The sequence below is a fragment of the Streptomyces sp. DI166 genome (assembly GCF_900091315.1).
GTDB classification, from domain to species: Bacteria; Actinomycetota; Actinomycetes; order Streptomycetales; family Streptomycetaceae; genus Streptomyces; species Streptomyces fuscus.
Genome location: NZ_FLSP01000037.1, coordinates 1 through 56,018 on the forward strand (window position 1 = coordinate 1; position 56,018 = coordinate 56,018).

At 72.6% G+C, this 56,018-nt stretch carries 48 protein-coding genes, 3 pseudogenes and 1 riboswitch (1 of these 52 running past the window's edge); of the genes and pseudogenes, 33 read left to right on the forward strand and 18 right to left on the reverse strand.

Translation table 11 applies throughout. The features are described from left to right. Positions 1-201: pseudogene (locus GA0115233_RS19250) on the reverse strand (hypothetical protein); the annotation flags it as partial. Between the two features lie 228 nt (positions 202-429). Further along, entirely contained in the window at positions 430-1,779 is a 1,350-nt protein-coding gene (locus tag GA0115233_RS19255) for an SWIM zinc finger family protein (RefSeq protein ID WP_093721487.1), read from the reverse strand. Between the two features lie 132 nt (positions 1,780-1,911). Here GA0115233_RS19255 and GA0115233_RS19260 point away from each other — a divergent pair, with 132 nt between their 5' ends. From GA0115233_RS19260 to sucD, 6 genes are all read left to right on the forward strand, one after another. Beyond that, positions 1,912-3,042 carry an ATP-binding protein gene (locus GA0115233_RS19260; protein ID WP_093721488.1) on the forward strand — a complete coding sequence of 377 codons (1,131 nt, stop codon included), beginning with the start codon at positions 1,912-1,914 and terminating at the stop codon, positions 3,040-3,042. Between the two features lie 36 nt (positions 3,043-3,078). After that, positions 3,079-5,499, forward strand: coding sequence for a DUF5682 family protein (locus GA0115233_RS19265; RefSeq protein ID WP_093721489.1), 2,421 nt, complete (start codon positions 3,079-3,081; stop codon positions 5,497-5,499). An 8-nt stretch (positions 5,500-5,507) separates the two neighbouring features. Further along, positions 5,508-6,671 carry a VWA domain-containing protein gene (locus tag GA0115233_RS19270; protein ID WP_093721546.1) on the forward strand — a complete coding sequence of 388 codons (1,164 nt, stop codon included), beginning with the start codon at positions 5,508-5,510 and terminating at the stop codon, positions 6,669-6,671. Positions 6,672-6,804: 133 nt separating this feature from the next. Continuing rightward, complete coding sequence (locus GA0115233_RS19275; RefSeq protein ID WP_093721490.1) at positions 6,805-7,623, forward strand: hypothetical protein; 819 nt, start codon at positions 6,805-6,807, stop codon at positions 7,621-7,623. Between the two features lie 602 nt (positions 7,624-8,225). Then, positions 8,226-9,407: an ADP-forming succinate--CoA ligase subunit beta gene (gene sucC / locus GA0115233_RS19280; RefSeq protein WP_093721491.1), complete on the forward strand. Its 1,182-nt coding sequence runs from the start codon at positions 8,226-8,228 to the stop codon at positions 9,405-9,407. Positions 9,408-9,434: 27 nt separating this feature from the next. Continuing rightward, positions 9,435-10,319, forward strand: coding sequence for a succinate--CoA ligase subunit alpha (sucD, locus tag GA0115233_RS19285; protein ID WP_093721492.1), 885 nt, complete (start codon positions 9,435-9,437; stop codon positions 10,317-10,319). Between the two features lie 106 nt (positions 10,320-10,425). Here sucD and GA0115233_RS19290 read toward each other — a convergent pair whose 3' ends face one another. Then, positions 10,426-11,535: a helix-turn-helix domain-containing protein gene (locus GA0115233_RS19290; protein ID WP_093721493.1), complete on the reverse strand. Its 1,110-nt coding sequence runs from the start codon at positions 11,533-11,535 to the stop codon at positions 10,426-10,428. A gap of 96 nt (positions 11,536-11,631) precedes the next feature. Here GA0115233_RS19290 and GA0115233_RS19295 point away from each other — a divergent pair, with 96 nt between their 5' ends. Continuing rightward, entirely contained in the window at positions 11,632-13,173 is a 1,542-nt protein-coding gene (locus GA0115233_RS19295) for a cell division protein PerM (RefSeq protein ID WP_176711862.1), read from the forward strand. Between the two features lie 114 nt (positions 13,174-13,287). Here the strand turns inward: GA0115233_RS19295 and GA0115233_RS19300 are convergent, their stop codons facing one another. Further along, positions 13,288-14,085: a hypothetical protein gene (locus GA0115233_RS19300; RefSeq protein ID WP_093721494.1), complete on the reverse strand. Its 798-nt coding sequence runs from the start codon at positions 14,083-14,085 to the stop codon at positions 13,288-13,290. A 294-nt stretch (positions 14,086-14,379) separates the two neighbouring features. Here GA0115233_RS19300 and purN point away from each other — a divergent pair, with 294 nt between their 5' ends. Together purN and purH are read left to right on the forward strand one after the other, a co-directional pair. Continuing rightward, positions 14,380-14,997, forward strand: a complete 618-nt coding sequence (gene purN / locus GA0115233_RS19305; RefSeq protein WP_093721495.1) for a phosphoribosylglycinamide formyltransferase — start codon at positions 14,380-14,382, stop codon at positions 14,995-14,997. Continuing rightward, on the forward strand, positions 14,994-16,556 hold the full coding sequence (gene purH / locus GA0115233_RS19310) for a bifunctional phosphoribosylaminoimidazolecarboxamide formyltransferase/IMP cyclohydrolase (RefSeq protein WP_093721496.1): 1,563 nt from the start codon (positions 14,994-14,996) through the stop codon (positions 16,554-16,556). Before purN ends, purH begins: the two co-directional genes overlap by 4 nt. 78 nt (positions 16,557-16,634) lie before the next feature. Here the strand turns inward: purH and GA0115233_RS19315 are convergent, their stop codons facing one another. Further along, positions 16,635-17,216, reverse strand: coding sequence for a hypothetical protein (locus GA0115233_RS19315; RefSeq protein ID WP_093721497.1), 582 nt, complete (start codon positions 17,214-17,216; stop codon positions 16,635-16,637). A gap of 256 nt (positions 17,217-17,472) precedes the next feature. Here GA0115233_RS19315 and GA0115233_RS19320 point away from each other — a divergent pair, with 256 nt between their 5' ends. The 5 genes from GA0115233_RS19320 to GA0115233_RS19340 all read left to right on the forward strand — a co-directional run bounded on the left by GA0115233_RS19320 (position 17,473) and on the right by GA0115233_RS19340 (position 22,451). After that, positions 17,473-18,327, forward strand: coding sequence for a bifunctional methylenetetrahydrofolate dehydrogenase/methenyltetrahydrofolate cyclohydrolase (locus GA0115233_RS19320; protein WP_093721498.1), 855 nt, complete (start codon positions 17,473-17,475; stop codon positions 18,325-18,327). Then, positions 18,317-18,784, forward strand: coding sequence for a DUF3017 domain-containing protein (locus tag GA0115233_RS19325; RefSeq protein ID WP_093721499.1), 468 nt, complete (start codon positions 18,317-18,319; stop codon positions 18,782-18,784). Before GA0115233_RS19320 ends, GA0115233_RS19325 begins: the two co-directional genes overlap by 11 nt. Before the next feature lie 265 nt (positions 18,785-19,049). Then, a complete protein-coding gene (locus GA0115233_RS19330; protein ID WP_093721500.1) occupies positions 19,050-19,508 on the forward strand; it encodes a helix-turn-helix domain-containing protein in 459 nt (152 codons plus the stop codon). Between the two features lie 425 nt (positions 19,509-19,933). Further along, positions 19,934-21,121: an XRE family transcriptional regulator gene (locus GA0115233_RS19335; protein ID WP_093721501.1), complete on the forward strand. Its 1,188-nt coding sequence runs from the start codon at positions 19,934-19,936 to the stop codon at positions 21,119-21,121. Positions 21,122-21,461: 340 nt separating this feature from the next. Beyond that, entirely contained in the window at positions 21,462-22,451 is a 990-nt protein-coding gene (locus tag GA0115233_RS19340; RefSeq protein ID WP_093721502.1) for a malate dehydrogenase, read from the forward strand. 92 nt (positions 22,452-22,543) lie between these two features. Here the strand turns inward: GA0115233_RS19340 and GA0115233_RS19345 are convergent, their stop codons facing one another. Then, entirely contained in the window at positions 22,544-23,293 is a 750-nt protein-coding gene (locus GA0115233_RS19345) for a hypothetical protein (RefSeq protein ID WP_093721503.1), read from the reverse strand. A gap of 227 nt (positions 23,294-23,520) precedes the next feature. Here GA0115233_RS19345 and GA0115233_RS19350 point away from each other — a divergent pair, with 227 nt between their 5' ends. Genes GA0115233_RS19350 through GA0115233_RS19370 form a run of 5 tightly spaced genes read left to right on the forward strand, consistent with a single transcriptional unit; the run spans position 23,521 to position 30,619 of the window. Continuing rightward, positions 23,521-25,020 (forward strand): aldehyde dehydrogenase family protein, encoded by a 1,500-nt coding sequence (locus GA0115233_RS19350; RefSeq protein WP_093721504.1) that lies wholly within the window; start codon positions 23,521-23,523, stop codon positions 25,018-25,020. Positions 25,021-25,058: 38 nt separating this feature from the next. Then, positions 25,059-26,588: a GMC family oxidoreductase gene (locus GA0115233_RS19355; protein ID WP_093721505.1), complete on the forward strand. Its 1,530-nt coding sequence runs from the start codon at positions 25,059-25,061 to the stop codon at positions 26,586-26,588. After that, entirely contained in the window at positions 26,588-27,739 is a 1,152-nt protein-coding gene (locus GA0115233_RS19360; protein WP_093721506.1) for a quaternary amine ABC transporter ATP-binding protein, read from the forward strand. Before GA0115233_RS19355 ends, GA0115233_RS19360 begins: the two co-directional genes overlap by 1 nt. After that, positions 27,739-29,664, forward strand: a complete 1,926-nt coding sequence (locus GA0115233_RS19365; RefSeq protein ID WP_093721507.1) for an ABC transporter permease — start codon at positions 27,739-27,741, stop codon at positions 29,662-29,664. The genes GA0115233_RS19360 and GA0115233_RS19365 overlap by 1 nt, the downstream gene beginning before the upstream one ends. Before the next feature lies 1 nt (position 29,665). Continuing rightward, positions 29,666-30,619, forward strand: coding sequence for an ABC transporter substrate-binding protein (locus GA0115233_RS19370; RefSeq protein ID WP_093721508.1), 954 nt, complete (start codon positions 29,666-29,668; stop codon positions 30,617-30,619). A 16-nt stretch (positions 30,620-30,635) separates the two neighbouring features. Here GA0115233_RS19370 and GA0115233_RS19375 read toward each other — a convergent pair whose 3' ends face one another. Further along, entirely contained in the window at positions 30,636-31,346 is a 711-nt protein-coding gene (locus tag GA0115233_RS19375) for an isocitrate lyase/PEP mutase family protein (protein WP_093721509.1), read from the reverse strand. Further along, positions 31,343-31,843 (reverse strand): carboxymuconolactone decarboxylase family protein, encoded by a 501-nt coding sequence (locus GA0115233_RS19380; protein WP_176711864.1) that lies wholly within the window; start codon positions 31,841-31,843, stop codon positions 31,343-31,345. Before GA0115233_RS19380 ends, GA0115233_RS19375 begins: the two co-directional genes overlap by 4 nt. Positions 31,844-31,896: 53 nt before the next feature. On the opposite strand from GA0115233_RS19380, the gene GA0115233_RS19385 reads away from it, so the two are divergent. Genes GA0115233_RS19385 through GA0115233_RS19395 form a run of 3 tightly spaced genes read left to right on the forward strand, consistent with a single transcriptional unit; the run spans position 31,897 to position 34,908 of the window. Next, positions 31,897-33,294 (forward strand): MocR-like pyridoxine biosynthesis transcription factor PdxR, encoded by a 1,398-nt coding sequence (locus tag GA0115233_RS19385; protein WP_093721511.1) that lies wholly within the window; start codon positions 31,897-31,899, stop codon positions 33,292-33,294. Between the two features lie 40 nt (positions 33,295-33,334). Beyond that, positions 33,335-33,691, forward strand: coding sequence for a hypothetical protein (locus GA0115233_RS19390; protein ID WP_093721548.1), 357 nt, complete (start codon positions 33,335-33,337; stop codon positions 33,689-33,691). 32 nt (positions 33,692-33,723) lie between these two features. Then, positions 33,724-34,908: a glutathionylspermidine synthase family protein gene (locus tag GA0115233_RS19395; protein ID WP_093721512.1), complete on the forward strand. Its 1,185-nt coding sequence runs from the start codon at positions 33,724-33,726 to the stop codon at positions 34,906-34,908. A 20-nt stretch (positions 34,909-34,928) separates the two neighbouring features. Here the strand turns inward: GA0115233_RS19395 and rocD are convergent, their stop codons facing one another. Further along, complete coding sequence (gene rocD / locus GA0115233_RS19400) at positions 34,929-36,134, reverse strand: ornithine--oxo-acid transaminase (RefSeq protein ID WP_093721513.1); 1,206 nt, start codon at positions 36,132-36,134, stop codon at positions 34,929-34,931. 102 nt (positions 36,135-36,236) lie between these two features. Next, a riboswitch (ZMP/ZTP riboswitch) is annotated at positions 36,237-36,326 on the forward strand. A 34-nt stretch (positions 36,327-36,360) separates the two neighbouring features. Here rocD and GA0115233_RS19405 point away from each other — a divergent pair. Next, positions 36,361-37,809, forward strand: a complete 1,449-nt coding sequence (locus GA0115233_RS19405; protein WP_093721514.1) for a glycine hydroxymethyltransferase — start codon at positions 36,361-36,363, stop codon at positions 37,807-37,809. A 35-nt stretch (positions 37,810-37,844) separates the two neighbouring features. Here GA0115233_RS19405 and GA0115233_RS19410 read toward each other — a convergent pair whose 3' ends face one another. From GA0115233_RS19410 to GA0115233_RS19425, 4 genes are all read right to left on the reverse strand, one after another. After that, positions 37,845-38,546 carry a hypothetical protein gene (locus GA0115233_RS19410; RefSeq protein ID WP_093721515.1) on the reverse strand — a complete coding sequence of 234 codons (702 nt, stop codon included), beginning with the start codon at positions 38,544-38,546 and terminating at the stop codon, positions 37,845-37,847. 76 nt (positions 38,547-38,622) lie between these two features. Beyond that, entirely contained in the window at positions 38,623-39,366 is a 744-nt protein-coding gene (locus tag GA0115233_RS42220) for a hypothetical protein (RefSeq protein WP_141689541.1), read from the reverse strand. Between the two features lie 99 nt (positions 39,367-39,465). Continuing rightward, entirely contained in the window at positions 39,466-40,332 is an 867-nt protein-coding gene (locus tag GA0115233_RS19420; protein WP_093721517.1) for a hypothetical protein, read from the reverse strand. After that, positions 40,329-40,928 (reverse strand): RNA polymerase sigma factor, encoded by a 600-nt coding sequence (locus GA0115233_RS19425; RefSeq protein WP_176711863.1) that lies wholly within the window; start codon positions 40,926-40,928, stop codon positions 40,329-40,331. Before GA0115233_RS19425 ends, GA0115233_RS19420 begins: the two co-directional genes overlap by 4 nt. 100 nt (positions 40,929-41,028) lie before the next feature. Here GA0115233_RS19425 and trpS point away from each other — a divergent pair, with 100 nt between their 5' ends. Together trpS and GA0115233_RS19435 are read left to right on the forward strand one after the other, a co-directional pair. Further along, the gene (gene trpS / locus GA0115233_RS19430; RefSeq protein ID WP_093721549.1) at positions 41,029-42,042 is read left to right on the forward strand and encodes a tryptophan--tRNA ligase; all 1,014 of its coding nucleotides are present in this window, start codon (positions 41,029-41,031) and stop codon (positions 42,040-42,042) included. A 139-nt stretch (positions 42,043-42,181) separates the two neighbouring features. Continuing rightward, a complete protein-coding gene (locus tag GA0115233_RS19435) occupies positions 42,182-42,760 on the forward strand; it encodes a 2'-5' RNA ligase family protein (RefSeq protein WP_093721519.1) in 579 nt (192 codons plus the stop codon). A 99-nt stretch (positions 42,761-42,859) separates the two neighbouring features. On the opposite strand, the gene GA0115233_RS19440 is transcribed toward GA0115233_RS19435, so the two are convergent. Together GA0115233_RS19440 and GA0115233_RS19445 are read right to left on the reverse strand one after the other, a co-directional pair. Then, positions 42,860-43,615: a decaprenylphospho-beta-D-erythro-pentofuranosid-2-ulose 2-reductase gene (locus GA0115233_RS19440; protein ID WP_093721520.1), complete on the reverse strand. Its 756-nt coding sequence runs from the start codon at positions 43,613-43,615 to the stop codon at positions 42,860-42,862. Positions 43,616-43,641: 26 nt separating this feature from the next. Further along, positions 43,642-44,997, reverse strand: coding sequence for an FAD-binding oxidoreductase (locus GA0115233_RS19445; RefSeq protein ID WP_093721521.1), 1,356 nt, complete (start codon positions 44,995-44,997; stop codon positions 43,642-43,644). Positions 44,998-45,130: 133 nt separating this feature from the next. Here GA0115233_RS19445 and GA0115233_RS42385 point away from each other — a divergent pair. The 5 genes and pseudogenes from GA0115233_RS42385 to GA0115233_RS19465 form a co-directional block, all read left to right on the forward strand. Further along, positions 45,131-45,487, forward strand: a pseudogene (locus GA0115233_RS42385) (phosphatase PAP2 family protein); the annotation flags it as partial. A 273-nt stretch (positions 45,488-45,760) separates the two neighbouring features. Further along, positions 45,761-45,916 (forward strand): annotated as a pseudogene (locus GA0115233_RS42390) (phosphatase PAP2 family protein); the annotation flags it as partial. Positions 45,917-46,033: 117 nt separating this feature from the next. Further along, positions 46,034-46,906 carry a decaprenyl-phosphate phosphoribosyltransferase gene (locus GA0115233_RS19455; protein WP_255310266.1) on the forward strand — a complete coding sequence of 291 codons (873 nt, stop codon included), beginning with the start codon at positions 46,034-46,036 and terminating at the stop codon, positions 46,904-46,906. 2 nt (positions 46,907-46,908) lie between these two features. After that, complete coding sequence (locus GA0115233_RS19460) at positions 46,909-47,370, forward strand: GtrA family protein (RefSeq protein ID WP_093721523.1); 462 nt, start codon at positions 46,909-46,911, stop codon at positions 47,368-47,370. Then, on the forward strand, positions 47,358-48,275 hold the full coding sequence (locus GA0115233_RS19465; protein ID WP_093721524.1) for a YihY/virulence factor BrkB family protein: 918 nt from the start codon (positions 47,358-47,360) through the stop codon (positions 48,273-48,275). The genes GA0115233_RS19460 and GA0115233_RS19465 overlap by 13 nt, the downstream gene beginning before the upstream one ends. On the opposite strand, the gene GA0115233_RS19470 is transcribed toward GA0115233_RS19465, so the two are convergent. After that, positions 48,226-49,512 (reverse strand): D-alanyl-D-alanine carboxypeptidase family protein, encoded by a 1,287-nt coding sequence (locus GA0115233_RS19470; RefSeq protein ID WP_369691373.1) that lies wholly within the window; start codon positions 49,510-49,512, stop codon positions 48,226-48,228. The genes GA0115233_RS19465 and GA0115233_RS19470 overlap by 50 nt on opposite strands. A gap of 91 nt (positions 49,513-49,603) precedes the next feature. Here GA0115233_RS19470 and GA0115233_RS19475 point away from each other — a divergent pair, with 91 nt between their 5' ends. Together GA0115233_RS19475 and GA0115233_RS19480 are read left to right on the forward strand one after the other, a co-directional pair. Further along, positions 49,604-49,846 carry an SCO4848 family membrane protein gene (locus GA0115233_RS19475; RefSeq protein WP_093721526.1) on the forward strand — a complete coding sequence of 81 codons (243 nt, stop codon included), beginning with the start codon at positions 49,604-49,606 and terminating at the stop codon, positions 49,844-49,846. A gap of 121 nt (positions 49,847-49,967) precedes the next feature. After that, entirely contained in the window at positions 49,968-51,206 is a 1,239-nt protein-coding gene (locus tag GA0115233_RS19480; protein ID WP_093721527.1) for a metallophosphoesterase, read from the forward strand. Between the two features lie 437 nt (positions 51,207-51,643). Here GA0115233_RS19480 and GA0115233_RS19485 read toward each other — a convergent pair whose 3' ends face one another. Both GA0115233_RS19485 and GA0115233_RS19490 read right to left on the reverse strand, forming a co-directional pair. Next, a complete protein-coding gene (locus GA0115233_RS19485) occupies positions 51,644-53,095 on the reverse strand; it encodes a sensor histidine kinase (protein ID WP_093721528.1) in 1,452 nt (483 codons plus the stop codon). Continuing rightward, positions 53,092-53,781 carry a response regulator transcription factor gene (locus GA0115233_RS19490; RefSeq protein ID WP_093721529.1) on the reverse strand — a complete coding sequence of 230 codons (690 nt, stop codon included), beginning with the start codon at positions 53,779-53,781 and terminating at the stop codon, positions 53,092-53,094. Before GA0115233_RS19490 ends, GA0115233_RS19485 begins: the two co-directional genes overlap by 4 nt. Before the next feature lie 167 nt (positions 53,782-53,948). Between GA0115233_RS19490 and GA0115233_RS19495 the strand changes: the two genes are divergently transcribed. Then, a protein-coding gene (locus tag GA0115233_RS19495) for an MMPL family transporter (protein ID WP_093721530.1) crosses the window boundary here: on the forward strand, positions 53,949-56,018 show its 5' portion. Its footprint extends 315 nt past the window's final position; 2,070 of the gene's 2,385 nt are visible here — the first part of the coding sequence; its start codon is at positions 53,949-53,951; its stop codon lies off the right edge, out of view.

Consider the following 56,018-nt stretch of genomic DNA (forward strand, 5'->3'; position numbering starts at 1 on the left):
CGGACGCGTGTCCCCGGCGGCCGGTTCCAGTCGCTCGGCCGCCCGCGCCGGACGCAGCCCCGCCCGGCGCCGTACGGTCTCCACGGCCGCCGCGTCCAGCAGCGCGACCGGGGCCTCGCGGGCCGGGTCGGTGCCGGGCGGGGTACGGCGGTCGGTGCCGAGCAGGGCGCTGGTGACGAGCTCTTCCCAGGCGGCGGTCATACGGGTCGTCCCTTCTGCGGGGCGGTCATGAGGGTCGTCCCTTCTGTCTGGGGGCATGCGGGTCGTCCGTCTCGCGTGGGGGTCCATACGGTCGTCCCTCCTGCGCGGGGCACGCCGGTCGTCCCTCCTACGCGGGGCACGCCGGTCGTCCCTCCTGCTCGGGGCACGCCGGTCGTCCCTTCTGGGGAGGCGAGCAAGCGCGCCGGAGGCGTGACGGCACGGCGGCGTTCAGCACAGCGGCGCCGCCTCCCCGTCTCCCTGCGGCCAGGCCGCGAGCGGGGTGAAACCGCGGTGGCCGCACTCGCCGAACACGGTGACCGGGGCGCCGCCCGAGAGGGCGACCAGCTTCCACAGGCCGGGGCGGGAGCGGGCGGTGGGGGTGAGCGGAAGGGCGGTGTCCGCGTCGGCGTCCGCGAGCTGCCAGGAGTCGCCGTCCGGCGTCGGTATCACCCGCTCCAGCGTCACCGGCACCGAGTCCAGCCACGGGTCGCCCCGCAGCGCCTCGCCGTAGCGGGCGGTGGCCTCGGCCGTCGTGGTTCCCGGCGGCCGGACCGGCGTGCGCACCGGCGCGCCGAAGCGCTCGCCCAGTGCCGCCCGCAGCTGTCCCGCGCCCGGGTAGAGGGACAGCTCCGCCTCCAGGGCCAGTCCGACCGGCAGCGCCAGTTCGGGGGCGCGGCCCGCGGCGCCGTAGGAGAGGAGCAGGGCGGTGCGGGCCGACTCGGTGCCGTGCAGCCAGATGCGACGGGTCGTCAGCCGGGAGTCCGCCGTGTCGTACTGGGCGAGGACCAGCCAGCGGTCGCGGATCGCCGGGTCCTGCGGTGAGGCGGGCAGGCCGATCCGGGAGCGGACCGTCGCCGCCAGGTCCTCGGGCAGCCGGTCGCGGTTCAGCCAGCCCTGGTCGAGGAGGTGGAGCAGCGCGCACTCCTCCAGCAGCCGCACGGGCCAGCCCGGTCCGGACGCCGGGATCGCACCCAACTCCCTTACTCGGGCCGCGAGTCCGGTGGCCTGGGCGTCGACCATGCGGGCCGCGGTCTCCTCCCACAGCCCGTACCCCGCCTGCTCGGCGCCCGCCAGTCCGCCGCGCAGCAGGTCCGAGAGCCGCTGCTCCAGCTCCGTAGCCCCCGCGGTGACCTTCTCGGCCCTGCGCTCCGCCCGCCGCCGCGCCGCCTCCGGATCAGCGGTACGGGACGGCGAACCGCCCTCCGCCCGCTTCTCCTCGGCCCGCTTGCGCCGCCCATCGATCCATTCCTGCGCCCAGTCCGGCGGCGACCCGGGCGGCACCGCCGCTCCGTCGCCCGCCCACAGCAACAGCAGCCCGAGCGCGTGCTTGCACGGGAACTTCCGGCTCGGACAACTGCACTTGTACGCCGGCCCCGCCCCGTCCGCGAGGTCGACCACCGTCTGATACGGCCTGCTGCCGCTGCCCTTGCACAGCCCCCACACCGTCCCCTCGTCGGAACTGCCCGCCTCGGACCACGGTCCGGCCGCGCCGAGTTTGCTGCCCGCTTTGCGTGACGCGGCGTCAGGCGCCAGTGCCAGCACCTGTTCCGCGCTCCAGCGCACCCCCTGCTGAGTCATGCCATCGAAGGTAGATCCCCCCACTGACAATCAGCCCGGCGAGCGCGTATCCGCAGGTCAGGGCCGATTGTCAGTGGTGTGGTCCATGGTTGGTGGCAGATCCGAACCGGCCGAGCTGGAGGGGGCTTCGCCATGACCGCGTCCGTGGCACCGACGACCGGGACCACCGCACCGAGCACACCGACCGAGGCGTTGCGACCGCACGCCGAGGACGCCTTCGCGGCCGAGCTGTCCGCGCTCGCCGCGCAGGACGACCGCCCGCGCCCGGCCCGCTGGAAGCTGTCGCCGTGGGCGGTGGCGACCTACCTGCTCGGCGGGACCCTGCCGGACGGCACCGTGATCACACCGAAGTACGTGGGCCCGCGCCGCATCGTCGAGGTCGCCGTCACCACACTCGCCACCGACCGCGCCCTGCTCCTGCTCGGCGTGCCCGGCACCGCCAAGACCTGGGTGTCCGAGCACCTGGCCGCCGCCGTCAGCGGGGACTCGACCCTGCTGGTGCAGGGCACCGCGGGCACCCCGGAGGAGGCCATCCGCTACGGCTGGAACTACGCGCAGCTCCTCGCGCACGGCCCGAGCCGGGACGCGCTGGTCCCGAGCCCCGTCATGCGGGCCATGGCCGAGGGCATGACGGCCCGGGTCGAGGAGCTGACCCGTATCCCCGCCGATGTGCAGGACACGATGATCACGATCCTGTCCGAGAAGACCCTGCCCATCCCGGAGCTGGGCCAGGAGGTGCAGGCCGTGCGCGGCTTCAACCTCATCGCCACCGCCAACGACCGCGACCGCGGCGTCAACGACCTCTCCAGCGCCCTGCGCCGCCGCTTCAACACGGTCGTGCTGCCGCTGCCGGAGAGCGTGGACGCCGAGGTCGACATCGTCTCCCGGCGCGTCGACCAGATCGGCCGCTCGCTCGACCTGCCGGCCGCCCCGGACGGCATCGACGAGATCCGCCGGGTCGTCACCGTCTTCCGCGAACTGCGTGACGGGGTGACCTCCGACGGCCGCACCAAGGTCAAGTCGCCCAGCGGCACGCTCTCCACGGCCGAGGCGATCTCCGTCGTCACCAACGGCCTCGCTCTCGCCGCCCACTTCGGGGACGGCGTGCTGCGGCCCGGCGATGTCGCCGCGGGCATCCTCGGCGCCGTCGTCCGCGACCCGGCGGCCGACCGGGTCGTCTGGCAGGAGTACCTGGAGGCCGTGGTCCGCGAACGCGACGGCTGGACCGACTTCTACCGCGCCTGCCGCGAGGTGAGCGCGTGACCGGGCACGAGGAGGCAACGGGGGAGGGAGGCAGGCATGACGACGGAGGCTGACCGCACCGGGCCGCTGCTGCTCGGCGTACGGCACCACGGGCCCGGGTCCGCGCGGGCCGTGCGGGCGGCGCTGGACGCGGCCAAGCCGCGCGCGGTGCTGATCGAGGGGCCGCCCGAGGCCGACACGCTGATCCCGCTGGCGGCCGAGGAGGACATGCGGCCACCGGTCGCCCTGCTTGCCCACGAGGTGGACGAGCCCGGCCGCTCGGCGTTCTGGCCGCTCGCCGAGTTCTCCCCGGAGTGGGTGGCGATTCGCTGGGCGCTGGACCAGGGCGTACCGGCCCGCTTCATCGACCTCCCGGCCACGCACACGCTGGCCTGGGAGAAGGAGAACAACAAGGAGCAGGAGCAGGAGCAGGAGAAGGAGACGGCGGAGCAGGCGGAGGACGGCGAGGCCGAGCCGGACGCCCAGGTCCGTATCGACCCGCTCGCCGTGCTCGCCGACGCCGCCGGGTACGACGACGCCGAGCGCTGGTGGGAGGACGTCGTCGAGCACCGCGGAACCGGTGCCGACCCGCTCGCGCCGTTCGCCGTGCTGGCGGAGGCCATGACGGCGCTGCGGGAGGTGTACGGCAGCGGCGGACACGACCGGGACCTCGTGCGCGAGGCGTACATGCGGCTCCAGATCCGGGCCGCGCGCAAGGAGTTCGGCGACGCGGTGGCCGTGGTGTGCGGGGCCTGGCACGTGCCCGCGCTGAGCGAGCGGACCACCGTCGCCGCCGACCGGGCCCGGCTGAAGGGTCTGCCCAAGGTCAAGGCGGACATGACCTGGGTGCCCTGGACGCACCGCAGGCTCGCACGGGCCAGCGGCTACGGCGCGGGCATCGACTCGCCGGGCTGGTACGGGCATCTGTTCCGCGCGCCGGACCGGCCGGTCGAGCGATGGCTGACCAGGGTGGCGGGGCTGCTGCGGGAAGAGGACCGGATCGTGTCCTCCGCCCACGTCATCGAGGCGGTCCGGCTGGCCGAGACGCTCGCGGCGATGCGCGGACGCCCCCTGCCCGGCCTCGGCGAGACGACGGACGCCGTGCGCGCCGTCATGTGCGACGGCTCGGACGTCCCGCTGGCGCTCGTGCACGACCGGCTGGTCGTGGGCGATGTCCTCGGTGAGGTGCCGGCGGGCGCGCCCGCCGTGCCACTGCAGCGGGACCTCGACCGCATCCAGCGCAGGCTGCGGCTCAAGCCTGAGGCGCTGGAACGGGAGTTGGAGCTGGACCTGCGCAAGGAGACCGACGCCGCGCGCAGCAGGCTGCTGCACCGGCTGCGGCTGCTGGGCGTGCCGTGGGGCGAGCCGGCCGCCTCGCGCGGGAGCACCGGCACCTTCCGGGAGACCTGGCGGCTGCGCTGGGAGCCCGAGCTGTCCGTGCGGATCGCGGAGGCCGGGGTGTGGGGGACGACCGTGCTCGCCGCGGCGACCGCCAAGTCCGAGGCGGACGCCGTCTCCGCGCCGGGCCTCGCCGACGTCACCGCCCTCGCCGAGCGGTGCCTGCTGGCCGAACTGCCGGACGCGCTTCCCACGGTGATGAAGGTGCTCGCCGACCGGGCCGCGCTCGACACCGATGTCGGCCATCTCGCCCAGGCCCTGCCCGCCCTGGTCCGCTCCCTGCGCTACGGCGACGTACGCGGCACCGACACCGGGGCGCTCGCGGAGGTCGCCGCGGGCCTCGCCGAGCGGATCTTCGTCGGTCTGCCCCCGGCGTGCGCGGGTCTCGACGCGGACGCCGCCGAGGAGATTCGGCGCCATGTGGACGCGGTGCACGGCGCGGTGGGCCTGCTCGGCGATACCGCCGCCCCGGGCCACGGCGATCTGCGCGCCCGCTGGCAGAAGGTGCTCAAGGTGCTGTCCGTGCGGGACACCGTGCCCGGTGTGATCCGCGGGCGGGCGGTACGACTCCTGCTCGACGAAGGCGAGTTGGCGCAGGACGAGACGGCCCGGCTGATGGGGCTCGTGCTGTCGCCGGGGACGCCGCCCGGGGACGCGGCGGCCTGGATCGAGGGCTTCGTCGGCGGCGGCTCGGGCGGCGGGATGCTCCTCGTGCACGACGAGCGGCTGCTCGGCCTGGTCGACGCCTGGCTGACCGGCGTACCGGCGGACGCCTTCACGGACGTACTGCCGCTGCTGCGGCGGACGTTCTCGGCGTACGAACCGGGCGTGCGCAGAACGCTCGGCGAGCTGGTGCGGCGGGGGCCCGGGCAGCCGGGCGGGGCGACGGCGACCGGTTCCGGCGTACCGGGATTCGCGGCGGAACCGGACCTGGCGCGGGCTGACGCCGTACTGCCGGCGGTGCGGCTGCTGTTGGGGCTGGACGGGGCGGAGCCGGGGCCGGACGGCGCGGACTCGGGGCGTGATGCGGACTCGGGGCGTGATGCGAAGGACGACGAGTTGACGGGGGTGGCGCGATGACGGCCGACATGACGGCGCGGCCGGGCGATCCGGCGCAGGAGCGGCTGCGGCGCTGGCGGCTGGTGCTCGGCGGGGCGGCGGCCGACGGCACCGGATACGAGCTGTCCGGGCAGGACGCAGGGATGGACGGGGCGCTCACCGCGCTCTACGGCAGGGGGGACAAACCGCAGACCGGGAAGGACCGTTCGGCGGGGCTCGGGGCCTCGGCGCCGTCCGTGGCGCGCTGGCTCGGCGACATCCGCACCTACTTCCCCTCCTCCGTCGTCCAGGTCATGCAGCGCGACGCCATCGACCGGCTCGGACTGTCCACCCTGCTCCTGGAACCGGAGATGCTGGAGGCCGTCGAGGCCGATGTGCACCTCGTGGGGACCCTGCTCTCCCTCAACAAGGCGATGCCGGAGACCACGAAGGAGACGGCGCGGGCCGTAGTGCGCAAGGTCGTCGAGGACCTGGAGAAGCGGCTCGCCACCCGCACCCGGGCCACGCTGACCGGGGCCCTCGACCGCAGCGCGCGGGTCAGCCGGCCGCGCCACCACGACATCGACTGGAACCGCACCATCGCCGCCAACCTCAAGAACTACCTGCCGGAGTACCGGACGGTCGTGCCCGAGCGGCTGATCGGGTACGGGCGGGCCTCCCAGTCGGTGAAGAAGGACGTCGTGCTCTGTATCGACCAGTCGGGCTCGATGGCGGCGTCCGTCGTGTACGCGTCGGTGTTCGGGGCGGTGCTCGCCTCCATGCGGTCGATCTCCACGAGGCTGGTCGTCTTCGACACCGCCGTCGTCGATCTCACCGACCAGCTCGACGACCCGGTGGACGTGCTGTTCGGCACGCAGCTCGGCGGCGGTACGGACATCAACCGGGCGCTGGCGTACTGCCAGGCGCAGATCACCCGGCCCGCCGACACGGTGGTGGTGCTGATCAGCGACCTCTACGAGGGCGGTATCCGCGACGAGATGCTCAAGCGGGTGGCGGCGATGAAGGCGTCGGGCGTGCAGTTCGTGGCGCTGCTGGCGCTCTCCGACGAGGGGGCGCCGGCCTACGACAGGGAGCACGCGGCGGCGCTGGCCGCGCTGGGCGCACCGGCGTTCGCCTGTACGCCGGACCTGTTCCCGGAGGTGATGGCGGCGGCGATCGAGAAGCGGCCGATCCCGGTGCCGGAGGCGATGTAAAAGCCGGCGTAAGAAGCTGGGGAGTTGGCAAAAGGGACATGAGTACCCATCGGTAACACGGGGCTTGCGCACCGGAGGGAACCGCGTGAAGGATCGACGCCGCCCGTTCCGTCGTACGGAGGACCCGCGTCCCTTGACCGTTCCAGCAGCCCTGTCCGGTGCCGCCGTTCGGCGTGCGCTGTATCTGGCGCTGCTGGTGGGCGGGTTGTTCGCACTCGGGCTCCTCACAGGCCAGCGGGCCGAGGCGGCGGAGGACGGACCGACCGGGCTGACAGGGCTGACGGCACTGACGGGTGAGGTGCGCGTGTCGGTCGGGCAGGTGGCCAAGGGCGTAGGAGAGGCCCTCCCGCTGCCTCCGGAGGGGCGGCGGCTCGTCGAGGGTGTGGTGCGCCCGGTCGACGAGGTCGTCGGGGCGGTGACCGAGGAACTGGGCGAGGTGCGGGAGCAGCTCCCGCCGCCACCTTCCGCGACGCCGCTGCCCGAACCACCGGACGAGCCGGAGCTGCCCACACTCCCCGACCTCGCGGAGCTACCCGACCTCCTCCCGGACCTCTCCGCCCGGCCCGCGGACAGGCCCCCCACGCCCACCGCCACGGAGCCGGAGCAGAAGCCGAAGCCGCACACCCCGGCACAGGACGAGCAGACCGAGCGGCCCGCACCGCGATCAGGCACGCCGTACGACGTCACCGTGCCGCAGGCCTCGGCGCACACCCCCGAGCCCGCTCCCACGCTGCCCGCACCCGCCCCCGCCCCGCACCCGCCCGCCGACGGACCGGACGGCACCCCGGACCACCGGGCGACGGTCGACCACAGCACCCCCAGGCACGCCGACACCGCTGCCGTCACCGCCGACCACCGGGCCCCACTGCGCCCGGCGCCCGGCACCACCGCACGCGCCGAGGCGGACGGGCCCCGGGACGCGTACCGGGACATCCCCGTAGCCCCCGCTTAGGGCGGACACCCGCCGGGGTCACTCACTCCGGCCCGGAATGTCCGTGATGCCCCGATGTCCCGAAGGATCTGACGCCCGGATGACCAAGAACATCCGCCGCTCCACCGCCACACGTCTCACCACCGTCACGCGCCCCTGCACCCCCGCACGCCTCACCACCCCCACCCCCTGACCCCAGGCTCCGCGGGCTGACCGGCACCCGGACGGCCGAAGCCGTCGGAGTGTCCGGGAGCCGGGTCCGCGGAAGGGCCGGGCGGTTCTCATTGGGGTGGGAACCGCCCGGCCGGAGCCCTTGGGCGGCACCGATTCGTGCCCCCTCGGGCTGTACCAAGGGCCTCACCGGGTCGGACCCCAGCCCGGTGAGGCCCCTCACCTCCGGCACCCCGTGCCAGTGAGCGCGGCATCATGTGACAGGTATCACCGCTCAGGTGTGACTCCCGATTTAGAAGCCCTCCGCAAGCGGGGATAACCTGCGAGACGGACATGCCGCGCGCTCGGACACCGTGTGCGCCTCCCTTGTGACAGAGCGGACGTCACGTTGCCCTTCGCGGCACGCCCACGCATCCAACGAACCGCGAGATCACTGATAGGGACGGAAGCGCGTGGACCTGTTCGAGTACCAGGCGAGGGACCTCTTCGCCAAGCACGATGTACCGGTGCTGGCCGGTGAAGTCATCGACACGCCTGAGGCGGCCCGCGCAGCCACTGAGCGCCTCGGTGGCAAGTCCGTCGTCAAGGCCCAGGTGAAGGTCGGCGGCCGTGGCAAGGCCGGTGGCGTGAAGCTCGCCGCCACCGTCGACGAGGCCGTCGAGCATGCGACGAACATCCTCGGCATGGACATCAAGGGCCACACGGTCCACAAGGTCATGATCGCCGAGACCGCTCCGGAGATCGTGGAGGAGTACTACGTCTCCTTCCTCCTCGACCGTGCCAACCGCACCTTCCTCTCCATCGCCTCCGTCGAGGGCGGCATGGAGATCGAGGAGGTCGCGGCCACCCGTCCGGAGGCCGTCGCCAAGACCCCGATCGACCCGATCGACGGCGTGACCGAGGAGAAGGCCCGCGAGATCGTCGAGGCCGCCAAGTTCCCGGCCGAGGTCGCGGACAAGGTCGTCAACGTCCTGGTCAAGCTCTGGGACACCTTCATCAAGTCGGACGCCCTCCTCGTCGAGGTCAACCCGCTGGCGAAGGTCGCCTCCGGCGAGGTCCTCGCCCTCGACGGCAAGGTGTCGCTCGACGACAACGCCGAGTTCCGCCACCCCGAGTACGAGGAGCTCCACGACAAGGCCGCGGCCAACCCGCTGGAGGCCGCCGCCAAGGAGAAGAACCTCAACTACGTCAAGCTCGACGGCGAGGTCGGCATCATCGGCAACGGCGCCGGTCTCGTGATGAGCACCCTGGACGTCGTCGCGTACGCCGGTGAGAAGCACGGCAACGTCAAGCCGGCCAACTTCCTGGACATCGGTGGCGGTGCCTCCGCCCAGGTCATGGCCAACGGTCTGGAGATCATCCTCGGCGACCCGGACGTCAAGTCCGTCTTCGTCAACGTCTTCGGTGGCATCACCGCCTGTGACGAGGTCGCCAACGGCATCGTCCAGGCCCTGAAGCTGCTGGAGGACCGCGGCGAGCAGGTCACCAAGCCGCTGGTCGTCCGCCTCGACGGCAACAACGCCGAGCTCGGCCGACAGATCCTCACCGACGCCAACCACCCGCTGGTGCAGCGCGTCGACACCATGGACGGCGCGGCCGACAAGGCCGCCGAGCTGGCCCACGCCGCCAAGTAAGCACTCAGGACGAGGACACAACACACCATGGCTATCTGGCTCAACAAGGACAGCAAGGTCATCGTCCAGGGCATGACCGGCGCCACGGGCATGAAGCACACCAAGCTCATGCTCGGTGACGGCACCAACGTCGTGGGCGGCGTGAACCCGCGCAAGGCGGGTCAGACCGTGGACTTCGACGGCACCGAGGTACCCGTCTTCGGCACCGTCAAGGAGGCCATCGAGAAGACCGGCGCCAACGTCTCCGTCATCTTCGTGCCGGAGAAGTTCACCAAGGACGCGGTCGTCGAGGCCATCGACGCCGAGATCCCGCTGGCCGTCGTGATCACCGAGGGCATCGCCGTGCACGACACGGCCGCCTTCTGGGCGTACGCCGGCAAGAAGGGCAACAAGACCCGCATCATCGGCCCGAACTGCCCCGGCATCATCACCCCGGGCGGCTCGAACGTCGGCATCATCCCGGGCGACATCACCAAGCCGGGCCGTATCGGCCTGGTCTCGAAGTCCGGCACGCTGACGTACCAGATGATGTACGAGCTGCGTGACATCGGCTTCTCCACGGCCGTGGGCATCGGCGGTGACCCGATCATCGGCACCACCCACATCGACGCCCTGGCCGCCTTCCAGGACGACCCGGACACCGACCTGATCGTGATGATCGGTGAGATCGGCGGCGACGCCGAGGAGCGGGCCGCGGCCTTCATCAAGGACAACGTGACCAAGCCGGTCGTCGGCTACGTCGCGGGCTTCACCGCCCCCGAGGGCAAGACCATGGGCCACGCGGGCGCCATCGTCTCCGGCTCGTCCGGCACCGCCCAGGCGAAGAAGGAGGCCCTGGAGGCCGCCGGCGTCAAGGTCGGCAAGACGCCGACCGAGACGGCGAAGCTGGCGCGGGAGATCCTCTCCGCCTGAACCCTCCCGGCAGCCTTCCCGGCACGCTGACGACGGGCCCGTCCCCCTGGTGGGGGCGGGCCCGTCGGCGTTGTCCGGCCTTACTCCGTTGTCCCGCCCTACTTGGTCAGTCCGCCCGCGGGACCAGGCGCTGCGGCCCGCTCACGGTCTCCCCGCGCAGCTTCTCCCGCAGCTCGCGCTCCTTCTCCGACAGCGGGCCCGGGGCCATCTTCGGCGGGACACCCTGCACCGTGGCCCCCGGCGGCACCGGGGGCTCGTACCGGGTCGGTGCCGTGCGCAGCGTGAGCGCGGTGGTGCCGATCAGCGCGACCGTGAAGGCGATGGCGGCGCGGGTCCAGAAGCTCGCCCGGCGCTCGCTGCCGGTGCGCACCGTGGGCGGCCTGGCGGCGCGCAGCCGCTCCGCGGAGGCCACTTCGGCGAGCCTGCGGTGCAGCGTGGCGGGGTCCGCCAGTTCCGGCAGCCGCTCGGCGACCGCCTCGCGCGCGTGCAGCAGCCGGTTGGCCGCCGCGGGCGTGCTCGCCTCCGTCTCCGCCGCCGTGTCCGGCAGATCGAGGCCGACCCCGTCGTAGAGCACCAGGGTGCGGCGGTACGGCGGCGGCAGGGTGAGCAGTACGTCCATCAGGGCCCGGTCGGAGGGGTCGGCGGGCGGTGGTTCGGGGTGCCGGTAGCGGGGGCGGAACCGGTGCCAAGGGGAGAGCGCGTACTCGTACGCCGTCGCCCGTACCCAGCCCGCCGGGTCCCGGTCGCGGGCCACCTCCGGCCAGCGCTGCCAGGCCACTTGGAAGGCCCGTTCCACCGACTCCCGGGCCAGCTCCCGGCGTCCGGTGAGCAGATAGGCCTGCCGGACGAGCGCGGGGGCGCAGAACGCGTACAGCGCGTCGAAGGCCTGAGCGGGCGTCAGGCCGGCGGTGGGGAGCGCCTTCGGCTGAGGAGGGGGTGCCTCAGGAGTGTGCTCGGGTGGGTCCGTCAGTACGGGCGTGAGCGTCTCGGCCGTGTCGATGAGGTCCTGCTGAGGGGCGCTCAGTTCGCCCAGCAGCTTCGCGTACGCCTCCCGCTTCCGGCCGCGCGGTGTCGTACGGCCGGTCTCCCACGCCCGCACCGTCTCCCGGGTGACACCGATCCGTGCCGCGACCTGAGCCTGCGTCAACGAAGCGGCCTCGCGCAGGCGTCGGCGTTCCTTGGGCGGTGGAAGAGGGCTGGCAGGGCTCCGTGTCACAGGACGCCCCTCCGTACGAAAAGGTACATAAACGTATATTGAGCGACACAGCGGAGGTTCGCCTGTTACGACGGGAAAGCGCGTGTCGTTGGGAGCATGGCGGGCGTGATCCAGATGACCGCTCGCCGATCGCCGTTGTCGTCCCTGCTCACCCGGTTGCGCGACCGGTCGCCCGGACTGGCCACCGCTCTGCTCGGCGGCGTGCTGGCCGCGGGGCTCGGGCTCGGGGCGTTCGCCGTCCTGGTGATGGTGCTGTGGATCAGCTCGCCGTATCCGGACAGCGGGCCGGACGGCGCCCTGCACGTGGCCGCGGCGCTGTGGCTGCTGGCCCACGGCGTGGAACTGGTCCGCGTCGACACCCTGTCCGGTGTGCCCGCGCCGGTCGGTGTCACCCCGCTGCTGCTGGTCGTGCTGCCGGTGTGGCTGGTGCACCGGGCGGCGCGGGACGCCATGGACGGGGAGGAGGTGTCCGGGCGCACCGCGTGGGCGGGCGTGGTGACCGGCTATCTGTGCGTGGGCGCGGGCGCCGCCGTGTATGCCGCCGGGGGTGTGCTGCGGCCGGACTGGGTGTGGGCCGGTGTGTGCGTCCCGCTGGTCGCGGTGGGGGCGGCCGGGGCGGGGGTGTGGACCTCGTACGGGCGTCCGCGTGACGCGGTGGACGAGGTGCTGATCCTCCTGCCCGCCGGGGTGCGGCGGCTGTTCCTCGGGGACGGGCCGCGGGCCCGGCTCGACGCGGCGGCGCGGGGCGCGGGGGCGGGGGTCGCGGTGCTCTTCGGGGGCGGGGCGCTGCTGCTGGCGGTGTCGCTGGTGTGGCACGGGAGCGCGGCGCGGGCGTCGTTCCTGCGGCTGACGGAGGGGGCGTCGGGGCAGTTCACGGTGCTGCTGCTGTGTCTGGTGCTGCTGCCGAACGCTTCCGTCTGGGCCGCCTCCTACGCCCTCGGGCCCGGGTTTCTGCTGGGGGCGGGGCATGTGGTCGGGCCGCTGTCCTCCTCGCCCGTCGCGCTGCTGCCGCCGTTTCCGCTGCTGTCGGCGGTGCCCGCGGAGGGAGTCGGGGGGCCCTTGAACTGGGCGGCGGGCGCGGTGCCGGTGGTGGCCGGGGCGGTGGTGGGGTGGTTCGTGGGGCGGGCCGGCCGGGGCGGTGCGTGGTCGCGGTGGCGGACCGCGGGGGTGGCGCTGGTGGCGTGTGCGATGTGGGCCGGGGTGATGGCGGGGCTGGCCGCGGTGGCGGGCGGGCCGCTGGGGGTGGGGGCGCTCGCCTCGTTCGGGCCGGTGTGGTGGCAGGTGGGGGTGGCCGTGCTGGCGTGGGGTGCGGGGGTGGCGGTGCCGGTGGCTGTGGTGCGGCGGGTCTGGGGGAGCCGGGGGGTGCGGGGCGGTGGTGTGGCGAGGATCGCCGGGCCGCGGGTGGGGGAGGGACGGTGGCTGTTCGGGCGGCGGGAGAAGGGGGCGCCTGTGGTGGCGGGGGTGTCGGAGGGAGCGGCGGAGGGTGGGGAGGGGTACGACTTGCTGCCCGTTGAGCCTGCTGTGGAGGCGGTGCCCTGGGAGGTGGACGAGGCGGCTCGGGAGGCTCGGTGGGCCGCGTTGCGGGAGGCCGCCGGGCGGGAGGAGGACGAGGAGGCGGCGCCTCCGGGGGCGCCGTGAGGGTTTTCGCCCCCGCCGCCCCTACCCGTCCCATCCCCGGGGGCTGCCGCCCCCGGACCCCCGCTTCGGCCCTGAACGGGCCTCGTCCTCAGACGCCGGACGGGCTGAATGTGCTCAGCCGTCGTTGCCCAGTACCCCGCGCAGCTGCTCCGGCAACAGGTCGTCGCAGCCCTTCTTCGCCTCGTTCGTCAAGGCGTCGCTCTTGCACGTGTAGTAGTCGCTGTACACCAGCTTCGCGCCGAAGCCCGCCGCCACCAGGGCCAGGGCCAGGGACGCCGTGACCAGGCCGGTCACCGCCGCCGTGGTCTGGGGGCGGCCCGAGGGCGCGGGGGCCGGGGAGTCGGGGTCGGGGGTGCGGGGCTTGGCGCGCAGGGCGCTGATGCTCCAGTACATGGCCAGCGCGCCGAGCAGCAGGGCGACGTACGGCCAGCTGAACAGGGCGAAGAAGAAGGCCCACATACCGCACAGCAGGGCGTAGCGCGCCCGGCGCTGGGCCGGGTCCGTGGGGTCCCAGCGCATGCCCGAACCGGGGCCGCCGCTGTTGCCCTGACCGCCCTCGGGGCGGGGGCGCTCGCCGAAGCCGCCGGGGGAGCGGCCGGGCTGGCGGTCGCTCCACTGACTGCCCCACGGCGAGCCCTGGCCGCCCTCGCCGGAGTTGCCGCTGCCGTCGCCCGAGGCCGGGCGGCGCGGCTGCCAGGGGCGGTCCGGGGTGCCCTCCGGCGGCGGGGCGAAGGGGTTGTCGTCCGTCGGCGCCGCGTCGGTCGGCTTGTCGTCGCGCTCGTCACCGTCGGCCCCGCCCGAGGGGGCGTCCGGGGGCGAGGAGGGCCGCTCGCGCAGCAGCACGCCGTGGCGCTCCCCTCCCTGCACCGGCTGCGGGGGGAGCGGGAGGAGTCGCAGGCTGCGGTCCGGCATCAAGTGAGCGTCTTCCCCTTGGTGAGTACGGCTGACATGGCTGGTGGCACCAGGTCCGTCACCCTGTGAACGCACCGCTCACGAACGGCGTTCCCGACCCGGCTCCTCCCAGACGCTACCTTCCGGCCACGCCCCCGTCCCGCGGGGGCTGTCCGGTGTGCCGGTATCGTTGCTGACGGTCGGCCGCTTCGTAGGCTTCCCCGTATCCGGGAACCCGAAGCATTCGTACGAACGTACAGAGCGGCGTGCGGGCCCGGCCACCGTACCGACGTACCCCCGAGAAAGGGCCCCGCCGTGGCTGCCAAGCGCCTCGTCGTGCTGGTCTCCGGATCCGGCACCAACCTCCAGGCGCTGCTCGACGCCATCAGCGACACCGGTGCCGAGGCCTACGGCGCCGAGATCGTGGCCGTCGGCGCCGACCGTGACGGCATCGAGGGACTGGCCCGCGCCGAGCGCGCCGGCATCCCGACCTTCGTACGAAAGGTCAAGGACTTCGGGACGCGGGAGGAGTGGGACGCCGCGCTCGCCGAGGCCGTCGCCGCCTACGAGCCCGACCTCGTGGTCTCCGCGGGGTTCATGAAGATCGTCGGCAAGGAATTCCTCGCCCGCTTCGGCGGCCGGTTCGTCAACACACACCCCGCTCTGCTGCCCAGTTTTCCCGGCGCCCACGGCGTCCGTGACGCGCTCGCGTACGGGGCCAAGGTCACCGGCTGCACCGTCCACTTCGTCGACGACGGCGTCGACACCGGACCGATCATCGCCCAGGGCGTGGTCGAGGTCCGCACCGAGGACGACGAGAGCGCTCTGCACGAGCGCATCAAGGAAGTCGAGCGCAGGCTGCTCGTCGAGGTCGTGGGGCGCCTCGCCCGCAACGGCTATCGCATTGAGGGACGAAAGGTAGTTATCCAGTGACCGCCGAGAGCAACAAGCGGCCGATTCGCCGGGCGCTCGTCAGCGTCTACGACAAGACCGGTCTTGAGGACCTCGCGCGTGGCCTGCACGAGGCGGGCGTCTCGCTCGTCTCCACCGGCTCCACCGCGTCCCGGATCGCCGCCGCCGGAGTGCCCGTCACCAAGGTCGAGGAGCTGACCGGCTTCCCCGAGTGCCTGGACGGCCGGGTCAAGACGCTGCACCCGCGCGTGCACGCCGGGATCCTCGCCGACCTGCGTCTGGAGGACCACCAGCGGCAGCTGGCGGAGCTGGGGGTGGAGCCGTTCGACCTGGTCGTCGTGAACCTCTACCCGTTCCGCGAGACCGTCGCCTCCGGCGCCTCCGACGACGAGTGCGTGGAGCAGATCGACATCGGCGGCCCCTCGATGGTCCGCGCCGCCGCCAAGAACCACCCCTCCGTGGCGGTCGTCACCAGCCCCGCTCGCTACGGCGACGTCCTGGCCGCGGTCAAGGACGGCGGCTTCGACCTGGCCACCCGCAAGCGGCTCGCGGCCGAGGCGTTCCAGCACACGGCCGCCTACGACGTGGCGGTGGCGAGCTGGTTCGCCTCCTCCTACGCCCCGGTCGACGACTCGCAGTTCCCCGACTTCCTGGGCGCCACCTGGGAGCGCGAGAACACCCTGCGCTACGGCGAGAACCCGCACCAGCCCGCGGCCCTGTACGTGTCCGGCACCGGCGGGCTCGCCGAGGCCGAGCAGCTGCACGGCAAGGAGATGTCGTACAACAACTACACGGACACGGACGCCGCCCGCCGTGCCGCGTACGACCACTCCGAGCCGGCCGTCGCGATCATCAAGCACGCCAACCCCTGCGGTATCGCGATCGGCGCGGACGTGGCCGAGGCGCACCGCAAGGCGCACGCCTGCGACCCGCTGTCGGCGTTCGGCGGTGTGATCGCCGTCAACCGCCCGGTGTCGAAGGAGATGGCCGAGCAGGTCGCGGAGATCTTCACCGAGGTCATCGTGGCGCCGGACTACGAGGACGGCGCCCTCGAAGCCCTCACCAAGAAGAAGAACATCCGCGTGCTGCGCTGCCCCGACGCCCCCGCCAACCCGGTCGAGGTCAAGGCGATCGACGGCGGTGCCCTCCTTCAGGTGACCGACCGGCTCCAGGCCGACGGCGACGACCCCGCGAACTGGACCCTGGCCACGGGTGAGGCCCTCTCCGAGGCCGAACTCGCCGAGCTGGCCTTCGCCTGGAAGGCCTGCCGCGCGGTGAAGTCCAACGCCATCCTGCTCGCCAAGGACGGCGCCTCGGTCGGCGTCGGCATGGGCCAGGTCAACCGCGTCGACTCCGCCAAGCTGGCCGTCGAGCGCGCGGGCGCCGAGCGCGCCCAGGGCTCCTACGCCGCCTCCGACGCCTTTTTCCCCTTCCCCGACGGTCTGGAGATCCTCACCGCGGCCGGCGTCAAGGCGGTCGTCCAGCCCGGCGGCTCGGTCCGCGACGAACTTGTCGTCGAGGCCGCCAAGAAGGCGGGCGTGACGATGTACTTCACGGGGACGCGGCACTTCTTCCACTGATCCCCATCGCGTGCGTGAACGACTCGGGGCGGCCCCGTCAGGGGCCGCCCCGAGTGGCGTCGCGGTGGCTTCGGCCGCTCAGTAGTTCGGCCGGTTGAACCAGATGCTGCCGTTGTTGTTCGAGCAGTAGACGATGATCAGGACGCCGAGGACCAGGCTGATCAGCGAGAAGAAGTTGCCGCCGAGCAGGTTGAGGACACTGATCAAGGTGACCAGCGAGGCGTAGATGATCGCCGAGACGCGGGCGCCGCCGCGGCCCGTGGCGAACCGCAGACCGGTGAGGAAGGCCCACAGACCGAAGAGCAGGACCACCACACCGAAGAAGATCACGATGCCCGCGCCGATGTCGGCGATGGTCTCCGCGTCCTGCGAGGAGATGGTGCTGTCCGATTCGAGGATCTCCTCGAAGTACTCGGCGAACCAGGCGCTGGCCGCGATCATCAGCACGCCGCCCAGGGCCTGGAAACCGGCCAGGACGAAGAGCATGACGCGGGCGGCGCGGACCGTGCCCGGCATCTGGACGGGGGCGGCGGGGTAGCCGCCGTACGGCTGGCCGTAGGGCTGCCCGGGCGGCGGGGCGACGGGGTATCCGTAACCGGGCTGCTGGGGCTGCTGGGGCTGCGGGGGACCGTAGGGGTTGTTCGGGTCGCCGAAACTCATGGCGATGTTCCTCCGTGTGTACCGATGTGGGGACGACGAGCGGCACGGTACGGAGGAAGGTTCTACAGATGCGGTTCGTCCCCCCGGTACTGCCCGCGGCACTGTCCTGACATCGTTCTTCAGCGGCCGGTCCGCTGTCCAGCCGCAAGCCGCATGTGTTGTGCAAGTGCAATATCGCGATCATGAGCGCGCGGTGTGACCGAGCCCCCGTGGACCGGATTGGAACCGGGACCCCGTCATCGGCGAGGATGGGGCCATGACCGCCCAGATTCTCGATGGCAAGGCCACCGCAGCCGCGATCAAGTCCGATCTGACCGCCCGCGTGGCGGCGCTGAAGGAGAAGGGCGTCACGCCCGGACTCGGCACGATCCTCGTCGGGGACGACCCCGGCAGCCAGAAGTACGTCGCCGGCAAGCACCGCGACTGCGCCGAGGTCGGCATCGCCTCCATCCAGCGCGAACTGCCCGCCACCGCCACCCAGGAGGAGATCGAGGCGGTCGTCCGGGAGCTGAACGAGGACCCGGCCTGCACCGGCTACATCGTCCAACTGCCGCTGCCCAAGGGCATCGACGAGAACCGCATCCTGGAACTGATGGACCCGGCCAAGGACGCCGACGGTCTGCACCCGATGAACCTCGGCCGCCTCGTGCTCAACGAGCCCGCCCCGCTGCCCTGTACCCCCAACGGCGTCCTCACCCTGCTGCGCCGCTACGGCGTGGAGATCAAGGGCGCCGAGGTCGTGGTCGTCGGCCGCGGTGTGACCATCGGCCGCCCGATGCCGCTGCTGCTGACCCGGCGCAGCGAGAACGCCACCGTGACCCAGTGCCACACCGGCACCAAGGACCTCTCCGCGCACCTGAAGCGGGCGGACATCATCATCGCGGCGGCCGGTTCCGCCCACCTGATCCGCGCCGAGGACGTCAAGCCGGGCGCCGCCGTCCTCGACGTCGGTGTCTCCCGCAGCGCCGAGGGCAAGATCGTCGGCGATGTCCACCCGGACGTGCGCGAGGTGGCCGGCTTTATCTCCCCGAACCCCGGCGGTGTCGGCCCGATGACGCGGGCCCAGCTGCTGGTCAACGTGGTCGAGGCGGCGGAGCGCAGTGTCGGCTGACGGCGACCGGGACGACATCGAGGTGGCGGACGCGGTCAGCGCGCCCGACGCCGAGGGCAGGCCACGCCGTACGACCCGCCGGTTCCCGCTGTTCACGCGGGACACCGCGCGGCCCGAGGGCGGCGGCCGGGCGGCCCCCGGCGACGCCCCGGCGCCCGCCCGTCAGTGGCCCATCCTGCTGGTGGCCGCGCTGGTCGGCACCGGCCTGCTGGTGACCGCCCTGGACGCCTTCCGTGTCGGCACTCTGCTGGTCGGCACCGGCCTGCTGGTCGGCGGCCTGCTGCGCTGGCTGCTGCCCGGCGTCGGCATGCTCGCGGTCCGCTCCCGCTTCACCGACATCGTCACCTACGGCTTCCTGGGCACGGCGATCGTCCTGCTGGCCCTGATGGTCCAGCCGAAGCCGTGGCTGGAGATCCCGTTCCTGAAGGACACCTTGCACTTCACGGTCAGCAACTAGGTCTCTTCCCTTAGGCGAAGCAAGGCCCGTGCGCGCGACGGCGGTCCGTCCCCTCCCCCGAGTCAGGACGGGCCGCCGCCGCGCATTTACCTTCCCGCGCCGGGAAGTTGCTGTTCAACGGCTGTCAGGGCGCTGTGGCACAGCGGTGACCGTTCCGCCACGGTGTCCGGGAGCTGCCACAGGGCCCGGCCGCGCGGAACCGTCCACGGGTCCGCTGTCGTCACTCGAACGGGGCGGGAGAGGTGACGCGCCGTGGAGGTGAACGATGGGCGGCTGGCAGCCGTTGCCGGACGATCTGCCGCCGGAGGTGCGGCACTTCGTGACGCAGTTACGGCTCCTGAAGGACCGCACGGGCCTCAGCCTGGTCGCGCTGGGCGCGCGTACCGCGTACAGCAAGTCCTCCTGGCAGCGCTATCTGAACGCGGTCCAGCCGCCGCCCCGGCAGGCCGTGGAGGCGCTGTGCCGGGTGGCGGGGGAGCCGCGGGAGGACGCGGAGCGGTTCGTGGTGCGCTGGGAGCTGGCGGTGCAGGCCTGGCCGCGCCCGGCGCCGCCCAAGGGCGCCCCGGAGCCGGACAGCGGTGCGGACGGCTACGAGGACGACCCGACCCTGCCCTGGTGGGACACGCCCCCCGAGGAGCCGTCGCGGCGGCTGCTGCGGGTCGCGGTGGGGCTGGCGGTGGCACTGGTACTGGGTGTGGTGATCGGGGCCTTCGCCCTGGGGTGAGAAATCGATACCGGATCGAGGCCGTGGGCACCGGCCGGGAAAGCCATGCGTTCGTGTGCTGTCGGTGACAGGATATGTGCGCTCTGTGTGACGATGTGTTGACAAGTTTGCGGATTTGGACGGAAGTCGTTCAACAGTCGGGCTAGCGTGGCCAATCGGGACGGTCCGGGACGTCTCGAACAGCTGTCTGTGGCGTGATCCGGGGGGAGTGCGGCCGCGGGGGCGCGGGCGATGGGACACTGGACCGCGGCCCGGTGGGCGTGCGACGGTGCACGCTCACGGCCCCCATGCTCCCGTGCGCCCCCACCCCGGGAACTGAGATCCTGACCGGGCGCATCCCTGTGGGTAGCCACACCGGGGACTCGGCAGCGGGCCCGCGCGCGGGGGAAGAGACAGCACGACCGGGGGGGAAGAGGGGGGTAGCAATGCCTCGTTGGCGGGACTTGCCGGAGGAACTGGATCCGCAGGTCAGGGAGTTCGCTAGCCAGTTGCGTCGGCTCGTGGACCGCAGCGGTCTGAGCATCGCGGCGGTGGCCGACCGGACCGGCTACAGCAAGACGTCCTGGGAGCGGTATCTGAACGGCCGGCTGCTGGCGCCCAAGGGCGCCATCGTCGCGCTCTCCGAGGTCACCGGTACCAACCCGGTCCACCTCACCACGATGTGGGAGCTGGCCGAGCGGGCCTGGAGCCGCTCCGAGATGCGGCACGACATGACGATGGAGGCCATCCGGATCTCCCAGGCGCGGGCCGCGCTCGGGGAGTTCGGCGCGCCTCCGGCCAATGCCAAGAGCGGCCGGGGGGCCCGCAGGAGCGGCAGCGCGACGGCGACGCCGGGTGTGGCGGGTCCGGCCGGGGTGGCGCCCACGGTGCCGCCGCGGGCGCCGGTGAACCCGATGCGCGACGCCGCGGAGGAGGAGGCGGCCGCGTCGTCCTCCGCGGCTTCCCCGTCCGGGTCGGACGGCGTCAACTCCTGGGGCCTGGCGGGCTACCGGGGACCGTCCCCGTCGGGCGGCGGCACGGGCGCCACCGGCGGTACGGGCCCGGCGACGCCCCCTGCCGCCTCGTACGCGGGACCGCCGCAGGGGCACGGCCGCTCCAGCCCGCCCGCGGGGTCCGGCAACGGCAAGCGGCGGCTGACGATGTTCCTGGTCGGCATGGTGGGCGTACTGGTCGTGGTGGCCGGGGTGTTCTGGCTGATGAACCCGGGCGACGGGAAGAAGAACGAGGGCGCCACCCCCACCCCGACCCCCACGGCGACCAAGCAGACCGACCTCCCGCCCGGCGTCGAGTGCAGTGGAGCCTCCTGCACCGGCAAGGACGCGGAGGCCATGGGCTGCAGCGGCGACCTGGTCACCACGGCCCAGACCGCCAAGGTGGGCACCGCGGTCGTCGAGGTCCGTTACAGCGAGACCTGCGGCGCCGCCTGGGGCCGGGTCACCCAGGGCACCCAGGGCGACAAGGTCACGGTGAAGGCGGGCAAGAACGAGGAGAGCGGCGCCATCACCGCCGCGAACGACACCATCGCCTACACCCCGATGGTCGCGGTGAAGGACGCGGGCGACGCGACGGCCTGCGTGACCCTGGCGGCCGGGCAGGAGGGCTGCACCCAGTAGCCCCACGAAGTTCCGGGGTACGGGATTACCCGGCTCCATCGGGGGCACGCGCCCAGTACCCCCACGGGAGTCCGGCGAACCGGCACCCCCACCGGCGGCCGTCCCAGGTCCTCCTCTCCCGGACCGGACGGCCGCCTTCCGTGTTCTCGGGGCGTGCCCTTCCGGTTCTCCGAGGTGCCCTTTCGGGCGGCTGTGGGCCGGGCCACACCGCCCCGGACGTCGGAGATCACGCGGGCGCGATAGCCTGACGGCTGATTCTCTTGATACCAAGAGATCGATCATCTGTACGTCCGTACCGGGGCAGTGCCGCCCCACCGCCAGCTGTCATACGGAGAACGCCATGACCCGCACTCCCGTGAACGTCACCGTCACCGGCGCGGCCGGCCAGATCGGTTACGCCCTGCTCTTCCGCATCGCCTCCGGCCAGCTGCTCGGCGCGGACGTGCCGGTCAAGCTGCGCCTGCTGGAGATCACCCCGGCGCTGAAGGCCGCCGAGGGCACGGCCATGGAGCTGGACGACTGCGCGTTCCCGCTGCTCCAGGGCATCGAGATCAGCGACGACCCGAACGTCGCCTTCGACGGCGCCAATGTCGCCCTCCTCGTCGGCGCCCGCCCGCGCACCAAGGGCATGGAGCGCGGTGACCTCCTGGAGGCCAACGGCGGCATCTTCAAGCCGCAGGGCAAGGCCATCAACGACCACGCCGCGGACGACATCAAGGTCCTCGTCGTCGGCAACCCGGCCAACACCAACGCCCTGATCGCCCAGGCCGCCGCGCCGGACGTACCGGCCGAGCGCTTCACCGCGATGACCCGCCTGGACCACAACCGCGCGCTGACCCAGCTCGCGAAGAAGACGGGCTCGACGGTCTCCGACATCAAGCGCCTGACCATCTGGGGCAACCACTCCGCCACCCAGTACCCCGACATCTTCCACGCCACCATCGCCGGCAAGAACGCCGCCGAGGTCGTCAACGACGAGAAGTGGCTGGCCGAGGACTTCATCCCGACCGTCGCCAAGCGCGGTGCGGCCATCATCGAGGCCCGTGGCGCCTCCTCGGCCGCCTCCGCCGCCAACGCCGCCATCGACCACATCCACACCTGGGTCAACGGCACCGCCGACGGCGACTGGGTCTCCATGGGCATCCCGTCGGACGGCTCCTACGGCGTCCCGGAGGGCCTGATCTCCTCCTTCCCGGTCACCTGCAAGGACGGCAAGTACGAGATCGTCCAGGGCCTGGAGATCAACGAGTTCTCCCGCGGCCGTATCGACGCCTCGGTCGCCGAGCTGGCGGAGGAGCGCGAGGCGGTCCGCTCCCTCGGCCTCATCTGAGCCAGCTCCCTCCCGAGCAACCCGCAGGCCCCGCACCGGTTCCCGCCGGTACGGGGCCTGCGGCCCGTTCCGGGCCCGGCCCTCCGGGCCCGCTACAGGCTGCCCAACTCCTCCTGCAGCCGGTCCACATCGACCGTGTCGTCCGCCGAGGGCGTCCGGGACGGCACGGGTTCGTCGTAGTCGGAGAAGGTCAGCCGCACGTTCGTGTCCGTGCCGCGCTGGGTGGCCTCCACCAGGCGGTGCGGGGTGTCGGACGTGACGTAGAGCGTGGTGCGGGCGCCGTCCACCTCGCCGGTCAGCGGGATGACGTCCTCGCCGTCGCGGGTGGTCTCCTCGCCCTTCTTGAGCGCGACGGACCCGGGGGAGTCGGTGCCGGAGTCCACGTCACGCTGGAAGTTCTTCAGGTCGCAGGTGTCGGCCATGCCCTTGAGCAGGGCGTCGTCCGTGGACCCGTGGATCCAGCGGTTCTTGAACAACTCGGCCGCCGCGTCGCCCTCACCGCCCGGCACCTGCGCCTTCCAGAACGCGGTGTCCGGCTTCAGCCACACCTCGTCGCCCTGCTTGACGATCTCCACGGCGCCGCCGTCCGCGCCCATCTCCAGCACCCCGACGCAGTTCCCGGACCGGTCCAGGGCCAGGTCCATCGCCGTCGGCTCGGTCCGGCTCGTCTCCTTGTCCGCGCTGCGGTCGGTCAGCGTCAGATGGACCGACTCCGCGTCGAGGAGATTGTCCTCCGCCTCCTCGGCCAGCTCCTTCGCGGTGGGATCGTCGGCCGCTGCCGCCATGGGGGCCAGCAGAAGCGTCGCGCCCATCGCGGCTGAGATCAGCGTCCTGACGGCCATGGCGTCACCTCCGTGCCGCGCACCCTGCGTGCCGGGTGCGCGACGTCGCGCATCACCCACTCAGCGTACGTTTTGCCCTATTTGCCCGCATGTTCAGTGACGCGGCCCACTTTCGCCCCCCAATTGCGCATGTATTGCGGGAGCCCCGGGCAGGCGCCCGCGGTCCCCGAAGGTGACACCCCGTGTGACTCAGGGGCACCGAACAGGAACGGAAGGCAATACCGATCATGGCAAGGCAGCACGAACGACGGACGATCCACGTCGACGGCGAGTGGCGGGAAGCCGTCTCCGGCACCACCCGCGACATCATCGACCCGGCGGACGCCCGGCCCTTCGCCGTGGTCGCCGAGGGCGACGAGAAGGACACCGACCTCGCGGTCGAGGCCGCCCGGCGCGCCTTCGACGAGGGCGACTGGCCGCGCACCCCGGTCGCCGAACGCGCCGCCCTGCTGCGCCGCGTCGCCGACCTCCTGGTCCGCGACCGCGAGGAACTGGGCCTGCTGGAGAGCCGCGACGCGGGCAAGACCGTGGAGGAGGGCCGCGTCGACATCGACTGTGTGGCCGACGCCTTCCGCTACTTCGCCGACCTCGTCGCCGCCGAGGCCCCGGGCCGGGTCGTGGACGCGGGCTCGCCCGACATCCACAGCGTGGTCGTGCACGAGCCGGTCGGCGTGTGCGCCCTGATCACCCCCTGGAACTACCCCCTTCTCCAGGCCAGTTGGAAGATCGCCCCGGCCCTCGCCGCCGGGAACACCTTCGTCGTCAAGCCCAGCGAGATCACCCCGCTGACCACGGTCGCACTGCTCGACCTGCTCACCGAGGCGGGCCTGCCGTCCGGTGTCGCCAACATCGTCACCGGGCCCGGCCACACCGTCGGCGCCCGGCTCGCCGAGCACCCCGACGTCGACCTGGTCTCCTTCACCGGCGGCCTGGTCAGCGGTGTCAAGGTCGCCCAGGCGGCGGCGGTTTCGGTGAAGAAGGTCGCCCTGGAGCTGGGCGGCAAGAACCCCAACGTCGTCTTCGCCGACGCCTGCGCCACCGACGAGGGCTTCGACACGGCCGTCGACCAGGCCCTCAACGCCGCCTTCATCCACAGCGGCCAGGTCTGCTCGGCGGGCTCCCGGCTCATCGTCGAGGAGTCGGTGCGCGAGCGCTTCGTCGCCGAACTCGCCCGCCGCGCCGCGAGGATCCGCCTCGGCCGGGGCACCGACGACGGCGTCGAGTGCGGCCCGCTCGTCTCCGAACAGCAGCGCGCCAAGGTCGAGTCCTACGTCGCCTCCGCGCTCGCCGAGGGCGCCGCACTGCGCACCGGAGGCAAGCGCCCCGAGCACCTGGCCGAGGGCTACTTCTACGAACCGACCGTCCTCGACCACTGCCACCGGGAGATGAAGGTCGTCCGCGAGGAGGTCTTCGGGCCCGTCCTGACCGTGGAGACCTTCCGCACCGAGGACGAGGCGGTCGCCCTCGCCAACGACACCGAGTACGGCCTCGCGGGCGCCGTGTGGACCGCTGACGCGGGCCGCGCCCGCCGGGTGGCCGGGCGGCTGCGCCACGGCACCGTCTGGATCAACGACTTCCACCCCTACCTCCCGCAGGCGGAGTGGGGCGGCTTCGGCAAGAGCGGCGTCGGCCGCGAGCTGGGCCCCGCCGGACTCGCCGAGTACCGCGAGAGCAAGCACGTCTACCAGAACCTCGCGCCCAAGCCCGTCCGCTGGTTCGCCGGCTGAACCGCCCGCCCTTCCCGAACTTCCTGGAGCAACCCCCCATGCCCGAGAACACCCACGTCTACGACTACGTCGTCATCGGCGGCGGCACCGCAGGGTCCGTCATAGCCTCTCGGCTCACCGAGAACCCGGACGTCACCGTCGCCGTCATCGAGGGCGGCCCGAGCGATGTCGGCCGCGACGACGTGCTCACCCTGCGCCGCTGGATGGGCCTGCTCGGCGGTGAACTGGACTACGACTACCCCACCACCGAACAGCCGCGCGGCAACTCCCACATCCGGCACAGCCGCGCCCGCGTCCTTGGCGGCTGCTCCTCCCACAACACCCTGATCGCCTTCAAGCCGCTGCCCTCCGACTGGGACGAGTGGGAGGAGGCGGGCGCCAAGGGCTGGGGCGCGGTGCCGATGGAGGCGTACTACGCCCGGCTGCTGAACAACATCGTCCCGGTCGACGAGAAGGACCGGAACGCCATCGCCCGCGACTTCGTCGACGCCGCCCAGGCGACCCTCGGCGTCCCGCGCGTGGAGGGCTTCAACAGGAAGCCGTTCACCGAGGGCGCCGGCTTCTTCGACCTCGCCTACCACCCGGAGGACAACAAGCGGTCCTCCGCCTCGGTGGCCTACCTCCACCCGGTGATGGACGAACGCGCCAACCTCACGCTCCTGCTGGAGACCTGGGCGTACAGGCTGGAGCTGAACGGCACCCGCGCCGAAGGCGTGCACGTCCGCGTCAAGGACGGTACGGAGTTCCTGGTCCGCGCCCGCAACGAGGTCCTGCTGTGCGCGGGCGCCGTCGACTCCCCGCGCCTGCTGCTGCACTCCGGCATCGGGCCCCGCGCGGACCTGGAGGCGCTCGGCATACCTGTCGCCCTCGACCTGCCCGGTGTCGGCGAGAACCTCCTCGACCACCCCGAGTCGGTGATCGTCTGGGAGACCCACGGCCCCATCCCGGAGAACTCCGCGATGGACTCCGACGCCGGCCTGTTCGTGCGCCGCGACCCCGAACAGCCGGGCCCGGACCTGATGTTCCACTTCTACCAGATCCCCTTCACCGACAATCCGGAGCGACTGGGCTACCGGCGGCCCGAGTTCGGCGTCTCCATGACCCCGAACATCCCCAAGCCCAAGTCCCGCGGCCGGCTCTACCTGACCAGCCCGGACCCCTCGGTCAAGCCCGCCCTGGACTTCCGGTACTTCACAGACGAAGACGACTACGACGCCCGCACCCTGGTCGACGGCATCCGCATCGCCCGCGAGATCGCGAGGACGGAGCCGCTCGCGAGCTGGCTCAAGCGCGAGGTGTGCCCCGGACCGGAGGTTCTCGGCGACGCCGAACTGAGCGAGTACGCCCGCAAGGTCGCCCACACCGTCTACCACCCGGCCGGCACCTGCCGCATGGGCGCCGTCGACGACGAACTCGCCGTGGTCGACCCCCAGTTGCGCATCCGCGGCCTGGAGGGCATCCGGATCGCCGACGCCTCCGTCTTCCCGACGATGACCGCCGTGAACCCGATGATCGGCGTGCTCATGGTCGGGGAGCGCGCTGTCGACCTGATCGGCGGTGATGCGTGATGAGTACCCCCGTCTTCGCGGTGGACGGCCTGTGGAAGGTCTTCGGCCCCAAGGCCTCCCGTGTCCCCGCGAGCCCCGAACTCGCCGCTCTCGACCCCGCCGAGCTGCGCGCCCGCACCGGCTGCACGGCCGCCGTCCGGGATGTCTCCTTCGACGTCCGCAAGGGCGAGGTCTTCGTCGTCATGGGCCTGTCCGGCTCGGGCAAGTCCACCCTGGTGCGCTGTCTGACCCGGCTGATCGAGCCCACCGCGGGCACCATCGCCATCGACGGCGAGGACGTCCGCGCCATGGACAAGTCCCGGCTGCGCGAACTGCGCCGCCACCGCGCGGCGATGGTCTTCCAGCACTTCGGCCTGCTGCCGCACCGCACGGTCCTCGACAACGTCGCCTACGGCCTGGAGATCCAGGGCATCGGCAAGGCCGAGCGGCGCGCGCGGGCCGCCGAGGTGGTCGCCAAGGTCGGCCTGGAGGGCATGGAGCAGCGCAGACCGAGCCAGCTCTCGGGCGGCCAGCGCCAGCGCGTGGGCCTCGCGCGTGCGCTCGCCGTCGACCCCGAGGTGCTGCTCTTCGACGAGCCCTTCAGCGCCCTGGACCCGCTGATCCGGCGGGACATGCAGGAGGAAGTGGTCCGGCTGCACCGGGAGGAGGGCCGCACGATGGTCTTCATCACCCACGACCTGTCCGAGGCCCTCAAACTCGGCGACCGCATCGCCCTGATGCGCGACGGCCGCGTGGTCCAGCTCGGCACCCCCGAGGAGATCGTCGGCTCCCCGGCCGACGACTACGTCCGCGAGTTCGTCCGCGACGTGCCCCGCGACCAGGTCCTCACCGTCCGCACCGCCATGCGCCCCGCCACGGCCGACGAGGCGGGCAACGGCCCCGCGATTCCGCCGACGGCAACGATCTCCGAGGCCGTCGAGGCCGTGGCCCGCGCCGGAGCCCCCGCTCGGGTCGTGGAGGACGGGCGGTGCGTGGGGGTGGTGGACGCGGAGACGCTGCTGAACGTCATAGCCGGTGCTACAGCCGGTGCTGGCGACGCAGCTACGGGCAGTCGTGCCGCCGGTGCGGCACGGGTGGGCGCGGCGGCACCCGCCGAGCGCGGACCGGCGACCCCGCCCCCGACCGCCGGCACCAGCGAGGAGCTGGTGTGATGGCCGCCGTCACCACAACCGCCCCCCGTACGGCGACACCCGGGGCCCTGCGCGGCGCCCCCGCCCGCAAACTCCTCGCCCTGGCCCTCCTCGCCGCACTCCTCGTCCCCCTCGCCCACGCCCGCTGGGCCAGCGGCACCTGGCCGACCGCCCTGACCGTCGACCTCACCACCCCCCTCACCGACGCCAGCACCTGGATCATCGACAACCGGGACAGCCACCCCCTGTTCCTGTACGTCCTCGGCCACGTCAGCAACGCCGTCGTGCTCGCCGTACGCGCCGTCTACCTGCTCCTCCTCGCCGCGGGCTGGGCCGGGACCACCGCCCTGGCCGCCCTGATCGCCTGGCGCGCGGCCGGCGCCCGGCTCGCCCTCGGAACCGCCGCCGCGTTCCTCGCCTGCGGCGCGCTCGGCATGTGGGTGCCGACCATGCAGACCCTCGCCCTGATGGTGGTCGCCGTCCTCGCGTCGGTCGTCGTCGGCGCGCTCCTGGGCCTCGCCGCGGGCCTGTCGGACCGGCTGGACCGCGCCCTGCGCCCGGTCCTGGACACCATGCAGGTGCTGCCCGCCTTCGCCTACCTCCTCCCGGTCGTCCTTGTCTTCGGCATCGGCGTCCCCGCCGCCGTCCTGGCCACCGTCGTCTACGCCGCCCCGCCCATGGCCCGCCTCACCGCCCTGGGCCTGCGCGGCGCCGACAAGGAGGTCCTGGAGGCGGTGGACTCCCTCGGCGCCACCTCCCGCCAGCGACTGCTGACCGCCCGCATCCCGCTGGCCCGCAAGGAACTCCTGCTCGGCGTCAACCAGACGATCATGATGGCGCTGTCCATGGCCGTCATCGCCTCCGTCATCGGCGCCGGAGGCCTCGGCGACCGCGTCTACCAGGCGCTCGCCTCGGTCGATGTCGGCGCCGCCCTGGCGGCCGGTATCCCGATCGTGCTGCTCGCGGTCGTCCTGGACCGCGTCACCGCCGCCGCGGGAGGCGGGACCCGGCGCACGGGCCGCGCCCTGTGGGCGTACGCCCTGGCCGCCGCCCTCGCCGTCGCGGTCGCCGGACGCCTCATGGACCGGCTCGACTGGCCCGACGCCTGGGTGCTGGAGATCGCCGAACCGGTCAACCGGGCGGTCGACTGGATGACCGCCCACCTCTACTCCGGCGTCCCCGTCGTCGGCGGCACCGCCGACTGGGCGGGCCACTTCACCACCTGGGTCCTGGACCCCGTCCGCGACGGCCTGCTGTGGCTGCCCTGGTGGGCCGTGCTGCTCGTGGTCGCCGCCCTGGCCTGGCTGATCGGCACCTGGCGCACCGCGCTCACCGCGACCCTCGCCATGGCCGCGATCGGCGTGCTCGGCGTGTGGGAGCCGTCCCTGGACACCCTCTCCCAGGTCCTCGCGGCCGTCGCCGTCACCCTGGTCATGGGCTTCGCGACCGGCATCGCCGCCGCCCGCAGCGACCGCGTGGAACGCCTGCTGCGCCCGGTGCTGGACGTCTTCCAGACGATGCCGCAGTTCGTCTATCTGATCCCCGTCGTCGCCCTGTTCGGTGTCGGCCGCGCCCCCGCGGTCGCCGCCGCCGTCGTCTACGCGCTGCCCGCGGTCGTCCGCATCACCGCGCAGGGCCTGCGCCAGGTCGACCCCGCCGCCCTGGAGTCGGCCCGCTCCCTGGGCGCCACCCCGCTCCAGCAGCTGTGGCAGGTCCAGCTCCCGCTCGCCCGCCGCTCCCTGCTGCTCGCCGTCAACCAGGGCGTCGTCCTGGTCCTCGCCGTCGTCATCATCGGCGGCCTGGTCGGCGGCGGAGCGCTCGGCTACGACGTCGTCTTCGGCCTCGCCCAGGGCGATCTGGCGACGGGTCTGGTGGCCGGTGCCGCCATCGTCTGCCTGGGCCTGATGCTCGACCGGGTCACCCAGCCGACGAGGAAGGGAGCCTGACATGCGGAACCGCATCACCACCGGCGCCGCCCTCGGCGCACTGCTGCTGCTCACCGGCTGCGGCGCCGCCGACATGACCAAACAGGCGTCGCCCTTCGCCAACGCCCAGAGCGCCCGCACGGTCACCCTGTCCGTCCAGTCCTGGGTGGGCGCCCAGGCCAACGTGGCCGTCGCCCAGTACCTGCTGGAGCACGAACTCGGCTACCGGGTCGACACCGTCCAGGTCGACGAGGTGCCCGCCTGGGACGCGCTCAGCCAGGGCCGCGTCGACGCCATCCTGGAGGACTGGGGCCACCCCGACCAGGAACAGCGCTACGTCCAGGACAAGAAGACGATCGTGAACGGCGGCGACCTCGGCGTCACCGGCCACATCGGCTGGTACGTCCCGACGTACTTCGCCGAACAGCACCCCGACGTCACCGACTGGAAGAACCTCAACAAGTACGCCGAGCAGCTCCGCACCCCCGAGAGCGGCAGCAAGGGCCAACTGCTGGACGGCTCGCCCTCCTACGTCACCAACGACAAGGCGCTGGTGAACAACCTGAACCTGGACTACAAGGTCGTCTTCGCCGGTTCCGAGGCCGCCCAGATCACCCAGATCAAACAGTTCGCCAAGGAGAAGAAGCCCTTCCTGACCTACTGGTACGCCCCCCAGTGGCTGTTCGAGAAGGTCCCCATGACCGAGGTGAAGCTCCCCGCCTACAAGGAGGGCTGCGACGCGGACCCGGCGAAGGTCGCCTGCGCCTATCCGCACACCCCGCTGCAGAAGTACCTCAACTCCGGCTTCGCCCGGGACGGCGGCGACGCGGCCGCCTTCCTGAAGAAGTTCCGGTGGACCACCGAGGACCAGAACGAGGTCTCCCTCATGATCGCCGACCAGAAGCTGAGCCCGGAGGAGGCGGCGAAGAAGTGGGTGGACAGCCACGAGTCCACCTGGCGCTCATGGCTGCCCTGACCCGACCGGCCGGCGCCTACCCCAGCAGTTCGGCGATTACCTCCGCCGCCCGCCGCTGAAGGTAGGGCCCGAAGGTGATCCGCGTGGCCCCTCGCTCTCCCAGCTCGGCGGGCGAGGGGCCCTCGCCGATCCGGGCGATGGCGTTGATCGGCCCCTGGATCCCCGCCCGCAGCAACGGCAGTACATCGACGGGCGCGGCGATCGGATACACGCACTGCGCACCCGCCGCGACGTACAACGCCGCCCGCTCAATGGCCTGTCCGGGATCCGCGACACCCCGGATGAAGGTGTCGACGCGCGCGTTGACGAACAGCTCGTCCCCGGCGGCCGCGCACACCTCGGCGAGCCAGTCGGCGTGCCGCCGCGGGTCCTTGAGCACCCCGTTCTCGGAGTCCTCCAGGTTGCAGCCGACGACCCCGGCCTCCAGCAGCCGCTCCACCAGCTCCCTCGGCGCGAGCCCGTAGCCACCCTCGACATCGGCCGACACCGGCACGTCCACGGCCCGCGCGATCCGCGCCACCGCCGCGAACATCTCCTCCGGCGGAGTCCGCCCGTCCTCGTACCCCAGCGAGGCCGCCACGCCGGCACTGGGCGTGGCCAGCGCCGGATACCCGGCCGCCTCCAGCGCCCGCGCGCTCGCCGCGTCCCAGGGGCCGGGCAGGATCAGCGGGTCCCCCCGGTCCGGGCGCCGGTGCAGCGCCCGGAACACCTCCACGCGGTCGGTCATCGCCGGCCCGGCACGTAGTGGCCCGGAACCATCCGGCAGCTGACCCCGAAACGGTTCCACGCGTTGATCACCGTGATCGAGGCGAGCAGCTGGGCCAGCTCGGCCTCCTCGAAGTGGGCGGCCGCCTTCGCCCACACCTCGTCCGGCACGAAGCCGTCCGTCAGCACGGTGACCGCCTCGGTCAGGGCGAGGGCCGCCAGCTCCCTCTCGGTGTAGAAGTGCGCCGACTCCTCCCAGGCGGAGAGCTGGACGATCCGCTCCACGCTCTCCCCGGCGGCCAGCGCGTCCTTGGTGTGCATGTCCAGGCAGAACGCGCAGTGGTTGATCTGCGAGACGCGGATCTTCACCAGCTCCAGCAGCTTCGGGTCCACACCCTGCCGGGCGGCCGCGTCCAGCCGGACCATGGCCTTGTAGACCTCCGGGACATGCTCGGACCAGTTCAGCCGGGGGGCGTGCTCGGGCGCGTACTCGACAGGGGCGGTGTGATCGGTGGTCATCGTCATGCCCTCGACCCTACGAACCGATAAGCCCAGGGGTATGGTCCATTTCCATGGCAGATACATGGGCCACTTCTGGGGCCCTGGGCATCGACCTCCACCTCGAACCGGCCACCGGGCCGGGACTGCGCCGGGGCCTCACGGACGCGCTGCGCGAGGCCGTCCGCACCGGCCGGCTCACCCCCGGCACCCGGCTGCCGTCCTCCCGCTCCCTCGCCGCCGACCTCGGCATCGCCCGCAACACCGTCGCCGACGCCTACGCCGACCTCGTCGCCGAGGGCTGGCTCACCGCCCGCCAGGGCTCGGGCACCCGGGTCGCCGAGGACCGCTCCACACCTCCCACCCCCGCCGTCCCCACCCGCCGCGCGCGCCCCCGCCCCGCCCACGACCTGACCGCGGGCACCCCCGACCTCGCCGCCTTCCCCCGTGCCGAATGGCTCAAGGCGGCCCGCCGCGCCCTGAACGCGGCCCCCTACGACGTCCTCGGCTACGGCGAACCACGCGGCCGCGTCGAACTGCGCACCGCCCTCGCGGGCTACCTCTCCCGCGCCCGAGGAGTGCTCGCCGACCCCGAACGCATCGTCATCTGCGCCGGGTTCGCCCACGGCCTGCGCCTTTTGGGCACCGTCCTGCGCGCCCGCGGCGCCCGCACGATCGCCGTCGAGTCCTACGGCCTCCCCGAACACCGCAAGGTCCTCACCCGAACCGGTCTGACGACCGCCCCGCTGTCCTTCGACGAACTCGGCACCGACCCGGCCGAGTTGCGGGACACGGCCGCCGTACTGCTCACGCCCGCCCACCAGTTCCCCATGGGCACAGCCTTGCACCGCACCCGGCGCACGGCCGTCGTGGACTGGGCCCGCCGCACCGGCGGCCTGATCCTGGAGGACGACTACGACGGCGAGTTCCGCTACGACCGCCAGCCCGTCGGCGCCCTCCAGGGCCTGGACCCCGACCACGTCGTCTACCTCGGCACCGCCAGCAAGGCCCTCGCCCCCGGCCTGCGCCTGGCCTGGCTGGTCCTGCCGTCCGCCCTGGTGGAGCCGGTGACGGCGGCCAAGGGCGACGTCGACACCTGCGGCGTGCTCGACCAGCTGACCCTGGCCGAGTTCCTCGACCGCGGCGCCTACGACCGCCACGTCCGCGCCTCCCGGCTGCGCTACCGGCGCCGCCGCGACGCCCTGGTCGCCGCCCTCGCCGAACGCGCCCCGGACGTCCGGGTCACCGGCATCGCCGCCGGACTCCACGCCGTCCTGGGCCTGCCGCCCGGCACCGAGGCCACCGTGGTCCAGGCCGCCCACTGGCAGGGCCTCTCCCTGCACGGCCTCGCCCACTTCCGCCACGAACAGGCCCGTGCCGAGCCCCTCGACGCCCTGGTCGTCGGCTACGCCACACCCCCGGACCACGCATGGGCGGGGGCTCTTGAGGCCCTGTGCCGGGTGCTGCCGTAAGGTGATCGACCAGCCGACGTACCCGGGGGAGAGACAGGACATGGCTCAGACGAAACGCCGACTGCGGTCCAGCACGGTGGTGCTCGGCGGCATGGGAGTCGTCGCTGCCGCCCTCACCTCCTGCGGCTCCGAGCCCGACCGCCGCTGTGTCGACCGCGACAGCTACACCTGGGACGGCTACAAGGTCATCGCCGACAAGAACTGCAAGTCCGGCTCCTCGGGCTCCTCCTACGGCTCCAGCGGCAAGAAGCGCAAGGGCAAGGGCGGCGCCGACGCCGCCTGGTACTACGACGGCGAGGTCGACAACGGCTACGCCGAGTACGGCACCTTCAGCCGCAACGAGGCCGTCGACCGCGGTGGCTTCGGCTGCTCCGGCTCCGGCAGCGGCGGCGGCTGAGCCGGACACCCGACGGACCCCGGACCCCCGCCATGGAACGCCGCACCATCACCCCCCGCCCCGACTGGCAGCGCACCGTCGAGGAACAGGGGCTGATCTACCCCCTCACCCGCTACCCCGACAACTCCCTGCGCCCGTACTGGGACGAGAGCGCCTACTACGTCTTCTCCCTGGAGGAGGTCGAGGCGCTGGAGGAGGTCGTCGAGGAACTGCACCGCATGTGCCTGAGGGCCGCGGACCACATCGTCACCGCCGGCCGCTTCGCCGACCTCGGCATCACCGACCCGCGTCTGGTCGCCGCGATCACCGAGGCCTGGCAGCGCCGCGCCGAACTCCCCTCCGTCTACGGCCGTTTCGACCTGCGCTACGACGGACGCGGCCCCGCGAAGCTGCTGGAGTACAACGCCGACACCCCCACCTCCCTGGTCGAGGCCGCCTCCCCGCAGTGGTTCTGGATGGAGGAGCGCTTCCCGGGCGCCGACCAGTGGAACTCCCTCCACGAACGCCTCGTCGACGCCTGGAAGAAGCAGTCCGCCCTGCTCCCGCCCGGCAGCCCCCTGTACTTCGCGCACTCCTCCGCCGACGAACTCGGCGAGGACCTGATGACGGTCGCCTACCTCAAGGAGACCGCCGACCAGGCCGGCCTGGACACCGACTGGATCTCCATGGAGGAGATCGGCTGGGACCGCCTCTCGGGCCGCTTCGTCGACAACCGGCTGCGCTTCATCCGCAGTTGCTTCAAGCTCTACCCCTGGGAGTGGCTCACCGCCGACCGCTTCGCCGACCACGTCCTGGACACGCTCGACAACGGCGGCGGCACCGGATCCACCCTCTGGATCGAACCGGCCTGGAAGATGCTCCTGTCCAACAAGGCCCTCCTCGCCATCCTCTGGGAGCTCTACCCCGGCCACCCCAACCTGCTCCCCGCCCACCTCGACGGCCCCCGCGCGCTGGCCCGCACCACCGGCTACGTCGCCAAGCCGCTCCTCGGCCGCGAAGGCGCGGGCATCACCGTCCACGAACCCGGCGCCGACCCGGTCGTCCGCGAAGAGCCCTGCTGCTACCAGGAGCTGGCACCCCTGCCCGAGTTCGACGGCAACCGTGTCGTCCTCGGCGCATGGGTCGTCGAGGACGAGTCGGCGGGCCTCGGCATCCGAGAGTCGGCGGGCCTGGTCACCGACGAGTACGCCCGCTTCCTCCCGCACGTGATCCTCTAAGGCGCGTCCCCGGGGCGGCGTCAGCCCTCCAGCACGGCCGCGAGCTGCGCCAGCCCCCAGTCGAGGTCCTCCTCGGAGATCACCAGCGGCGGCGCGATCCGGATCGTCGCCCCGTGCGTGTCCTTCACCAGCACGCCCCGGTCCATCAGCCGCTCCGACACCTCGCGCCCGGTGCCGTGCTTCGGGGCGATGTCCACGCCCGCCCACAGCCCGCGCCCCCGCACCGCGGTGACCCGCTCGCCGTCCGCCAGCGCCGCCAGCTCGCGGTGCAGACGCTCACCCAGCCGCGCGGACCGATCCTGGAACTCGCCCGTGCGCAGCATCGCGATCACCTCCAGCGCCACCGCGCAGGCCAGCGGATTCCCGCCGAACGTCGAACCGTGCTCGCCGGGCCGGAACACCCCCAGCACCTCCGCCGACGACACCACCGCGGACACCGGCACCACCCCGCCCCCGAGCGCCTTGCCCAGCACATACATGTCCGGCACGACACCCTCGTGCTCACAGGCGAACGTCCGCCCCGTCCGCCCGAGCCCGGACTGGATCTCGTCGGCCACGAACAGCACGTTCCGCTCCCGGGCCAGCTCCCGCACCGCCGGCAGATATCCCGTCGGCGGCACCAGCACGCCCGCCTCGCCCTGGATCGGCTCCAGCAGCACCGCCACCGTGTTCTCGCTCAGCGCCGACCGCATCGCCGTCAGATCCCCGTACGGCACGATCTCGAACCCGGGGGTGTAGGGCCCGAAGTCCGCCCGGGCCTCCGGGTCCGTGGAGAAGCTGATCAGGGTCGTTGTCCGGCCGTGGAAGTTGTTGCCGGCGACCACGATCTTCGCCATCTCGGCGGGCACGCCCTTGACCCGGTACCCCCACTTCCGGGCCGTCTTCACCGCCGTCTCCACCGCCTCCGCGCCGGTGTTCATCGGCAGCACCATCTCCATGCCGCACAACTGCGCGAGCTGCTCGCAGAACGCGGCGTACCGGTCGTGGTGGAACGCCCGCGAGGTCAGGGTCACCCGTTCCAGCTGCGCCTTCGCCGCCTCGACGATCCGCCGGTTGCGGTGCCCGAAGTTCAGCGCCGAGTAGCCGGCCAGCAGATCCAGATAGCGCCGGCCCTCCACATCCGTCATCCACGCCCCGTCGGCCGAGGCGACGACGACCGGCAGCGGCGCGTAATTGTGCGCGCCGTGCGCCTCGGCGGCGGCGATGAGGGTTTCCGTCGTGCTCACGGGACCTCCAGAAGACACCGGAAGACAAGCGGGACCCCCTTCCTATCCTTGCTCGGATGGTGGACGCGGGACCTTCACCCGACGGCGCGCCCGGTAGGCTGATCAGCGGGCCGTGACTGGCGCGCTGGGATGGGACCGACCATCGGGGAGCGGCCCGGTCGTGACTGTGTGCCGTGCGCCTGGGCCGAACCGTGAACGCTGAACGCCACGCCGTCCGGAGGCCGACATGCCCGAGCAGCCCCTTTCCCCCGAATCCACCGCCGTGCGCGCCGCGCTCGATGTGATCCGCGCCGTGGAGCCCCGCGTCGCCGACGCCATCGGGCAGGAGGTGCAGGACCAGCGCGAGATGCTCAAGCTGATCGCCTCCGAGAACTACGCCTCCCCGGCGACCCTGCTGGCGATGGGCAACTGGTTCAGCGACAAGTACGCCGAGGGCACCATCGGCCGCCGCTTCTACGCCGGTTGCCGCAATGTCGACACCGTCGAGTCGCTCGCCGCCGAGCACGCCAAGGAGCTCTTCGGCGCCCGCCACGCCTACGTCCAGCCGCACTCCGGCATCGACGCCAACCTCGTCGCCTTCTGGTCGGTGCTCGCCGCCCGCGTCGAGGCCCCCGCCCTGGAGAAGGCCGGTGTCCGCCAGGTCAACGAGCTCTCCGACGCCGACTGGGCCGAACTGCGCCAGGCCTTCGGCAACCAGCGCATGCTCGGTATGTCCCTGGACGCCGGTGGCCACCTCACCCACGGCTTCCGCCCGAACATCTCCGGCAAGATGTTCGACCAGCGCTCCTACGGCACCGACCCCGCCACCGGTCTGCTGGACTGCGACGCCCTGCGCGCCTCCGCCCGCGAGTTCAAGCCGCTGATCATCGTCGCGGGCTACTCCGCCTACCCCCGTCTGGTGAACTTCCGGATCATGCGGGAGATCGCCGACGAGGTCGGCGCGACCCTGATGGTCGACATGGCCCACTTCGCTGGCCTCGTCGCGGGCAAGGTCCTCACCGGCGACTTCGACCCGGTCCCGCACGCCCAGATCGTCACCACCACCACCCACAAGTCGCTGCGCGGCCCGCGCGGCGGCATGGTCCTGTGCGACGACTCCCTCAAGGACCAGGTCGACCGTGGCTGCCCCATGGTCCTCGGCGGCCCGCTCCCGCACGTCATGGCCGCCAAGGCCGTCGCCCTGGCCGAGGCCCGTCGGCCCTCCTTCCAGGACTACGCCCAGCGCATCGTCGACAACTCCCGCGCCCTCGCCGAGGGCCTGATGCGCCGCGGCGCCACCCTGGTGACGGGCGGCACCGACAACCACCTCAACCTGATCGACGTGGCCACCTCCTACGGTCTGACCGGCCGCCAGGCCGAGGCGGCGCTGCTGGAGTCCGGCATCGTCACCAACCGCAACGCCATCCCCGCCGACCCCAACGGCGCCTGGTACACCTCCGGCATCCGCATCGGCACCCCCGCCCTGACCACCCGCGGCCTGGGCACCGCCGAGATGGACGAGGTCGCCGGTCTCATCGACCGGGTCCTGACCACCGCGCAGCCCGGCACCACCAAGTCCGGCGCCCCCTCCAAGGCCGCCCATGTCCTCGACGCGAAGATCGCGGACGAGATCTCCCGCCGGGCGACCGACCTGGTGGCCGGGTTCCCGCTCTACCCCGAGATCGACCTCGGCTGAAAACGCCCTGTTGAGTTGTCAAGGAGCGATGACTCTCACAGATCGATGAGCTGCTGACGCGGTCCCTCACGCGGCGGTCCGGCCTCCCGCCGGGCCGCCGCGCGGCGTATCGCCAGCATGCCCCCGGCACCGGCCGCGAGGCCCACCGCCAGGCCCCCGGCCGCCCACCACCGGGCGTCCGGCGCCGGTCCCGGGTCGTCGGCCTCGGGCGCCACGCCACGGACCGGTTCGCCCAGCAGTCCGGCGCGGTCCATGCGCTCGTAGAGGGAGCGCGAGGCCCGGTGCCAGCGGATGTCGTCGTCCTCGACCTCCGGCGCCGGGTCCGAGCGCACCCAGGGCGTGCCGTCCTCGGTGACGACCAGCTCGTCCTGCCGCTCGATCGCCACGTCCCCGCCCGGGATGCTGCCGGTCATGGGCCAGCCGCCCACCCCCGTCAGCCCCCACACCACACTGATCCGCACCGGTGGGTGCTTGCCCTCGCGCCAGGCGTCGGGCACCGGCTCCGTCCCGTTGAACTCGGGCTTCATCAGCTGCCACAGCTGGGCGAACCGCTCCTCGCCGGACGGTACCGCCGTCGGCTGCCCCGCCCCGCCGGCCACCACGATCGCGATGTCCGGCGGCCGGGTCTCGCCGTCGTCCGCCACAGCCGCCCGCGTCCCGCCGCACAGGGCGAGCACCGCCCCCACCGGAACCAGCAGCGCGAGCCGCGCCCCCGTCAGCCTCCCCGAGCCCCTCATCCGTCCTGGTCCTCTTCCCTGTTCCCGTGGTTCCGTCGTTCCTGTTGTCCCTGCCGGTCCCGTCCGCCCGCGGCGCTCACGCGTCCAGCAGCTCCTGCCGGGGTCCCTGCTCACCAGGCCCGCCCTTCCGGCCGCCCAGCCCCAGCCGACCCGCCAGGGGCCGTGCCGTCAGCGCCAGGGCCGCCCCGGCCGCACCGCCCGGCAGAGCCCACCACCAGTCGGTGTCGTCGCCCGCCCGCGCGGACGCCAGGGGCCGGGGCGACGGAGTGGTCAGCGCCGAAGGCTCCGCCACGGGGGCGTCGTCCCGGGTCGACCGGTACACCTCCCGGAGCGAGAAGGCCGACAGATCCGCGCCGCCCGCGGGCTCGCCCATCACGCCCACCTCGGCGAGCAGCTCCCGGAGCTGCTCGGGCTCGGCGGCGCGGTGCCAGCTGCCCTTCGTCCGCTCGGTGATCTTCATGGAGCGGTACACCCAGACGTCCTCGCCCCGGGCATCCGGGTAGATCCGGTCGATCCGCCAGGGCTCGACGTCGTGTATGAGCCAGGTGACGGTGATACTCCGGTCCGCCACCGCCCCGTCGGGCGGGGCGCCGAGCGTGCCCGCCTCCAGCAGGGAGTCCAACTCGGTGTACTCCCGGTCCGAGTAGTACAGCCCCGCCGTCTCCCCGGTCGCCGGGGAGGAGAGGAACGCGCTCGTCGGCCCTCCGGCCACGGCGGGCGCCGCGGCCCACACCCACATCCCCAGCGTCACCGTCAACGCCCCGGTCAGCGCCGCCAGCCGACGCCGTACGCCCGTCCCACCGAGTACTCGCCCGCGCATCCGAACCCCCAAGCAGCCGATCGCCGAGCGGCCCGTCCGCGGGCCGCGTGTCACTCCTGGTACACCGCCCGGCCCGTCGGGGTTCCCACCCGCGCCCGACTATTCGGAGGACTTCTTCAGCGACTTCGCGATCTCCACCGCCCGCTCCCTCGACGCCACACCCTCCAGCCGCAGCGTGAGGGCCTCGTCGTCCGCCGTGCCCGCGCCGTGCGTCCACAGCAGCGTCGGTCCGGCCGTGCGCTCCTTCCGGGTGTGCGGGGAGCCGTCCTCGCCCACCAGCCAGAAACTCAGCAGATGGGGCCGCGCGAACCACAGCGCGGGGTCCGGCGCCGAGGTGTCGCCCAGGGCGACGAACTCCGGCTGCTCCCGCACCGTCTTGACGAAACCGACGTCCAGCCGCTCCGGGAACTCGTCCACCCGGACCGTCCCGCCGCCCTCCTGCCAGCACAGGCTCACCAGGAACCGCCCGTCCGGCTCCTCGGTCACCGTCACCGCGTCCGGGGTGCTCAGCGCCGGGGGCACGGCGGGCGCGAACCCGGCCCGCCGCTCGGCCTGCGCCAACGACACCGACTCCGAGCGCTCGCAGCGGATCGCCTCGGCGCTCGCCGTCGGACGCGCCGACGGGTCGTAGCGGACCCCGACGCCGCCGAAGTCGAACCAGTCCGCGACCGTCGCCCGCACCGGGGGAGTGAGCACGAGCACCGTGAGCAGGCCGCAGAACGTCACCGTCAGCGAACGCCACCGCACCCGCGTCCACCGGCGCGCCGACCGCAGCCGCTCCCCGGGCCCGGTCGGCTCGGCCACCGGCACCGGCAGGCTCTCGGCGAGTATCTGGCCCAGCACCCGCTCGACCATCGTCTCGGGACCGTCCGCCCCGGGCCGGTCCAGGGACCTGCCGAGCGAACGCAGCTCCTCGGGCAGCCCCGGGCCGTCCTGACCTTCGTACGGCTCGCGCCGGTCGCTCATGCTCCTTCACCCCCTTCCCCGGGCTCGAAGTCCGGCAGCAGTCTGCCCAGCTTGCGCAGGGCGCGATTGAGGCGGGACTTCACCGTCCCGCGGGGCCAGCCCAGGGCCTGGGCCGTCTCCGACTCGTCCATCTCCAGCAGATAGCGGTAGGTGACGACCAGACGGTGCTCCTCGCTCAGCTGCTCCAGCGCCGCCAGCAGGGCCGTACGGCGCTCCGTCCGCAGCGTCGCCACGGCAGGGTCCGCCGACTCCGGTATCAACGGCTCGGCCTCCGCCAGGGCCGCCTCGCGGCCGGCGAGTGTGCGCTGCCGGGCCGCCGTACGCACTGTGTTCCTCGTCTCATTGGCGACGATCGACAGCAGCCACGGCCGGAACGCCGAGCCGTCCTTGAACCGGCCCAGCGCGCAGTACGCCTTGACGAATGCCTGCTGCACCACGTCCTCCGCGTCCGCACCGGCGCCGAGCGCGGCTGCCGCCCGCAGCGCGATGCCCGTGTGGGCACGCACCAGCTCCGCGTACGCCTCCGGCTCTCCGGCGCGTACCCGGGCGATCACCGCGGCCTCATCGACGATGCGGCCCCCCTCCCGCGTTCTCACACCCTTGTTACACCGCAGGAGACGGATCGGTTCCCACCTGTGTCGGATCAGTCCGCGATCGGTTCCGGATCGGGTCCGCGGACCTGAGAGAATGGTGCGCATGGCCTCTGATCGTCCCCGCGTGCTCTCCGGAATCCAGCCCACCGCAGGCTCGTTCCACCTCGGCAACTACCTCGGCGCCGTCCGCCAGTGGGTGGCCCTGCAGGAGACCCACGACGCGTTCTACATGGTCGTCGACCTGCACGCGATCACCGTCCCGCAGGACCCCGCGGACCTGCGGGCGAACACCCGGCTCGCCGCCGCCCAGCTCCTCGCGGCCGGACTCGACCCGGACCGCTGCACCCTCTTCGTCCAGAGCCACGTCCCCGAGCACGCCCAGCTCGCCTGGGTCATGAACTGCCTCACCGGCTTCGGCGAGGCCAGCCGCATGACCCAGTTCAAGGACAAGTCCGCCAAGCAGGGCGCGGACCGGGCCTCCGTCGGCCTGTTCACGTACCCGATCCTCCAGGTCGCCGACATCCTGCTCTACCAGGCCAACGAGGTCCCCGTCGGCGAGGACCAGCGCCAGCACATCGAGCTGACCCGCGACCTCGCCACGCGCTTCAACGGCCGCTTCGGGGAGACCTTCACCCTGCCCAAGCCGTACATCCTGAAGGAGACGGCGAAGATCTACGACCTTCAGGACCCGTCGATCAAGATGAGCAAGTCGGCGTCCACGCCGAAGGGCCTGATCAACCTGCTCGACGAGCCCAAGGCCACCGCGAAGAAGGTCAAGAGCGCGGTCACCGACACCGACACCGTCATCCGCTACGACGCCGAGAACAAGCCCGGCATCAGCAACCTGCTCACGATCTACTCGACCCTCACGGGCACGGGAATCGCGGAACTGGAGCAGAAGTACGACGGCAAGGGCTACGGTGCGCTCAAGACCGACCTCGCCGAGGTCATGGTCGAGTTCGTGACGCCCTTCCGGGAGCGGACCCAGCAGTACCTGGACGACCCGGAGACGCTCGACTCGATCCTGGCCAAGGGTGCGGAGAAGGCGCGGGCCGTCGCCGCGGAGACGCTGGCGCGGGCCTACGACAGGGTCGGCTTCCTGCCCGCCAAGCACTGAGGCGGGCCACACCGCACATACGTACTACTGGGCAGAGCGCTGCACATCACACGGCCGCGCCTGCCCACGGCACAGCCGTGGCCGTACAGTCGATAGCCGACGGCTGAGAGAACCGACCGTCACGACGACAGGAGACGACGTGGGGACCGTAACGATCGGCGTGTCGATCGCGGTCCCGGAGCCTCACGGCAGCCTGCTCCAGGAGCGGCGCGCGGGCTTCGGCGACGCCGCGGCTCACGGTATCCCCACGCATGTCACGCTGCTGCCGCCGACCGAGGTCGACGGCGCGCTGCTGCCGGCGGTCGAGGCGCACCTGGTGGAGGTGGCGGCGTCGGGGCGGCCGTTCCCGATGCGGCTGTCCGGTACCGGGACCTTCCGGCCCCTGTCGCCCGTCGTCTTCGTACAGGTCGTCGAGGGCGCCGCGGCCTGCTCCTGGCTGCAGAAGCGGGTCCGGGACGCCTCCGGGCCGGTGGCGCGTGAGCTCCAGTTCCCGTACCACCCGCACGTCACCGTCGCGCACGGCATCGACGAGGCGGCCATGGACCGCGCCTACGAGGAACTCGCCGACTACGAGGCCCAGTGGTCCTGCACCGGGTTCGCGCTCTACGAGCAGGGCGCGGACGGCGTGTGGCGCAAGCTGCGGGAGTTCGCCTTCGGTGGCGCCGTGGTGCCGCCGCAGGCCTCCCCGGTGGAGCGCGGGTCCATCCCGGCGAGTTAGCTCCGCCGGTCGACCGGATTCACGTCGGCTTTTGTCCGCGGCCGAGTGGGGGCTGGTCGCGCAGTTCCCCGCGCCCCTTGGGGGTGTTTCCCGCACGCTTTACATCGGCAGGCGTCGGAACAGTGGCCTCGGCATGTGGCGCAGGGCCGACATCACCACGCGCAGGGTGCCGGGGACCCACACCGTTTCCGAGCGTCGGCGCAGGCCCAGTTCAATGGCCGTGGCCACCGCTTCCGGTGTGGTGGCCAGCGGGGCCTCCGCCATTCCGGCCGTCATTCTCGAACGGACGAAGCCGGGGCGTACGACCATGACGTGGGCGCCGGTGCCGTGGAGGGCGTCGCCCAGGCCCTGGGCGAACGTGTCGAGGCCTGCCTTGCTGGAGCCGTAGATGAAGTTGGCGCGGCGGGCCCGCTCCCCGGCCACGGACGACAGCACGACCAGGGAGCCGTGGCCCTGCGCCTGGAGGGCCCGGGCGCAGATCAGGCCCGCCGAGACCGCGCCGGTGTAGTTGGTCTGCGCGACACGCACGGCGGCCAGCGGCTCGCGCTCGTCCTGGGCCTGGTCGCCGAGGACGCCGAAGGCCATCAGCACGAGGTCGATGTCGCCCTCGGCGAAGACCTTGCCGAGCACCCACTCGTGGGACTCGGTGTCCAGCGCGTCGAAGGCGACGGTGTGCACCTGGGCGCCCAGGGCGCGCAACTGCTCGGCCGCGTCCTCCAGGGCGGGCGTCGGGCGCCCCGCGAGCCACACGGTGCGGGTGCGGCGGGCGATCATCCGGCGGGCGGTGGCGAGCGCGATCTCGGACGTTCCACCGAGGACGAGCAGGGACTGGGGGAGGCCGAAGGCGTCCTTCATTGCGGCTCCTTGCGGGGACGGCGGCCCTAGAGGCCGAGACGGCGTGACAGGTCCGAGGTGAACACCCCGCGCGGGTCGGCCTCGGCGCGCAGCGCCCGGAAGTCGGCCACGCGCGGGTACATCGCGGCGAGCAGTTCGGGCCGCAGACGGGAGTCCTTGGCGAGATAGACGCGCCCGCCGGCCGCGGCCACCTCCTCGTCCAGCTCGTCGAGGAAGGCGCCGAGGCCAGGGAGACGCGCGGGGATGTCCAGAGCCAGCGTCCAGCCCGGTACGGGGAAGGACAGCCAGCCGGGGTCGGCGTCCCCGAAGCGCTTGAGGACGGCCAGGAAGGACGGGCAGCGGCGCTGCGAGATGCGCTCCACGATCCGGCGCAGGGCCTCCTCCTGGCCGTGTCCGACGACGAACTGGTACTGCACGAAGCCGCCGCGGCCGTAGACGCGGTTCCAGTGCGGGACGCCGTCGAGGGGGTGGAAGAAGGCGGAGATCGACTGGAGTTCGCCGGCACGCGCGCGTGGGGCCTTGCGGTACCAGAACTCGTTGAACAGGCCGACCGAGCGGCGGGTGAGCAGGCCCTCGGGGAACAGCGCGGGCGGGGAGGGCAGCCGGGCGGGGCGGAAGGCGAGCGGGTCCCGGTACGCGCGCGTGCCCGCGCGCAGGGTGTCCAGGGGGGCGTGGTCGCCACGGGTGAGGACGGCGCGGCCGGTGGCGGCGCCGCGGGCCAGCAGGTCGATCCAGGCGACCGAGTAGCGGTAGCGGTGGTCGGTGGCGGTGAGCCGGTCCATGACGTCGTCGAGGTCGGCGGCGCGCTCGGTGTCCACCGACATCAGGGAGGTCTCGACCGGCAGCAGCTGGAGCGTGGCGGTGAGGATCAGCCCCGTCAGGCCCATGCCGCCCGCGGTCGCGTCGAACAGCGGCGTGCCGCGGCTGACGGTACGGATCTCGCCGTCGGCGGTGAGCAGTTCGAAGGACAGGACGTGCCGGGAGAAGGCGCCGGAGACGTGGTGGTTCTTGCCGTGGATGTCCGCGCCGATCGCCCCGCCCACGGTCACGTGCCGGGTGCCCGGGGTCACCGGCACGAACCAGCCGAGCGGCAGGAGGACCTGCATCAGGCAGTGCAGGGAGACGCCCGCGTCGCACAGGACGGTGCCCCCGTCGGCGTCGATGGCGTGCACGCGGTCCAGGGCCGTCATGTCGATCACGGCGCCGCCCGCGTTCTGCGCGGCGTCCCCGTACGCCCGCCCCAGGCCGCGCGGGATGCCGCCGCGGGTCCCGCAGCCACGGACGGCCGCCGCGGCCTCCTCGTACGTCCGGGGGCGGATCACACGGGCGTTGGTGGGGGCGGTACGGCCCCATCCCGTGACGGAAACGGTGTCGGCAGGCATGTCGGCGACCGTATCGCCGTGTTGATAACGAGTTGTTGTGAAACATCCCATCCATCCCCGAAATGGGTGATTAATGGGATGTCGCTCAATATTGCCGGTGTTCCGGCCGGGTGGGCGTGAACAGTGAGTCCACATGGACCACCTGGACGACCGAATCCTCTCGGCGCTGCGCGCGTACGGCGGCGACCCGCGCGTGGCCGGTGCCGCGCGTGCCCTGTCCTGGGCCGGCGAGCACGGCGCCCTGTGGCTCGCGGCAGGCTTCGCGGGAGCCGCCGTGGACGGCGCCCGGCGCGGCGCCTGGTTGCGCGGGACGGCGCTCACCGCGGGCGCGCACCTCGTCAGCATGGGTGTGAAGAGGGTGGTGCGCCGCCCGCGCCCCGCGCACGTCGTACCCCTGGTGCGCACCGCGGGCCGCCACTCCTTCCCCAGCTCCCACGCGGCCTCCGCGACCGCCGCCGCGGTCGCCTTCGGCATGCTGGGGGCGCGTGCCGCGCGTCGGACGCCGGGCGCATCCATGACGCGCCCGGCGCCCACAACAGACCCCGCGCCCGCCGCCTCCGGCACGCGCCCGGCGCCCGGCCCGGCCCACACGCCCCGCGCACTCTCCACACCACGCGCCGCCCGCTCCGCTGACGCACCACGCGCCGCTGACGCACGCCGCGCCGCCCGCACCGCGGACGCGCCCCGTACCGCTGACGCACCACGCGCCGCTCACGCGCCCCGCGCCGCGGACGCGCCCCGCACCGCTCCCGCACCCCGCGCCGCCCGTCTCGTCCTCCCGCCCCTCGCCGCCGCCGTGTGCCTCTCCCGGATGGTCGTCGGCGTGCACTACCCCTCCGACGTGGCGGCGGGCGCCGTGCTGGGGGCGCTCACGGCGCGGCTCGGGGCGCGCTGGATGCGAGGGGGCGCGCATGCCTGATGCCGCGCCGCTCGCGGGCACGAGCGCCCGTACCGCCGAAGAACCCGCAGGACCCGCGCTCCACGGACAACGCACGCCCCCGCGCGCCAACGGCACCCCGCCCCCTCCCGCGGCCTCCTGCGCGGCCTGCTCCGCACCGCCCGCCCCAAGCAGTGGGTCAAGAACGTCCTGGTCGTCGCCGCCCCGGCCGCCGCCGGAGAGCTCTTCACCACCCGCGCGCTCACCCAACTCACGCTGGTGTTCGTCCTCTTCACCGCGTGCGCCGCCGCCGTCTATCTGATCAACGACGCCCGCGACGCCGAGGCCGACCGCGCGCACCCCACCAAACGGCACCGCCCGGTCGCCGCCGGACAGGTGCCCGTACCGGTCGCCTACGCCGTCGGCGGCGCCCTCGCCGTGCTCGCCCCGGTGGCCGCGGCATGGCTGAGCACCCCCCTCGTCGCCGCCCTGCTCGCGGCCTACCTGGGCATGCAACTGGCGTACTGCGTCAGCCTCAAGCACGTCCTCGTCGTCGACCTGGTGGTCGTCACGACCGGGTTCCTGATGCGGGCCATGGTCGGCGGGCTCGCCCTCGGTATCCCGCTCTCGCGCTGGTTCCTGATCACGACCGGCTTCGGCGCGCTGTTCATGGTGGCGGCCAAGCGCTACTCGGAGGCCGTGCAGATGGCCGGGAAGGCGGGCGCCACGCGCGCGTTGCTCACCGAGTACACCACCGGCTACCTGCGTTTCGTCTGGCAGCTCGCGGCCGGGGTCGCCGTCCTCGGGTACTGCCTGTGGGCCCTGGAGGAGGGCGGCGTGCCGCACACCAGTGTGCTGCCCTGGCGGCAGCTGTCGGTCGTCGCCTTCATCCTCGCGGTCCTGCGCTACGCCGTCTTCGCCGACCGCGGCACGGCGGGCGAGCCCGAGGAGGTCGTCCTGCGCGACCGCGCCCTCGCGCTGATCGCGCTGGTCTGGATGGCCATGTACGCGCTGGCGGTGGCGAATTGGTGAGCATGCCCCCGGCGCCCAGCCCGACCGGCGCGCCCCCCGCCGTCCCCCGCCGCCGTGAACTTTTCGGCTTCGCCGCCGCCGGACTGCTCGCCTACGCCGTCGACACCGCCCTGTTCGTCGCCCTGCGCGGACCCGGCGGCCTCGACCCGCTCACCGCAAAGGCGCTGGCCTTCGTCGCGGGCTGCTCGGTCGCCTACGCGGGCAACGCGCTCGGCACCTACCGGCACACCCGCCCCAGCGGCCTGCGCCCCTACGCCGTCTTCTTCGCGGTGAACATCGCCGGAGCCGCCGTGCAACTGCTCTGCCTCGCCGTCAGCCACTACGGCCTCGGCCTCACCTCACGGCGCGCGGACATCGTCTCGGGCGCCGGAGTGGGGATGGCGCTGGCGACTGTTCTGCGGTTCTGGGGAACCCGGACATGGGTCTTCGGCCACGAGGGGAGAGTCGGATCATGGACTGGCTGAAAAAGCTCCCCGTCGTGGGACCGCTCGCCGCCCGATTGATGACCACGCACGCGTGGCGGTCGTACGAGCGCATGGACCGCGTGAAGTGGACGATGCTGGCCGCCGCGATGACGTTCACCAGCTTCGTGGCGCTGTTCCCGATGCTGGCGGTGGCCGCCGCCGTCGCCGCCGCGACGCTCAGCCAGGACCAGCAGGACAAGCTTGAGGACAAGATCGCCGACCAGGTGCCGGGGATCGCCGACAAGCTCAACATCGACGGACTGGTGGCCAACGCCGGCACCATCGGCGTCATCGCGGGTGTCCTGCTGCTGTTCACCGGCATCGGCTGGGTCGGCTCCATGCGCGACAGCCTGCGCGCGGTGTGGGAGCTGGAGGACCCGGAGGAGAACCCCCTCCTGCGCAAGGTCAAGGACGCGGGCGTCCTCGTCGGCCTGGGCGGCGCCGTGCTGCTCACCCTCGGCGTCTCCACCGTGGCCTCCGCGCTGGTCGGCTGGATCACCGGCGAACTCGGCCTCGACGAGGGCGGCTGGGGCGGCATCCTGCTCAGGGTCGCCGCCTTCTCGGTCGCCGTCTTCGCCGACTTCCTGCTGCTGCTCTACGTCCTCACCCTGCTGCCCCGCGTGGAGCCGCCGCGCCGCCGCCTGCTGGTGGCCGCGCTGATCGGCGCGATCGGCTTCGAACTGCTGAAACTGCTGCTCAGCGGCTATATGCAGGGCGTGGCCACGAAGAGCATGTACGGCGCCTTCGGGGTGCCGGTCGCCCTGCTGCTGTGGATCAACTTCACCGCGAAGCTCGTGGTGTTCTGCGCCGCCTGGACGGCCACCCCCGGCCAGGGGGACGAGGCGGGCGCGGACGTCAGTCGCGCCGACGACGTACCAGATCCGGCAGCGGCCAGCGGCGGTTGACCAGGTAGGCGCCCGCCGCGAGCAGCACCAGCAGCCCGCCGGTCACCGCGAACGCGATCCCGATGCCGCTGGAGCCGCTCTCGGACGCCGCGCCCACGCCGGGCTTGTCGGAGGCGTCGGCGCCACCGGCCTCGCCCGAGTTCTTCCCCGAAGCGGCACCGGAGGGGTTGGCACCCGGCTGCGCGCTCGCCTGGGACACGCTCTTCGGCGGCACCAGCTCACCCACCGGCTCGACCTTGCCGGACGCCTTGAAGCCCCAGTCGAGGAGCTTGGCGGTCTCCTTGTAGACCTCGTTGGACACCTTCTTCTGCGGGTTCATGACCGTCACCAGAAGCACCCGGCCGTCCCGCTCGGCGACGCCGGTGAAGGTGGTGCCCGCCTTGCTGGTGAAGCCGTTCTTCACGCCCGCGATGCCCTCGTAGACCGGAACATCGATGTCACCGCGCAGCAGCCGGTTGGTGTTCTGGATCTCGAAGGGCTTGCGGACCTTCTTGCCCTTCTTGTTCTTCTTCGTCTCGCCCGGGAACTTCGCGCTGACCGTCGAGCAGTACTCGCGGAAGTCCTTCTTCTGCAGGCCGGAGCGGGCGAACAGGGTGAGGTCGTAGGCGGAGGAGACCTGGTTGGGGGCGTCGAAGCCGTCGGGGGAGACCACGTGGGTGTCGAGCGCCTGGAGCTCCTCGGCGTGCTCGTTCATCTCCGTCACGGTCTTGTCGAGGCCGCCGTTCATCTTCGACAGCACGTGCACGGCGTCGTTCCCGGAGGCCAGGAAGACACCGAGCCACAGGTCGTGGACGGTGTAGGTCTCGCCCTCCTTCACCCCGACCATGCTGGAGCCGGCGCCCACGTCGGCCAGGTCGGAGGGGACCACCTTGTGCTCGGTGGTGGAGGGGAACTTCGGCAGCAGGGTGTCGGCGAACAGCATCTTCAGGGTGCTCGCGGGGGCCAGCCGCCAGTGCGCGTTGTGCGCCGCGAGCACGTCACCGGACTCCGCGTCGGCGACGATCCAGGACCGCGCGGACAGGCCCTTGGGCAGGACCGGCACCCCGCCCGCCAGATTGACCTGGGTGCCCGGCTGCCCGAGCCGCTCGCCGCCCACCGTCGACATGTTCGCCGGGGGAGTGGCGGACGGCGACGGGCTGGGGGCCGCGTAGGAGACGGGCGCGGTCAGCGCGAGGGACGACAGTACGGCGGAAGTGACCAGCAGCGAGCGCCTGGTGGTCTTCTGGGGTGCGGACACGGACGAGAACGTACAGGGCACGGCTGTGGACGTCGTGCCCCGGCCCCCACCCCGGCCGCGGAACCGGACACGCGCCGGTGATACTGAACGTATGAAGCTCAGCCGCCCCGTCTCCTGGTTCCTGCTCGCCTTCGGGGTGTGGAGCTGGGTCATCTGGATCACTTTCGTCAAGAACCTCGTCAAGGACGGCAGCGGGCTCGCGTTCGACGACGCGGGCGACCCGACGGGCTACTTCTGGGTGCACCTGCTGCTCGCGGTGGTCTCCTTCGTATTGGGGACGGTCATCGGGGGCCTCGGGTTGCGCGGACTGCGCGCATTGCGCCGGACCTCATAGGCAGCCGGACCTCAAGGGCCCCAAGGACCCCGGGGGCCCAAGGCCCCAAGACCCAAGGCCCCAAGACCCAAGGCCCCAAGACCCAAGGACCAAGGACCAAGGACAGAGGGAAACGACGCACGTGGTCATCGTCTTCGCAGTGCTCGTCCTGGCGGTCCTGGTGACCGGCAACTGGTACGTGTGGCGCCGTCTGTTCCGCGACACGACCGCCGGGCCGGGCTGGGTGCGCCGCGCGGGCGCCGCGCTGGTGGTCGGCGGCTGGCTGATGGCGTTCGGCGCGCTGGTGGCCGAGCGCACCGGCGCGCCGTTCTGGCTCCAGCGGACGCTGGCCTGGCCCGGGTTCCTGTGGCTGGCGCTGTCGATGTATCTGCTGCTGGGCCTGCTGGTGGGCGAGGCCGTACGACCCCTGCTGCGCCGCTGGCTGGAGCGGCGGCGGCCTGCGGAGGCGCGGGTGCGGCAGGCGGAGCCGGTGCAGGTGGGCGCCGCCGGGACGGGCGAGCCCGAGCCCGAGGCCGCCGCGCCGGAGCCTGCGGCTCCCGCTCCCTCCCGCCGTCTCTTCGTCTCCCGTGTGGTCGGCGGTGCCGCGGCGGCGGCGGCCGTGGCGACCGTCGGGGTGGGCACGTACGGGGTGCTGAACGGGCCGAGTGTGAAGCGGGTCACCGTTCCGCTGGCCAAGCTGCCGCGCCGGGCGCACGGTTACCGGATCGCCGTGGTCAGCGACATCCACCTCGGGCCGGTCCTCGGCCGGGGCTTCGCGCAGAAGGTCGTCGACACGGTCAACTCCACCCAGCCGGACCTCGTCGCGATCGTCGGCGACCTGGTCGACGGCAGCGTGAAGGACCTCGGCCCGGCGGCGGCGCCGCTGACCGGGCTGAACGCGCCCGCGTACTTCGTCACCGGCAACCACGAGTACTTCTCCGGCGCCGAGCAGTGGGTCGAGGAGGTGCGCAGGCTCGGGCTGCTGCCGCTGGAGAACGCCCGCGTCGAGCTGCCCTGGTTCGACCTCGCCGGGGTCAACGACCTCGCGGGCGAGGACGAGGGGCAGGGCCCCGACTTCGCCAAGGCACTCGGCGACCGCGACCCGGCACGCGCGTGCGTGCTCCTCGCCCACCAGCCGGTGCAGATCCACGACGCCGTCGAGCACGGCGTGGACCTCCAGCTCTCCGGCCACACCCACGGCGGCCAGCTCTGGCCCGGCAACCTCGTCGCCTCCACCGCCAACCCCACCCTCGCGGGCCTGGAACGCTACGGCGACACCCAGCTCTACGTCACCCGCGGCGCCGGCGCCTGGGGCCCGCCCACCCGCGTCGGCGCCCCGTCGGACATCACGGTCATCGAACTGGCCTCCCGGCAGGCCTGACCGCGGTCCCCGGACCGGGCGGGCGTGCGCCGTGGCTCCGGGACCGGGCAGGTTCACGCTGCGGCCCCCGGACCGCGTGGCCCACCGCCCGGCCTCCCGGACCGGGCCGACCCGCGCACCGCGCCTCCCTCCGGCCTGCGTGCGCCGGATGGGCCTGCGCACCGCGCTGCCTTCCTCCGGCCTGCGTGCGCCGGATGGGCCCGCGCGCCCCGCTGCCTTCCTCCGGCCTGCGTGCGCCGGATGGGCCCGCGCGCCCCGCTGCCTTCCTCCGGCCTGCGTGCGCCGGATGGGCCTGCGCACCGCGCTGCCTTCCTCCGGCCTGCGCCGGAAAGGCCTGCGCGCCCCGCTGCCTCCCTCCGGCCTGCGCCGGAAAGGCCCGCGCACCCCGCTGTCGGCCCACGCCGGAAAGGCCCGCGCACCCCGCCGCCCTCTCCGCCCTACGCCGGAAGCGTCACCGTCACCCGCAGTCCTTCCCCCGGTTCCGTGTCCACCCGCACCTTCCCCCCGTGCGCCTGCACCACCCCCTGCACGATCGCCATGCCCAGGCCGCTGCCCGTGCCGCCGCTCGCGCGGAAGAAGCGGTCGAAGATGCGGGCGGCGTCCTCCGGGGCAAGGCCGGGGCCCTCGTCGGTGACGCGGAGGCGTACGGCGCCCTCGCCGCGGGTCACCGAGAGGTGGACCGGGGTGTCGGCGGGCGTGTGGGTGCGGACGTTGGCGACGAGGTTGCCCAGCACCTGGCGCAGGCCGGACTCGTCGGCGCGGACCAGGACGGCGCCCTCGGCGGACACGGTGACCGGGCGGTCCGGCTGCTGCATGCGCAGGTCCTCCGCCGCGTCCCGGACCAGCCGGCTGACGTCGACGTTGCGGAAGCGGAGTTCGGGCTGCTGGTCGAGGCGGGCCAGGCAGAGCAGTTCGTCGACCAGGCGGCCCATCCGGTCGGCCTCGGTCATCACCCGCTCCCAGGCACGCTTGCGCTGGTCGGGGTCGTTCAGCATGCCCTTGTCGTAGAGCTGGAGGTAGCCGCGTATCGCCGCGAGCGGGGTGCGCAGCTCGTGGGAGGCGTCCGCGACGAAGCGGCGCAGCTGGGCCGCGCTGCGCTCACGGGTGCGGTAGGCCAGTTCGACCTGGTGGAGCATGGAGTTGAGGGCGACGCGCAGCTGCTCGACCTCCAGGGTGGTCTCCCGGCTGGAGGGCACCCTGCGGGTCAGGTCGCCCTCGGCGATGGCGGAGGAGGTCTCCACCATGTCCTCCAGTGGACGCATCCGGCGGCGCACGCTGAACAGCGTCAGACAGGCCAGCAGCGCCAGCAGCAGGGTCCCGAAGGCGAGGTCCAGCTTCACGGCCTTGGCCATGCCCTCGTGCAGGGCGTCGGTGGAGGTGGCGATCAGCACCAGGGTGCCGTCCGAGAGCCGGGCGCCGATCATGCGGTACGGCTTGCCGTCGACGTCGATGTCGCGCGGTGTCTGAGCCGCGGCGAGGTCCGCCGGGTCCCCGGCCGCCGAGGCGACCGCGTGCTGCCGCTTCGTCGGCTTCAGCGGGCCGAGGGAGATGGGGCGTCCCGTGTCGTCCACGGCGACGAACACCGAGTCGGTGGAGGCGGGCAGGGACTCGTCGCCCATGCCCGCGAACTGGTCCATGGCGATGCCGAGTTTGCCGAGGGACTCGATCTGGCTCAGGCTGAACCCGGCGTTCTGGAGCGTGGTGCGGGTGGTGGTCAGCTCGGAGTCGATCTTGTCCAGGAGATAGTGTCGGGCGGCCATCAGACTGATCGCGGTGGCCGCGACGATGCCGAGCGCCAGCAGGGCGACATTGGCCAGCGTCAGCTTGGCGCGCAGGGAGTGCCGCCCGCGGTGCCCGCGCGGGAGCTTCAGAACGGACCGCGGCCTCATGCCAGCCCGTAGCCCACACCGCGCCGAGTGGTGATCAACGGCGGTCCGAGGGTGTCGAGTTTGCGGCGCAGGTAGCTGATGTACGTCTCCACGACGGTCGACTCGGGCGGGGTGTGCTCGTACTGCCAGACGTGCCGCAGTAGTTGCTCCTTGGGCACGATCCGGCCGCCGTTGCGGACCAGGAACCGCAGCAGGGCGTACTCGGTGGGGGTCAGCTCCACCGTGCGGCCCGCGCGGCGCACGCAGTACGTCGACTCGTCCAGCTCCAGGTCGCCGTAGCGCAGCGGCGGGTGCTGGGGGAGGACGTCGGCGGGGCGGGTGCGGCGCAGTACGGCGGTGATCCGGGCGATGACCACATCGATGTCGAACGGCTTGGTGATGTAGTCGTCGCCGAAGCCGAGGGCGCCGACGATCTCGGCGGGCGAGTCCCGCGCGGTGAGGAAGACCAGCGCCAGATCGGGCTGCCGGTCGCGCAGTTCGCGGCCGAGGGCGCGGCCGTCGCCGTCCGGCAGCATCACGTCCAGCAGCGCCACGTCGGGCCGGGTGTGCCCGGTGAGCGCCAGGGCCTCGCGGACGGTGCCCGCGGTCATCACTTCGAACCGGTGGTAGCGCAGGGCGATGGCGAGGACGTCCGCGATGCTCTCCTCGTCCTCCACGACCAGCACCGTGCCCGCAGCCGTAGTCATGCCCCCAGTATCGGCGCGATCACCGACAGCCGGGCGGCCCGGTGCTTTGGAGTTCCTTTGGAGTCGAGCCCGTCGCATGTCCGTGCGCGAGGGGCGCGGCCGATGCTGGTCGGCAGGACCTGGGGGACCGACCGACGACCGATGAAGGAGCGTTTGGAGTGGCGGCATTGGCACGGTGGTGCTATCGGCACCGGCTGGTGGTCCTGTTTCTGTGGGTGGGGACGCTGTTCGGTCTGGGCTTCGGCGGCAGCGCCGCGGGCACGGACTACGCGAACGTCTTCTCGCTGCCGGACACGGACTCCAAGAGCGCGTACGACCTGATGGAGAAGGCGTTCCCGGAGCGTGCCGGGGACACCGACACGGTGGTGTGGAAGGTGGACGAGGGTTCCGTGCGGGACGAGTCCGTACGGAGCCGGATCGAACCGGCCCTCGCGGAGATCGGCCGGACGGACGGCGTCGGTGAGGTCACCGAGCCGCAGGTGAGCGAGGACGGGCGGATCGCGTACGCCCAGATCACCTTCCAGGAGCAGGCCAACTCCATCCCGAAGGAGGTGATCGAGGACATCATCGACACCGCGCAGGCCGCCGAACGCGACGGTCTCCAGGTGGAGCTGGGCGGCCAGGCCATCGCCCGCGCCCAGGAACCCCCGGCCGGCACCGCCGAGGCCGTCGGCATCCTCGCCGCCGCGATCGTGCTGTTCCTCGCCTTCGGCTCGCTGTTCGCGATGCTGCTGCCGATCGTGGTGGCGATCGCCGGGGTCGGCACCGGCATGCTCTCCACGATGCTGCTCAGCCATGTCACCGACGTGCCCGAGGTCGCCCCGCTGCTCGGCTCGCTGATCGGACTCGGCGTCGGTATCGACTACGCGCTGTTCATCGTCACCCGGCACCGGCGCGGCATCCTGCGCGGGGTGAAGCCGGAGGACGCGGCGGTCACCGCCCTCAACACCTCCGGGCGCGCGGTGCTGTTCGCGGGCGGCACCGTGTGCATCGCGCTGGCCGGCATGCTCGTGATGAACATGCGGTTCCTGGACGGCGTGGTCATCGCGACCTCGCTGACCGTGGTGCTCAGCGTGCTCGCCGCGATCACCCTGCTGCCCGCCCTGCTGGGCCTGCTCGGCCCCCGCGTGCTCAGCCGCAGGCAGCGCCGCCGCCTCGCCGAGAAGGGCCCGGAGCCGGAGGAGGCGAGCGGCCTCGCGGCGCGCTGGTCGGGGTTCGTGCAGAAGCGGCCGCGGTCCATCGCGGCGGGCGCGCTGGTGGTCATGGCGGTCCTGGCGCTGCCGGTGCTGTCGATCCGGCTCGGCGCCACCGACCAGGGCAACCACCAGGAGTCCACGACCACCCGGCAGGCCTACGACCTGCTCGCCGAGGGCTTCGGCCCCGGCTTCAACGGACCGCTCCAGGTCGTCGTCGACGGCCCCGCGCCCGAGTCGCTGGTCACCGAGATCTCCGGCACCGAGGGCGTGGCCCAGGCGGCGGCCGTGCCGCCCGCCAACGGTGTCTCGGTGATCAATGTGGTGCCCACCACCTCCCCGCAGTCGGAGGAGACCGACGCGCTCATCGACCGGCTGCGCGACGAGGTGATCCCGGCCTCCGGCGCCGAGGCCCATGTCGGCGGGGTCACGGCGGTGTTCAAGGACTTCGCGGCCGTGACCGGCGACCGGCTGCCCTACTTCGTCGCGACGATCATCACGCTGGGCTTCCTGCTCCTGCTGGTGGCGTTCCGCTCCCTGGTGGTGCCGCTGACGGCGGCGCTGATGAACCTGATCGCGGCGGCGGCGTCCTTCGGCGTGCTGGTGGCGATCTTCCAGTGGGGCTGGGGCACGGAGCTGATCGGCATCGGCAAGGAGGGCCCGATCACCTCGTTCCTGCCGGTCATCATGCTCTCGCTGCTGTTCGGCCTGTCCATGGACTACCAGGTGTTCCTGGTCAGCCGGATGCACGAGGAGTGGGTGCACACCAAGGACAACGCCCGCGCGGTGCGGGTGGGTCTCGCCGAGACCAGCCGGGTCATCAACTGCGCCGCCCTGATCATGATCTGCGTGTTCTCCGCGTTCGTGCTCAGCGGCGACATGGAGGGCGCGATGGCGGGCGTCGGCCTCGCGGCGGCGGTCGCGCTGGACGCGTTCATCCTGCGCACGGCGCTGGTCCCGGCCGCGATGCACCTGCTCGGCAGGGCCAACTGGTGGCTGCCCGCCGGACTGGAGAAGCGGCTGCCGCACCTGGCGGTGGAGCCC

What these genes read in the sequence shown, in the direction of transcription:
- GA0115233_RS19255 (WP_093721487.1), bottom strand. Translation starts at nt 1,779, where the DNA reads ATGACTCAGCAGGGGGTGCGCTGGAGCGCGGAACAGGTGCTGGCACTG.
- GA0115233_RS19260 (WP_093721488.1), top strand. Translation starts at nt 1,912, where the DNA reads ATGACCGCGTCCGTGGCACCGACGACCGGGACCACCGCACCGAGCACA.
- GA0115233_RS19265 (WP_093721489.1), top strand. Translation starts at nt 3,079, where the DNA reads ATGACGACGGAGGCTGACCGCACCGGGCCGCTGCTGCTCGGCGTACGG.
- GA0115233_RS19270 (WP_093721546.1), top strand. Translation starts at nt 5,508, where the DNA reads ATGACGGCGCGGCCGGGCGATCCGGCGCAGGAGCGGCTGCGGCGCTGG.
- sucD (WP_093721492.1), top strand. Translation starts at nt 9,435, where the DNA reads ATGGCTATCTGGCTCAACAAGGACAGCAAGGTCATCGTCCAGGGCATG.
- GA0115233_RS19295 (WP_176711862.1), top strand. Translation starts at nt 11,632, where the DNA reads ATGGCGGGCGTGATCCAGATGACCGCTCGCCGATCGCCGTTGTCGTCC.
- GA0115233_RS19300 (WP_093721494.1), bottom strand. Translation starts at nt 14,085, where the DNA reads ATGCCGGACCGCAGCCTGCGACTCCTCCCGCTCCCCCCGCAGCCGGTG.
- GA0115233_RS19315 (WP_093721497.1), bottom strand. Translation starts at nt 17,216, where the DNA reads ATGAGTTTCGGCGACCCGAACAACCCCTACGGTCCCCCGCAGCCCCAG.
- GA0115233_RS19320 (WP_093721498.1), top strand. Translation starts at nt 17,473, where the DNA reads ATGACCGCCCAGATTCTCGATGGCAAGGCCACCGCAGCCGCGATCAAG.
- GA0115233_RS19330 (WP_093721500.1), top strand. Translation starts at nt 19,050, where the DNA reads ATGGGCGGCTGGCAGCCGTTGCCGGACGATCTGCCGCCGGAGGTGCGG.
- GA0115233_RS19335 (WP_093721501.1), top strand. Translation starts at nt 19,934, where the DNA reads ATGCCTCGTTGGCGGGACTTGCCGGAGGAACTGGATCCGCAGGTCAGG.
- GA0115233_RS19340 (WP_093721502.1), top strand. Translation starts at nt 21,462, where the DNA reads ATGACCCGCACTCCCGTGAACGTCACCGTCACCGGCGCGGCCGGCCAG.
- GA0115233_RS19345 (WP_093721503.1), bottom strand. Translation starts at nt 23,293, where the DNA reads ATGGCCGTCAGGACGCTGATCTCAGCCGCGATGGGCGCGACGCTTCTG.
- GA0115233_RS19350 (WP_093721504.1), top strand. Translation starts at nt 23,521, where the DNA reads ATGGCAAGGCAGCACGAACGACGGACGATCCACGTCGACGGCGAGTGG.
- GA0115233_RS19355 (WP_093721505.1), top strand. Translation starts at nt 25,059, where the DNA reads ATGCCCGAGAACACCCACGTCTACGACTACGTCGTCATCGGCGGCGGC.
- GA0115233_RS19360 (WP_093721506.1), top strand. Translation starts at nt 26,588, where the DNA reads ATGAGTACCCCCGTCTTCGCGGTGGACGGCCTGTGGAAGGTCTTCGGC.
- GA0115233_RS19365 (WP_093721507.1), top strand. Translation starts at nt 27,739, where the DNA reads ATGGCCGCCGTCACCACAACCGCCCCCCGTACGGCGACACCCGGGGCC.
- GA0115233_RS19370 (WP_093721508.1), top strand. Translation starts at nt 29,666, where the DNA reads ATGCGGAACCGCATCACCACCGGCGCCGCCCTCGGCGCACTGCTGCTG.
- GA0115233_RS19375 (WP_093721509.1), bottom strand. Translation starts at nt 31,346, where the DNA reads ATGACCGACCGCGTGGAGGTGTTCCGGGCGCTGCACCGGCGCCCGGAC.
- GA0115233_RS19380 (WP_176711864.1), bottom strand. Translation starts at nt 31,843, where the DNA reads ATGACCACCGATCACACCGCCCCTGTCGAGTACGCGCCCGAGCACGCC.
- GA0115233_RS19385 (WP_093721511.1), top strand. Translation starts at nt 31,897, where the DNA reads ATGGCAGATACATGGGCCACTTCTGGGGCCCTGGGCATCGACCTCCAC.
- GA0115233_RS19390 (WP_093721548.1), top strand. Translation starts at nt 33,335, where the DNA reads ATGGCTCAGACGAAACGCCGACTGCGGTCCAGCACGGTGGTGCTCGGC.
- GA0115233_RS19395 (WP_093721512.1), top strand. Translation starts at nt 33,724, where the DNA reads ATGGAACGCCGCACCATCACCCCCCGCCCCGACTGGCAGCGCACCGTC.
- GA0115233_RS19405 (WP_093721514.1), top strand. Translation starts at nt 36,361, where the DNA reads ATGCCCGAGCAGCCCCTTTCCCCCGAATCCACCGCCGTGCGCGCCGCG.
- GA0115233_RS19410 (WP_093721515.1), bottom strand. Translation starts at nt 38,546, where the DNA reads ATGAGGGGCTCGGGGAGGCTGACGGGGGCGCGGCTCGCGCTGCTGGTT.
- GA0115233_RS42220 (WP_141689541.1), bottom strand. Translation starts at nt 39,366, where the DNA reads ATGCGCGGGCGAGTACTCGGTGGGACGGGCGTACGGCGTCGGCTGGCG.
- GA0115233_RS19420 (WP_093721517.1), bottom strand. Translation starts at nt 40,332, where the DNA reads ATGAGCGACCGGCGCGAGCCGTACGAAGGTCAGGACGGCCCGGGGCTG.
- trpS (WP_093721549.1), top strand. Translation starts at nt 41,029, where the DNA reads ATGGCCTCTGATCGTCCCCGCGTGCTCTCCGGAATCCAGCCCACCGCA.
- GA0115233_RS19440 (WP_093721520.1), bottom strand. Translation starts at nt 43,615, where the DNA reads ATGAAGGACGCCTTCGGCCTCCCCCAGTCCCTGCTCGTCCTCGGTGGA.
- GA0115233_RS19445 (WP_093721521.1), bottom strand. Translation starts at nt 44,997, where the DNA reads ATGCCTGCCGACACCGTTTCCGTCACGGGATGGGGCCGTACCGCCCCC.
- GA0115233_RS19460 (WP_093721523.1), top strand. Translation starts at nt 46,909, where the DNA reads ATGCCCCCGGCGCCCAGCCCGACCGGCGCGCCCCCCGCCGTCCCCCGC.
- GA0115233_RS19465 (WP_093721524.1), top strand. Translation starts at nt 47,358, where the DNA reads ATGGACTGGCTGAAAAAGCTCCCCGTCGTGGGACCGCTCGCCGCCCGA.
- GA0115233_RS19475 (WP_093721526.1), top strand. Translation starts at nt 49,604, where the DNA reads ATGAAGCTCAGCCGCCCCGTCTCCTGGTTCCTGCTCGCCTTCGGGGTG.
- GA0115233_RS19485 (WP_093721528.1), bottom strand. Translation starts at nt 53,095, where the DNA reads ATGAGGCCGCGGTCCGTTCTGAAGCTCCCGCGCGGGCACCGCGGGCGG.
- GA0115233_RS19490 (WP_093721529.1), bottom strand. Translation starts at nt 53,781, where the DNA reads ATGACTACGGCTGCGGGCACGGTGCTGGTCGTGGAGGACGAGGAGAGC.